Raw genomic sequence first — 56,780 nt, 5'->3', positions numbered from 1 at the left:
GTGCAACAATACCCCACGGCCGATGCACCCAAGCAGTGGAGGAGTGATTGACGTGAGCTTACTGGTTTTCTTGGTTTTTTTATCTGCCTGCGGAGTTGCTGCGGCGACCGGTCACTTTTTTGGACCGGGGCCGTGGTATGAGCGCTTGAATAAACCCGATTGGACCCCGCCGAACTGGGTCTTTCCACTAGGCTGGGCCATTATGTATCCAGCGATGGCCATCGCTGCGTGGCGCGTCGGGATGTCGGGCGCTGAGATCGTGCCGCTGGCGTTGGCGCTGTGGGCGCTGCAATTGGCGCTGAACACCCTGTGGACGCCGATCTTCTTCGGTCTGCAGCAGATCTTTACGGCGCTGGTGGTGATTTGCCTCATGTGGGTCTCGGTCCTGTTGACGACCGGGGTCTTCGTCGCAATCGACTGGTTGGCTGGGTTGCTCTTCCTGCTCTACCTGGCGTGGGCGAGCTTTGCCTCGGCGCTTAACTACGAGGTCTGGAAGCGCAATAGCGACGGTCTGACGCCTCCTGCGCAGTAGGCAGAGCAAGGAGAGGCAGTGATGAAGCGGGGGCGGCTGCTGCGCCCCCGTTTTTCTTAGCGGTATGGCGAACCGCCGCTGCTTTGTCGGTGGGGTTAGGGAAGCAGGGCCTTGAAGGGGCGGACCTCGACGCCCTTATAGACTCCAGCGGTTACATACGGGTCGGCCTCAGCCCATGCTTGCGCGGCCGCGAGGGAGTCGAACTCGGCGACTACCAAACTGCCTAGGAAGCCAGCCTCCCCTGGATCTTCGCTATCCACCGCAGGGCAGGGTCCGGCGAGCAGCAGTCGGCCCTCCTCTCGGAGCTGCTCAAGTCGTGCTAGATGGTCTGGGCGTGCCTGCTGTCTTAGCGGCAGGCTCTGCTCTACGTCGTGACTAATGATGGCGTACCACATGGGGTGACCTCGTGTGTCGGGTTGCTTGTCTGAGTGTCTTGCTTGAGTGCCTTGCTTGAGTGCCTTAGGGATCGTATTCGTTGAACGGTATAGGCCCTTGCGAGGCGTTATTGCGGCCAAGAGGCTATCACAGTTTTTGCTGTAGTCTGCCCGGTGTGAGAGCGAACCGGGTCCGGTGTATGGCTTTGGCCTTTGTTTAGCCATGGGCTGTGAGCCGTAGTTGAGGCAATGCTCGTGTATGGCTACGGCAACGCTTCGTGGCAATGCCTCTCGGATGGTTAGTACAATGAGGACGGGCCCCACGTTGTGGGGGCGTTAACGGAAGAGAGGGGAATTATGGCTCAGTACTTCGAGGTTCACCCGGAGACACCGCAGCCACGCCTGATCAAGCAGGCTGTCGACATCCTCATTGCGGGCGGAGTCATCGCCTACCCGACAGATTCCAGTTATGCGCTTGGTTGCCGCATGGGCGAGAAGGCGGCCCTCGATCGTATTCGCGAAATACGGCGCCTCCCGGATGATCACAATTTTACCGTTGCCTGTAAGGATCTCAAAGATATCGGCACCTACGCCAAGATGGAAAACTACGCTTATCGTCTGCTCAAGTCCCACACCCCGGGGCCCTACACCTTTATCCTGCGGGCGACCAGTGAGGTGCCGCGCCGCCTGCAACACCCTAAGCGCAAGACGATTGGCATCCGCGTGCCGGATCACCCGGTCGCCCGTGCCTTGACCGAGACACTGACCGAGCCGTTGATGAGCGTGACGCTGCAGCTGCCTGGTGAGTCGCAGCCGCTCGATGATCCGTACGAGATCTGCGAGCGTATTGGCAAACGCATCGATGCGGTGATCGCTGGCGGTGCTACAGGCGGGGGACCGAGCAGCGTCATCGACTTGACCGGCGAGGCGGCTGAGGTCGTTCGCACCGGGGTCGGTGATACCAGCGTCTTTGAGAGTGCCTGAGCGGCTCTGAGTGGTCACCCCTGGGCGGTTCTGGGGGTGGCCGGTTTGGGCGGCGCTCCCTGAGTGGCTCCTGAATCGCTCCAGAGCGCTCAGGAAGTTGCCCACCCCCTGCAGCAGCGATCAAGGAGAACGTGTTGGTTAACCTCAATACCCAACCTGGGCGTGTCCTGTCGGGCATGCGCCCGACCGGGCGTCTGCACCTGGGGCACTATCACGGGGTGCTCAAGAACTGGGTGCGTTTGCAGAACGAATATGATTGTTTTTTCTTCGTCGCCGACTGGCACGCCTTAACGACACACTACGAGACCCCCGGCGTAGTCGGTGAGCACGTCTGGGAGATGATCATCGACTGGCTTGCTTGCGGTATCAATCCCAAGCTCGCTTGCCTCTTTATCCAGTCGCGCGTGCCTGAGCACGCCGAACTGCATCTGCTGCTCTCGATGATTACCCCGTTGGGATGGCTAGAGCGCGTGCCGACCTATAAAGATCAGCAGGAGCAACTGCGTGATCGCGACTTGGCGACGTACGGCTTTTTGGGGTACCCGCTGCTGCAGTCGGCCGATGTGCTGATCTACAAGGCGACCGAGGTTCCGGTTGGCGAGGATCAGGTGGCCCACCTTGAATTGACGCGCGAAATCGCCCGCCGCTTTAACCACCTCTATGGGGTCGAGCCCGACTTCGAAGAGAAGGCGCAGGAGGCGGCGCGCAAGATGGGTAAGAAGAACGCCCGTCTCTACCATCAACTGCGGCGACGCTATCAGCAAGACGGTGATCGAGAGGCGCTAGAAGTGGCCCACGCCTTGCTCGATGGTCAGCCGAATATCACCGTGGCCGACCGTGAGCGGCTCTTCGGCTATCTGGATGGCTCCAGCCGCGAGCTGTTGCCCGAGCCCGATGTGTTGCTGACCCCGACGGCGAAGATGCCGGGGCTCGACGGGCGCAAGATGTCGAAGTCGTATCAGAATACGATCGGTTTGCGCGAACCCCCCGAAGAGGTCGAGCGTAAGATCCGTACGATGCCGACCGATCCAGCACGGGTGCGCCGCAACGATCCGGGGGATCCGCGGAACTGTCCGGTGTGGTCTCTTCATCAGGTCTACTCCGATGAGGAGACCCGCGCCTGGGTCGAGGAGGGGTGTCGTAGTGCTGGGATCGGCTGTCTGGAGTGCAAACGCCACGTCATCGCTGGAGTCGAGGCGGAGTTGGCACCGATTCGCGAGCGCGCGCAAGCGTACGAGGCGGATCCAGAGCACGTCCGAGCGGTGCTTGTCGATGGCTGTGAGCGTGCCCGGGAACAGGCGCGGGCGACGCTCTCTGAGGTGCGCAGCGCGATGGGGTTGGAGTATCGGTGATCGCGGTAAGCGAGCAGCAGAGCGCCGATTTTGAGGCCGCGGCGGCAAGGAACGACGGATCGTTGGCGCCGCCGCCGGGCAGCGAGGGCGATTCACTAGCCCGGGTTGGTGATCACTACCTCTGTCAATGGCCGGAGGATCTCTACATACCGCCCGATGCCCTTGAGGTCTTTTTGGAGACCTTTGAAGGGCCGCTCGATCTGCTACTCTACCTGATTCGCCGCCAAAACCTCGATATCCTCGATATCCCCATCGCCGAGGTCACCCGGCAGTACATCGAGTATGTCGATTTGATGCAGGAGCTGCGGCTGGAACTCGCCGCTGAATACCTAGTGATGGCAGCGATGCTAGCCGAGATCAAATCGCGGATGCTGCTGCCGCGTCCTGCGTTAGCTGCTGCCGAGGAGGAAGTGGAGGATCCGCGGGCGGAGCTGGTTCGGCGTCTGCAGGAGTACGAGCGGTTCAAGCGAGCCGCCGCCGAGCTCGATCAATTGCCGCGCTGGGGGCGCGATTTCTTCGTCGCTACAGTCGATGCGCCGGCGTGTCAGCCGGCGACACCGGTGCCCGAAGTCGGGGTGGCAGACCTGTTGGCAGCCCTCCGCGGCGTGTTACATCGGGCTCGTTTTCACGAGCACCATCGGGTGTCACGGGAGGCGATCAGCATTCGCCAGCGCATGAGTGATATGCTCGAACGCCTCGGGCACGGACGTTACGTCGGTCTTGAGGAGCTGCTTACTGCCCACGAGGGGCGCAGTGGCGTGGTGGTCACCTTCTTGGCGCTTCTCGAGCTGGTGCGCGAGTCGCTGGTCGAGCTGACCCAGGCTGAACTCTTTGCTCCGATCTATGTTCGTGCTCGCTGAGCGGCGTGCTGCGATCCTACGGCGAGGCGAGAGATCAGGATGCCGACAATCAAGGATATCGTAGAGGCGGCTCTGTTGGCCTATGGGCAGCCGTTGAGCATTGAGCGGTTACAACGGCTCTTCGCGCGCTCGGCGGCCGAGAGTGATAGTGAGGTGCCGTCGCGTGAAGCGATTGAGACGGCGCTGGCCACCCTGGCTGAAGACTATGCACAGCGCGGCATCGAACTGCGACAGGTCGCCGGTGGGTATCGTATTCAGGTTCGCGCCGAATTGGCGCCGTGGATCTCTCGACTGTGGGAGGCGCGTCCGGCCCGTTACTCACGGGCGCTGCTTGAGACCTTAGCGCTGATCGCTTACCGGCAACCGATCACCCGCGGAGAGATCGAGCAGGTGCGCGGGGTGGCCGTGAGCACTTCGATCATTCGCACGCTGGAAGAGCAGGAGTGGATACGGGTTGTGGGTCGGCGGGATGTGCCGGGACGCCCGGCGCTCTATGCGACCACCGACGCCTTCCTTGCCCACTTTGGCCTGAATAATCGCAGTGAGTTGCCTGCGTTGACCGAGTTAACCGAGTTGACCGAGTTGACCGATTGGACAGCGGAGATTGAAGGGGAATCCGATGAGCAGTGAGGGTGATGAGCAGCAATGCGGCTCCGCTGGTGCAGCTGGTGAGAAGCTGCAAAAGGTCTTGGCACGGGCGGGCCTCGGCTCGCGGCGTGAGATGGAGGCGGCGATTGCCGCTGGACGGGTGCAAGTCGCGGGGCGTACGGCGCGTCTCGGCGATCGGGTCGGTCCGCGCGATCCAGTTGAGCTCGACGGGCGCTTGGTACAGCGGGTGCATCGGCAACCCCCGGCTCGCGTCTTGCTTTACAACAAGCCGGAAGGGGAGATCACAACCCGCTCCGATCCCGAGGGCCGGAAGACGGTCTTTCACAAGCTGCCGCGCACCCTGGGGCGATGGATTGCGGTGGGGCGGCTCGATATCAACAGTCAGGGCTTGTTGCTCTTTACCACCGATGGCGAGCTGGCGAATGCCCTAATGCATCCCTCAAGTGGAGTCGAACGCGAATACGCCTGCCGAATTCGCGGCGCGGTGACCGAGGAGATGGTGCAGGTTTTAGTCGATGGGGTGGAGCTAGAAGACGGTCCGGCGCACTTCGACGTGATCGAGTCGGGTATGCCGCTGGATGATCCGCAAGAGTCGGCGAACGCTTGGTTCCACGTCATTGTCAGCGAAGGCCGTAAACGCGAGGTGCGGCGGTTGTGGGAGTCACAGGGGGTGACCGTCAGTCGGCTGATTCGGGTGCGTTATGGGCCGATTGTGATGCCGCGCGATCTGCGCCAGGGCCGGCTGCGCGAGCTCGATCAGACGCAACTGGTGGAGCTCTACCGGCACGTTGGCCTTGAGCCGCCGGCGCGCCAGCGTGCCCCCGCGGCTAGCCCATCCGCGACGGCGAAGCGCCGTCGTCGTCCCGCGCCGCGCCGCCGCCGGTCACCGGCTCGCTAGTTCCTTATTCTAGTGTTCTAGTCGCGTCGCCGGTGCTGCTGCGGCGGGGTGAGGCAACGGCTCAATGCTCGGCGATGGTCAAGGCCTGGCCGTGGAACTCGCGTCCGTCTGGGCCGAGCAGCCGTACAAAGGCCCCGGCAACCTGTTCGGGGCGTCTCAGTTCGAATGGATTTTCGAACGGGAAGGCTTGGGCGCGCAGCGCGGTGCCAACCACGCCGGGATCGAGGCTGTTGACGCGAACCGTAGTGGTGTCGGCCATCTCGGCAGCGAGGACGCGCATCATCCCCTCGATGCCGGCGTTGGCAACGGCGTAGGCGCCGCCGTAAGGGGCTCCGTAGCGCCCGCCGTGATCGGAGGTAAAGAGCACCGCGCTCTGATCGGCCTGGCGCAGCAGCGGCAGGCAGGCGCGTGTGAGCATGAAGGGGGCGTTAAGATTGACCTGGAGGGTCCGGTACCACGCCTCGACATCGTAGAGCTCAAGCGGTGCCGGCTTACCGAGGGCCGCGGCGGCGTGGAGTAGGGCATCGAGCCGGCCGAGTTCGGCGTGGATCCGCTGTCCGACCTCAGGGAAGTGATCGAAGCTCGCCCCCTCAAGGTTCATCGGGTAGATCGCCGGCTCCGGGTCGCCGGCCTCAATGATCCGGTCATACAGCCGCTCCAGCGGCTTAATCTCCTTATCAAGTAGAACGAGCGTCGCGCCGGCGGCTGCCAGCTGTCGGCAAACTGCATTGCCGATGCCGCCGGCGGCGCCAGTCACCAGGACAACGCGCCCACGAAAGGAGCCGGGTGCCGCGGTGTAGTCGGCGCTGATTGTATTCTTCTCCGTCACGATGATATCGCTCCCTTGTGCAGTGTGGCCGTCGGCCCCCGGATTACGTTTCCGGGGAGGTCGCTGATGTCGATCCCGTGACCTCCCTGACGTGTTCGAGGAACTGGCGGAAGAAGGCAGCGAAGAGGCCGAGCATCAGGCCGAGCACGGCAGAGAGTGCGATAATGAGGTTGCGACGGCTGCCTTCCGTCTCACCCTCAGTGGCCAGATCGATCAGGCTGGCCTCCTCGAAACGGTCGAGACGATCCTCCAACCGGTCGATGAGTGCCGTCAGCTCGCGCTCTCCACTGCGTTGCTGTTTGTGGAGTTCGTGCAAATCGCGCTCCAGACCGCGCAGATCGGCTCGCTGGGTCTCGCGTTCCTCGCGATTTTCACGCAAGTCACGCTGTAGATCGCGCTGCCGTTGGGCCAGCGTTGCGGCCTCCGTACCGGGGTCGGCCTCCTCCTCGCGTAGCGCATCACGCTGTGACAGCAGCTGGCCGCGTTCGGTAAGCAGGTCTTGCAGAGATTTCTGCGTGTCGGCGAGCTGCTGACGCAGCAATTCGCGCTGCTCGGCGTAGCGCTCGGCGAGTTCTGCAAGCTCGTTCTGGGCGCGCTTCAGGTCGCGTTCCAGCTCGCTGTGGGTGCGTTGGAAAACGGCCTGTTCGCTCTCGGCGAAGTGCTCGTAGACCGCCTCGTGCAACCCCCGGACCTGCTCTAGACGCTCCGGCCGGGTCGTGCTGCTTAGGCGCAGTAGGCCAGTCTGTTCGATGGTCGAGATCTTGACCTCAGGCGGACGTCGGCCGTCGGGATCTGCCTCACGCAGCGCGCGCCGCAGCTCAGGAATGATGAGATGCTCCAGTTCGGCGCGAGCTCGCGCGGCGCTGCGGAGCGGTTCGTCCTCCGCGGTGCTGCGTTCAATCAGCGTCTCGAACTCAATCTGGGCGCTCGGCAGGGTCAGCGCATAACCGCTGCCGGCGAGGAAGACGGCTAAGGCGACCCCGAAAAGCCAGCGCCGCTGGCGGACGAGGGCCAGCCACAGGTCGACTAGGCTGATCTCATCGTCGTGGCGTACCGTCGTCGCCTCCTCCGGGAAGCGCGCATCCTGAGGACGGACCTGCGGGTATTGATCGCGTTGCTGTTCGGCCATGTGGGAGTCTTCATCGATGTCGAGGATCGAATGGGCATGATACTCATCTTACGGTGGCGAGGCCACGCCCGTGTGGCTCCGGCTAACGCCCCCCGCTGCGTCGTGAGTAGCGCCGTAAAAAAGCGGCAAAGCGCCAGGCCCGGACGTGGATCAGGGTGTGCATCAACGCGACCGCGAGCAGACCGGTTGCTAGCCACTTCTCGGGGACCTCGAACCACGCCCCCGCAAAGCCAATGCCGCCCCACAAGGCGCCAACGCTCAGCAGCAAGGCAACGATTTGACCGTGGGAAAGACCGGCGCGTGTCAACGTGTGGTGCAGGTGCTCACGATCCGCCTTGAAAGGGCTGCGCCGACGCACCAGCCGGCGACCGAACAGGATCAAGGCATCAAGCACGGGGAGTGCGAGGATCCACGCTACCGTGATCGGAGGGAGGACAGCTGTTGCGCCGCTGCCGGCCTCCAGGGCAAACCACGCCAGCGCAACGCCGAGCATCATACTGCCGGAGTCGCCAAGGAATGAGGCAGCGCGGCGTCGCCAGGGATTGCGCGCATTGAAGACCAAAAAGGCGCAGATCGCTGCGCAGAGCAACAGGGCCAGAATCGGCCACTTCTCGCCGCCTCCGAGAAAGCCAGCGAGGGCGAGCCAAGCTAGGGCGATCGCTACACTGCCGCCGGCTAAGCCGTCGAGTCCGTCGAACATATTAACGGCGTTGATCAGCCCAACGATGCAGAGAACGGTGAACGGTAGAGCCAGCCAGCCGAGCTCAAGCGGGAGCATCGGTCCGAGCAACCAGCCAAGATCACTGACCAGCAGTCCTCCCCACAGAGTAATCAGCAGCGCTGCAGCGACCTGAAAGAACAGTTTAATGCGCGCCTCGATATCGATGAGATCATCAACGACCCCCACAACGAGCAACATCGTCATGCTGGTAAATAGGGCCTCGAAGGGGCGCAGCCCGAACTCCGAGGGTAGCAGCGCGATAAAGAAGCCGAACAAGATGCACAGACCGCCGATAAGCGGTACCACCCGGCCGTGCCGTTTGCGCGCACAGGGACGATCGACTAGGCCTGCTTCGATAGCCGGCCGGCGAAACAGCAGCAGCAGAATCGCTGTGCAGGCAAAGGCCAAAAAGACCTGAGCGATAATCACGAAAAGAGCTCCATCGTCATCAGCCAGAGTGCCTGTCTTGGATCAGCCCGCCCTGGATTAGCCTGTCTTTGTCTTGGGTCGTTGTCTTGGATCATCGGACCAAGGTTAGTATGTAAGCGGGCGGCTGTGCCACGCTTTGCGCGAGATCACTCGATCTGCGCAGCGGCTCCGGCACGTGCAACGGCGAAGCGGGGCCGGCATCGCAGTCTCTCTCTTCAGTCGATTACCACGACCGGGGCACCGACCTCAAGAAAGTCGGCAATGCGCTCAATCTGCGCATCGCTGACCGCATAGCAGCCGTAGGTCCAGTCGATTTGCTGGGCGTGACGGGCGAGGCGCTGCCTCTCAGCGCCGGTACCGTGGATGCCGATTTGGCCGCCGAGCGGCGTATCCTGAAGCGGGATCTCGCCAGCACGCCGCGCCGCCAGATAGCGTTGCAAGGTGGCCTCGGAGACCCAGCCGCGCCGATAGCCGATCAGCATGTGTTCAACCTCGGGGTAAGAGAGGTGGATAAAGATATGGTACTCGCTCTCCGGGTTAAAGCCGATGACCCGGAAGACGCCGAGGGGGCTCTGCAGGCTTCCCCGTTCGCGCACTTCGGCCGCTCCGCGTTGACCGATGGTGACCGGGCCAAGCCGCTCAACGACTCGGTCGCCCCGGATCAGGGCAATGGCGCGTTCGCGCAGATCGATCAAAGCCCAGTGCTCGGTCTCATCGATCGTGACACCAGGGGCGATCTCAAGTCGGTCTCGGCTAAGGGGCGCGCGCGCGCGCAGCGGGGCCGGCTCGCCATAATTGCTGCTATAACCGCCGGAGGCACCAGAGTGGCCGTCGTCATGGCCGGTGTGTTGGCTATAGTCACCATGAAGGGGGCCTCCCGCTGCTGATGCGGTATAGGCGCAGGCGACGGGAGGAACGAAAAGGGCGAGCGCGAGAATGAAGGCGAATGTGGCGTAGACTTCGGTAACCGATTTCATCATCATCGCTGGTAGCGGCCAGCTCGGTGCATGGGCGGGTCAACTCCCGAGTACTCATCGGAATACTACCAGCGAGGCGGGCACAATGGCTATCAGGAATCGCATCCGGTGGGCCAGCGGGTCGTGCAAGGGAGATCGAGTATGGAGATGAACAGACGAGCCGGGCAGCCTCGTCGCGGTGCGACACTGCTTGCCTGTTGCGGGATGGCGGTCGCGCTGGGCGTAAATTTGGTGCTGGGCGGTTGTGCCGGTCGTGATGCTGATGCACCGAGTCGTGAGGCGTCACCGATCGACGCCCGGGGTTATCCGCACTGGGTGATGAATCCAAGTTCTGACGAGGGTCTGGCGAGTTCGGCGTGTGTTTCGGCGACCGGCACATTAGGTCGCGATCGTGGGCGGGCCAATTTGGAGGCACGCCAACAGCTTGGTATTGCGCTCGGCAATCAGATCCAGTCGATGGCCGAGGGATACGGGCGGCTGACAGAGACTGGTGAAGAGGAGGTGCCGGGTGGAGAGCTCTTTGAGCAGGTTACGCGCAGCCTCGTCAATGAACGGATTGCTGGCTCACGGGTGGCGCATAGCGCCTACCTGACTCTGCGTGACGGCTCGCAACAATACTGCACGATGATGGTGCTCGGCGAAGAGCAAGTGCTGGCGATCATCAGCGAGGTGGCGGCTCGGACCGCAGTCACCGAAGAGGGGTTCACTCAGCCGGAACTGCGTGAGCAGTATATGACGCAGGAGGCGCTCAACCGCCTTTACGAGCAGCTGCGTGAGGATCGGTAAGATCGGTAAGGCAGGCGTGAGACCGGGGAAGCGAAGGCAAACCAAGCCCCGACCGGCGCCTGGATCGGCAGCGGTCGGGACGCACGCAGTCTAGGCGCTCACTCAGTAATCGCGCCACCACTTGATAAAGATCGGGAGGGCGCCCCCGATGAGGGCCAAAGCCGCCATGAACCAGATCAGCCAAACTGCTTCGTTCATAATCTACCCCCTTCTCTTGGGTTCGTTCTTACTTTAGGTCTGTACGGTGACCAAACCGAGCAATAGGCTATGCCGGCCGCTCTTGCCTGGCAAGATGAGCATCGCCGACACAGGAGCATGTTGACACGATTCCGCGCTAGACCGGTGTGCGGCATAACCGCTCATTCGGGGGAGTGGTAGCAAAAATCGGCGCTACGGTGTTGAGTAGGCGCATATGCCGCACACCGCTTGCGGTGTCAAACGTGTCACCATGCATAGTGTGTCGGTGCCTTGGTCGGTCTCTGGCCTCGCATCTGGCATGCTGGATACGCCAACGGCGCATGTACACGACACCACCGTGCGCGCGCGGTTGCGTGTAGCACATGCACTGAATACTGATGACGAAGGAGGTGCATATGGAAACGGCTGATATCTCTTGGCTCGTGACGCTGGCGATTCTGGCCTTGATCGCGGGCGCTATCCCAGTGCTCAAGCGCTGGCGTTAAGCGGCGGATCGTAGTCGCAACGAGTAGGTACGGCGCCGCTGCCGGTTTCGGCAGCGGCGCTTTCTCTTGGGAGGGGCGCTCTCTTGTCTCGCCCGGTTTTTTACACGTTCGGGCGCAGCGTTCTCCCCCCCCCTTTTTTTTTCTATCATAAGGATGGGGCTTTTTCGCACCGGTTGGTCAAAATCGGTGCGGTGGCTACTCGCAGCGCTCATGTAGGCCAGCGGGGTGGGGAAGCGGCGTAGCAAGTTGACAGACGAAGCGTGCGAGCGCTTCAGCGGAAAGATTTTCCTCCTCGCTGTGGTGTGCCCCGAGCTCAGCGAAGAGCAAACGATAGATCAGCACATACTGGATGTAGTTGCGGGTCTCGCGAAAAGGTACGGCCTCAATCCAGACATCGAAGGGCAGGTCGGCGTTAGCGAGCCACTGATTAACACGGCCCGATCCGGCGTTGTACGCCGCTAAGGCGAGGATGGGGTTGCCATCGAAGCGCTTGAGCAGGTGCTCGAAGTAGGCTGCGCCGAGCAGGGCGTTGAGCGACGGCTCGAACAGGTCGTCGCGCTGCAGCGGGGTGTGGCCGGTCCAGCCGGCGACTTGCCGTGCGGTCGCTGGCATGAGCTGCAACAGTCCGGCTGCTCCGGCGCCAGAGACAGCGTGCGGATTGAAGGCCGACTCTCGCCGGGCGATCGCCATCAGCAAGTAGGGGTCGAGGTCGAAGCGCTCAGCGGCGCGCGTGATCTCGTCGCGAAAGGCGAAAGGGAACCGCCACTCCAATACGTCGAAGGCGCGCGCTGTGGCGGCGGCCCGGATGGCTAGGCTGTACCAACCGTGAGTGTGGGCCTGGGCGGCGAGTCGGCGTTTCTCAGTCGCGTCACTGGCGTTGCGCAGCAGCAGCGACCACTCATCGTCGGCGAGGCGAAACTCACCGGCCTCGATCAGTAGTTGAATGCGGCGCAGGGCAGCGCTCGGGGGCAACGGCTCTGGTGCCTTTTCCGCCGGCAGTGGATTGAGTCCAGGCGGCGTGTAGCCGATGCCGAGGTGAGCGGCGGCTAGCGCCCCCCAGAAGTGACGTTGGGCGGCGGCTGCCTGAAAGGCGTAATCGCGGCGCTGTGGCTCATCGAGCTGTGCGTAAGCGCGTCCCCGCCAGTACTGCCAGCGGGCCGCGGCCTGTTGCTCAGCTGGGAGCCGGTCAATCCAGGTCAAGACCGCTGCCCAATCTTGCTCAATAACGGCGCGGCGGATACGGTGTTCGAGCAGTTCGGCGTCGTCACGGTGGTGCAGATAGGCATCGAGCCAGGTGCGATTGGCCGAGATATCGCGGATCACCGAATACCAGGCCAGGCGATCGGTCAGTTCGTAGTGGACTTCCGGGGCAAGCCGCTCCGCCTGCTCTTGGTGCGCCTGGTAGAGCTCAAGGGCGGCGGCGGTATCGGTGTGGGCCATCCGGTAGAGTGCTGCGGCCAAGAGGGCATCGCGGATGGCTGGCGGCAACTCGCTAGGCACCTCATTGATGCGCTCAGGGCGGCTGTGCAGGCGTTGCAGCCAGACCCCCCCGCGCTCTAGGGCGCGAGCCCGCGCCCCCTCGTATTCACCCAGCAGCCGAGTCAAGTAGCGCATCATGCCGGCCTCGTTGCTGCGGAACGACAACTGTAGACGTTCCCAGATGGCCTCTGCATCGATAAGCCCCGCCGCGCGTGCGGCATCGAAGAGCGGATCGCATGCCGCCGGCCGTGAGCGCCCCCAAAACCACAGCTCTGAGGCGGTTTTTAGTGCCGCTTCGCGGTCACCCTCGCGGAACTGCGCGTAGAGCCACTGGCAGCGCAATTGGACACGGCTCGGCGGAGTATCGCGCAACTCAAGCAGCGCGCGGTGGCGACCGGCGCGAGCGTAGCGGTCGATGGCAACTCGCTCGATCACGTCGGGAAGTGGGGTGTCGTCGTAGCGCGCCTGATAGCGATGAATGGCTGCCGGTTCGATATCGGGCAAGGCGGTGCGCAGGCGGTGGAAGTCGATGTAGGCCGTTAGCGGGTGCGCCTCACCGAGGCAAGGCTCAATGCGGGCGACCCGCTGCCAACGATCGGCGCGGGCCGCCTCCAGCGCTTCGCTGAAGAGCTCCGCCGGGGAGCCGCTGCACTCGGCGGTCGGGGCGGCGCGCGCTGTACCGTCGGAACAGGCCGAGGTGAACAACCCGATGCCCAACAACAGCCCAAGTGGCAACACAAGCCGGAGGGCGCTGCGCGCCCTCAAAGCGGTTGCAGAGAAGTAACAGTGGCTCATCGGTGGTTACTGCCTCACTCTCTTAGGAGCGCGCTGGGAGCTTTATGGAGCCTCCACAGCCCCGGTCAACTCAATGCCCATCACCACCGGTAGGAGCAGGTAGACAAAGAGCGTTGTTAATACGATCGTGACGATGTTAAGCGTCAGTCCGGCGCGCGCCATATCCGGTACGCTCAGAGCGCGGCTGCCGAAGACGACCGCATTCGGCGGTGTGGCCACCGGGAGCATAAAGGCGCACGAGGCGGCGACTGCCACTGCAGCCATGAGGACTAAGGGGTGGAAGCCTGTTGCGATAGCCAAGGCCCCCATCAACGGCACGAAGACTGTTGCTGTTGCGGTATTCGAGGTGACCTCGGTCAGAAAGACCACCAGGGCGACACAGGCGGCGATGATCAGGATGATGGAGACGCCGTCGAGCACCCTCAGGGCTTCGGCCAGGGTTGCAGAGAGCCCGGTCTGTGAGAAGCCGGCTGCGAGCGCAAAGCCGCCACCAAAGAGCAGCAGGATATCCCAGGGGATCTTCGCAGCAGTATCCCAGTCGAGCAGGCGCTCGCCCTTGCGTTCGCCGGACGGCAGCAGGAAGAGGGCGAGGCCGCCGGCGATCGCGATGCTGGCATCGCCGACTTGATCGAGCACCCCGTCGGGTAGAAAACCGCGCCCAACCCAGCTTACGGCAACCGCAACGAAGACGATCAAGACGCGGCGCTCGGCGGTGCCGATACTGCCCATGGCGCTGAGCTCTTCACGGATTTGGGCCTGCCCTCCGGGTAGGCTGTCGAGGCCGCGACAGTGTTTGCCGTAGGCCAAATAGAGCCAAGTGATGGCCAGAAAGAGGATGGACATCGGCAGGCCAAAGGCCATCCAGCTTGCGAAGGTGATCTGGATATCGTAGAGCGCTTCCAGCTGTCCGGCGAGCACCGCATTCGGCGGGGTGCCGATCAGCGTGGCGATGCCGCCGATCGAGGCTGCGTAGGCGATGCCGAGCATCAGCGCGATGCCAAAGCCGGGCGGCAACTCCTGGCCGTGGTTCTGCGCCTCTTCGCGGCTCTGTGTGAGTACGGCCAGCGCGATGGGCAGCATCATCATCGCCGTGGCGGTGTTGCTGATCCACATCGACAGCCCGGCGGTCGCCAGCATGAAGCCGAGGATCATGCGCCGCGGGGCTGGCCCGATCAGCTGGATAACGTGTAGGGCGATGCGCCGATGGAGGTTCCAGTGCTGCATCGTGACCGCGATCAGGAAGCCTCCTAAAAATAGAAAAATCAGATGGTTGCCGTAAGCTCGGGTGACGTCGCCGACAGCCATGACCTCAAGCACAGGGAAGGCGACGATCGGCACCAAAGCGGTAGCTGCCAAGGGGACCGCCTCGCTGATCCACCACGTTGCCATCAGGATCGCGACCAACGCAACGGCCCACTCTCCCGCGCTCAACCCCCCCGGCGGGCCGAGTAGCCACCCGACCAGGAAGATGAGCGGTCCGAGGATGAGTCCGATGCGCTGTCTGTAGGAGTCCATGGCTGCCTCTCCGTGCCCTGTCATAGAGGCGGGTAGAGTGAACTAGAAAAGGGGGGCTGCTCAAGACTCACAGAGCAGTCGCTGCATCAACTCGGCCTGATTTCGGGTGTCGGTTTTACGATAGATCGCCTTGATGTGTGAACGCACGGTGTGCAGGGTGATGTGACAGTGTTCAGCAACCCGCTCCAGGGAGGCCTCACGCGCGAAGGTGGCCGCAACGACTGCCTCGGCACTGGAGAGGTTGTAGCGCGCTTGCAGTGTCGTAATCAGTCGGTTCACCGCGCTTGTTGTCTCGTACAGGTAGGCGGCGGCGAAGGCTCGTTGACCCAGTAGCGGATGGCCGATATCCGGATGCAGCGCGCTGAGCTGGACGTACAAGCGTGCTTGCGGTGCGGTGCGTGCAGGGAGTGGGCGCACGTTGTGAGCAATCGCCGGCAGGGCGAAGGCGTCGCCCTCGCTGCGCCACTTGAGGCAGTCGCTGAGTGCCCGCTGGAAGCGGCTATCGAGTGTTCGATCAAGGATGTATAAGCGCCCACCACGCGTGCTCAGAAGTGGTTGGTTGTGTACGATTGTTGCGGCGCTGGGGCTGCAGTAGGCGATGGTGCCATCTTCGGCGAAGAGTACGAAGGGGCGCTGCTGCTGGTCGACGGCGCTTACGATCATTCGGTTGAGCTGGGCGCGGTGTTCCAGATCGAGGAGTGAGGTGAAGGTCGTCTGCAGGTGTGGTGCAAGACTGGAGAGGAGCGCCGTCTCCGCAGCGCTGAAGTGGCCCTGGTCGCAGGTTCGTTGTACGAGCAGTTGCACGGTGTAGCCAGCGTGCTGGACGAGCGTACCGCACGCCCCATGGTGAATGTCTTGCGGCCGCGCCCACTCGTTGAAGAATTCGCAGCGGTAGAAATCCGGCTGTGAGCAGGAGAAGTCGAGGAAGGTTGAGTAGAGTCGGCCTGGGGGCTTTAGGCGCAGCTCGGGGCGCCACGGGCAGGTGTTGACGTAGTGATCGACGTAGGCCTGGTGATCCCCGTCATCGATGTTGAATTTGAAGCTGCTGCGGACTCGCGAGGCGCTCTCATCCATGATCAACAGGCGGGCCGAGCGAGCGGCCACGGCCGTAACGATCTCGCTGAGCAGGCGCTCCCAAGCGCGAGGGTCGATGGCCGCGCTGTAGATGGCCTCGAGTAGACGGCCCCGCTGTTCCAATGTCCAACTCTCCTTGGACGCCAGGGCGGCAGGGCGCTTGGGGGGCTCCCGAGGTGAAGAAGACGAAGAAGACAAGGGACGCAGTAGCGTGACCACGGCAAGAGACCTCTGAGCCGTCAGCGATCCAATCTTTTGCCCAGAAGGCTCGGCAGATGGCGGGCAACGCGCAGCAGCATGCCGAGTTGCGAGCGATAGGTGAGCGTCGAGGTTGCACCACGGATGTTGCGGATTTGTGGCACAAGGGTGGCTGCAACCGGTTCCGGTGGTTCAGCCAGGAGTGCGATGATCGTCTGGGCCGCTGGAGTGGTATCGGTTAGGAGCAGCTCGGTGTTAACGAGCCCGGGGCTGATCTCATGGACACCGATGGAGTGCACCCCCTGCTCTTTAAGTTCTTGCGCGAGGTAGCGGGTGACGGCAGCAACGCCGAGTTTGCTCGCCTTATGGGGGACCGGGGTGCGCGAGTGGTTGGCCCCGAAGCGGGTGAAGCCGAGATTGAAGATGTGGTAACGAGGTTGGCGAGCCGTCTCTTGCGAGCGCATCAGGCGCACCGCTTCGGCGCAGCCGAGTAACACGCTGGAGAGGTTGGTGGCGTTGGTGGCGGCGATATCCTCGTTGGCGAGTGCCCACAGTGGCCGTTTTTGGCGCCCAGCGGTTCCGGCGTTGTTGATCCAGCGATCGACGTGTCCCAGGCGGCACTTGACGAAGTCGGCGAAGTTGGCCACTTGCTGCGGAGACCCGACGTCGCACGGGAAACCGATGACCTGATCGTCTGCTTCAGCGACCGCCCGCAGCTGTTCGCACGCCCGCTCCAGGTTGGCCGGATTGCGCGCGCAGATGGCAATTCGATCACCGTAGCTCAGGTGGGCCGCGGCTAAGGCAAACCCGAGGCCGCGGCTGGCCCCGGTGATGACAACGTGTAAAGGTGCCTGTTGCTGCATGATATCGGTCTCGGTGGTCATTCCCTGCATCTTACTAGAAAATAACCCGCAGTAGTCGAGGGCGAGGGGTGGGGGGCTATGCGTTAAGATGCGGGCGTGTCTGAGCCGCAAGAGGCGGGCGTTCCCGCGGGTCGCTTTTGGGGTGCCGACGACGACGCTTGCCCGGGTGAGGAGATCGGTCAATATGGGTGAAATTGATTTCACGACGAAAAGCGCGCTGGTGGTCGACGATATGGCGAATATGCGTCAGACACTGCGCGAGATGTTGCGTACGGCCGGGGTGCGTCAGATCGACGATGTGGCAACCGGTGAGCGGGCTATCGACGCCCTTGCCCAGGGTGACTACGACATTGTCCTTTGCGACTACAATCTGGGGCGCGGTAAAGATGGGCAGCAGGTGTTAGAGGAGGTTCGCCATCGGCGGCTGATCCGGTTATCAACCGTTTTTATCATGGTGACTGCGGAGAGCATGCACCATCGCGTGATGGGTGCTGTCGAACACCAGCCCGATGACTATCTGACCAAGCCCTTTACGCCGGCGCTGCTTGCCAAGCGCCTAGAGCGCCATATGCTGCGCCGCGACGGGCTGCGTCCCGTCGATCAAGCGGTCAGTCTTGGAGCCTACGAGAAGGCCGTCGAGCTCTGTGATCAGCGGCTAGCGAATCGGGCCGGTAATCCTGATGAGTTGATGCGTCTGAAGCTCGATTTTCATTTGCAGCTGAAGCAGTACGATGCCGCTGCCCGGGTTTGCCACGATGCCCTGGAGCGCCACCGCGTGCCGTGGGCCTTATGTGGGCTGGGGCGGGTGGCGGCGGCGCGTGGTGAATCAGCGCAGGCCGAGGCGGCGTTTGAGCAGGCGATTGCCGAGTTTCCTTCGTACATGGAGGCCTACGACGGATTGGCCGAGGTGTTGACGGCGCGCGGCGATACCGAGTTGGCGCAGGCCGTGGTGGCGCAGGCGTTGGAGATCTCGCCCAACTCCGTAATCCGGCAACGGCGCCTCGGGGCTCTGGCGTGCGCTAATGACGATCCGCTGACCGCTGAGGCCGCCTACAAGCGGGCAGCGGCGCTAGGTAAGGGGTCGGTCTTTCGCTCTCACACCGACTACGCCGAGTTGGCTAAGGCGCAGGTGCAGCTCGGAGCGCCCGAGGATGCGATCGAGCAGACCCTGGGGGCGATGCGCAAAGAGACGCGAGGGAAGGGGGAGGCGGTGGTCGACGCCGCCTTGTCTGAGTCGACCATCTACCGTCAGCTCAATCGTGAAGAGCGGGCGGCGGCTGCCTTTCAGCGCGCCGGTGATGTCTATCAAGATCTCGGTGGTGCAGTTGCGCCGCACATCGCCCTGGAACTCGGGCAGCAGGCGTTGGCTCAAGGTGATACTGAGCTCGGGATGCGCGCCATTCAGGGGGTTGTGAGGAACCACCACGACGATGAGCAGATTCTGCTGCGGGCGCAGGCGATCTTTGCCGACTCCGGCATGGCAAGTGAGGGCGACCAGGCGATCCGCGCGATCACTGAAGAGGTGCGAAAGAAGAACAACCACGGTGTGGCGTTGGCGCGGCGTGGCGCGCTCAAAGAGGCGGTGATGCTATTCGAAGAGGTCCTCGCTGAGTTGCGCCACAACACGACGGTCAACCTCAATGCGGCACAGGTTTACTTGATGATGGCCAAAAAGGGGGGGCACAATGAGCAAGCGGGTGCCCAGCTCCTTGAGCAGGCAGGAGCCTGTCTAGAGCGGGTGCGTCAGCAGGATCCGCACAACGCCAAACTGCTGAGCTTGACCGGTGTGCTACAGCACCTGGAGCGATCCGCGGTTCAGGAGCGGAGCGGCTCGACGCCTCCCGCTTGATGGTGGCGGGCGCCTGGAGGCAGGCTTCTGGGAGCAGGCTAGGTTGGCTGGTCCGGGTCCGCTCGGCCGGTGCTCCGGTCGGTATTTGAGCAATGGCGGCCGTGTGGCCGCTATCCCCCCCGGCATCAAGGCTGGGGCCTCTTGCGGAGGTAGTGATGACGCCGACCAATCTCGGGGTTGATCGTTGCAGCACCGACTCCACCGACCCCCAGCTCCACGACCAGAGTGGGTCGCAGCAGATCGACTTCTCCGTGCTGCTCGCCTCGAGTATTCACGATATCAAGAATGCCCTCGGTTACATCCTCAACACGCTCGATTTCGCGTTGCAAAGTGAAACGGGCGAGTTGGTCTGTCCTTCAGAGCAGGTCGTCGAGTTGAACCAGGAGGCGAAGAAGGCCAATAAGGTCTTGGTGCAGTTGTTGACGCTCTACCGCATGGATCGCGACCAGTACAGCCTGAACACGGCGCCGGTCGAAGTCCGTGATTTTCTCGAAGACTGCTTCCTCTGCCACGAGCCGTTGCTGCGGCGCAAAGGCCTGGAGATGGAGATTGAGGCCGATCCGCAACTTGTAGCCGACTTTGATCGGTTCTTGCTCGAAGGCGCCATGGAGAATCTGATCATCAATGCCTCGCGCTTTGCACGCACCCGGTTGCGCCTAGCGGCTGCGGTGCACGAAGAGATGCTTGAACTCCATGTCCAGGACGATGGTCCCGGTTTCCCGCCGGAGGTCGTTGCCCTAGGGCGCGGTGATGCTGCACCCGTTCCAGGTGAGAGCCCGAGTGAGAGGCGGCGTCCGGGGCGCTTCGTGGGGGGGGAGACCAAGCTTGGGCTCTACTTTTGCGACGTCGTCGCCTCGGCCCACTGTCGCCACGGGCGACGCGGTGACCTCCAAGTGGCCTCTGGTGGTCTCCTCGGCGGCGGGGATGTGCGGATCCGTCTGCCCCTTTAGCGCCCCTTTTAGAGCGTTGTCGATCTTGTGCGCACCTTTGGGAGCCTTTAAAGCGTTCAGCCGCTGCCCCTCCTTGGCTCACCCTCGCAACGGTAGCGTCAGCCGCTCCAACCAATCGAGTGTATCGAGGGGGGAGGCGATCAGGCCGTGTGCCCCCCAGCGCCAAGGGTGATCTCCGGCGTGCAGGTAGCCGAAAAGGGCGGCCAGGGCGAAGGCGCCGGCGCCTACCGCGGCCTCGATGTCGCGGCGGGCGTCGCCGACGGCTAGGCACGCCTGTGGCGGGCAGCCCATCGTTGCCGCCGCGTGCCGAATGGGCAACGGGTCGGGTTTGGCACGCGCCAGGGTATCGCCGCTGACGATGACCGCGGCGCGTTGGTCGAGCGCTAGCTGTTCGAGCAGCGGGGTGGTGAGCGCGCTCGGTTTGTTGGTCACCACCCCCCACGGGATCGCGTTCGCCTCAAGCGTGGCCAAGACTGCCTCCATGCCGGGGAAGAGGCGGCTGCGCTCGGCGATGCGCGCCCGGTAGCGACGCACCAGTTCCTCTTCCAGGCGCGCGCTGCGCCGGTCGTCCCGCTCTAGGCTGAAGGCCTGCTGCACCATGACCCGCGCCCCGTGCGAGACCGTGCTGCGGAGTGCCGCGTAGGGGGGGGTGCAGCGTCCCTCGTCGGCCAGCAGTTCGCTCAGGCAGGCGATGAGATCGGGGGCGGTGTCGACTAAAGTGCCGTCGAGATCGAAGATGACCGCGGCATCGGCAGCACTGCTACCGGCGTGACCGCCAAAGCCAGTGCCGGCAGGCTCACCGCGCCGGCCCGGACGGTTCGGCGGTCGACGATGCCCCGCCTCGCTCATCTCGCTCTCCTTGTCCGCCTTGCTCACGGTAATTCGGCTGATTCTGAAGGCGGCTCGGCCGGCCGGCGGCGCAGGTGCGCGAGATAGTTCACCGCCGTATCAGCCTTGAGCGATGCCCGGCGAGTCAGCGGGTTGTAACCGAGGCCGCGCACTTGCATTAACTCTAGGCCGCTGCGGCGGCCCCAGCGTGCCAACTCGGCCGGCTGTACAAAGCCGGCGTAGCAGTGGGTGCCCTTCGGCAGCAGCCGCAGTAGGTGTTCGGCGCCGAGAATCATCTGCAGGTAAGCGCTGTGCGTACGGTTGATGGTCGCAAAGCAGGCATCGCCGCCAGGGCGCAGCAGGGCGGCGCAAGCGCCCACGACCGAGTCGGGGTGCGGGGTATGCTCAAGCAGCTCCATGCAGACGACCGCATCGAAGGACGCTTCGCTACCCTCCTCGGCGGCGAGTTCCTCGACCGTCAGGCAGCGATATTCAACACCTTTCAGGCCGCGCTCAAGGGCGTGCAGCTTCGCCGTTTGCAGGGCCTGACGAGCGGTGTCGATGCCGAGCACCGTAGCGCCGCGCTCGGCCAGCGCCTCGGCGAGGATACCGCCGCCGGCGCCGACATCGAGGATGCGTTTGCCCGTCAGCAGCCCGAGGCGCGACTCGATCCACGCTACGCGCGTCGGGTTGATGTCGTGGAGGGTGCGCAAGCTCCCCTGGGGATCCCACCAGTCGCTGGTGCCGTCGAACAAGGCGGTAGCGGCGCGATCTTCGTTGCGCGCTGCAGCGCCGGAGGTGGGTCTGGCAGTGGGCCCGGGAGTGGCTGTAGGTGGGCCGGGGCGTGCCGGTGCTTGCGCGTCTGGGCGTGGCTCTGGTCGCTGTTGCTCTGCCCGCTGCGGCTGGGTTTGCCGCGGCTGGGCCTGCTGTTCTTTGGGGCTGTCGCTGCTCATGGTTGCGTCACTGCCATAGTCTGCGTGGTCGTCTGCACGGTTCGCACGCTCTGTGCGGTTGATAAAGCCTGCCTGGGCACGGCGTACTAGCGGTTCTCCCCCGTATGCGCTTACTCGGTCGCTGCGCTCGGGTCGCTGGCCCCGATCCGCGCACGCCACTGCTCGGCGCGCTCGCAGAGGTGATCGCCATCGAGTGTGGTCAAGCGGCGCTCGTGGAGCAGCGGTTGGCCGGCGACCCAGACGTCGCTGACGTGTTCTCGGGTGGCCGCGTAGATCAGCTGCGAGAGCGGATTGTAGATCGGGCGCAGGCTCAGGTCGCTGAGCTCGACGGCGCAGAGATCGGCCTGTTTGCCGGGGCGCAGGGAGCCGACTTGATCGTCGATGCCCAAGGCGCGGGCGCCGTTGAGGGTCGCCATGCGCAGCACATCGGCGGCCGGCAGGGCGGCGGCATCGCCGGCAACGGCCTTACCGAGCAGCGCCGCCGTGCGCATCTCGCCGATCAGGTCGAGGTCGTTGTTGCTCGCGGCGCTGTCGGTGCCGAGGGCGACATTGACCCCGGCACGCTGCAACGCGGCGACAGGGCAAAAGCCGCTGGCGAGTTTAAGGTTCGACTCGGGGCAGTGGACGACGTGGGCGCCGGCAGCGGCGAGCGCCTCGATCTCGGCCTCGGTCAACTGCGTGGCGTGGATAGCGAGCAAGCGCGGCGAGAGCAGCCCAAGGGCCTCAAGGCGCTGCAGCGGCCGTTGCCCGGTCTGCTCCAGGCTGCCCTCGACCTCATCGGCGGTCTCGTGGACGTGCATGTGGATCGGCACCTGCAGCCGCTCGGCGTGATCGCGGACCTGCTCCAGCCACTCCGTCTCGACGGTGTAGGGGGCGTGCGGGGAGAAGATCGGTGTGATCAGCGGGTCGTCTTTGAACTGCTCGTGGAAGGCGAGACCGCGCTCAAGATAGGCTTGCGGGGTGTCGGCGTAGGCGCTCGGTACACTGATCATGATCATCCCAAGTACCGCGCGCATCCCCGCCTCGCGGGCGGCCAAGGCGGTCTGCTCGGGGAAGAAGTACATATCGTTAAAGCAGGTGATCCCGCCGCGCAGCATCTCGCCAATGGCCAGGCTGCTGCCATCGCGCACCATCGCCTCACCGACCCAGCGCTGTTCGGCGGGCCAGATGTGCTCGGTCAGCCACGTCATCAGCGGCAGATCATCGGCGAGCCCGCGCAGCAGCGTCATCGCCGAGTGGGTATGGGCGTTGATCAGCCCTGGGATGACGACGTGCTCCGGGCGCTCGTAGCAGTGCTCGGCGCTGTAGCGGCGGCGCAGCTCGTCGTTCGGGGCGATGGCGACGATGCGACCGTCGTGGACGGCAACGCCGTGTCCCTCCAGGATGGTCTCGGCGGGTTCGACCGGGATGACCCAGCGGGCGTGGATCAAGCTGTCGACTCGTTCCATAATGCGCGCTCCCCTTTGGTCCCTAGGAATTGTCAAGGAGGTTACCACGTCTTGGTTACCAGCTCCCACGACTACGATACGGTGCGCGCCCTAGAGTGGGTTGCCGCCTCTGACAGCGCTGCCGCGACCGCTGCATCCGCAACCGCTGCACATGCAACGACCGCGACCCCGTCCACGACCGAGGGCTCGCTGCGACTGCTCGATCAGCGTCTGCTGCCGGGGCGCACCGACTACATCGACTGCACCTCGGCCGCCGATGTCGCGACCGCGATCACCGATATGGTGGTGCGCGGGGCGCCGGCGATCGGTATCGCCGCCGCTTACGGTGCGGCCTTCGCGGTGCGCGACGCCTACCGGGCGCACGGTCACGCCTGGCGCACCGCGCTTACCGCCGACTGGACGCTGCTTGAGCGCTCGCGGCCGACGGCGGTGAACTTGGCCTGGGCGCTGGCCCGCTGTAAGAAGTTGGCCGAGAGCGTGCCGGATGACGCCGATCCGTGGCCGCTGCTGCTGGCCGAGGCGCACGCGGTGCATGCTGAAGATATCGCCGCGAACCGTCGCATGGGGCGCTCCGGGGCGGCGCTGATCCAGGCCGGCAGCGGGGTGCTGACCCACTGCAACACCGGCTCACTGGCGACCGGTGGGTTGGGCACCGCGCTCGGGGTGATCCGGACAGCGTGGGCCGATGGGCGCCTGAGCCGGGTCTTCGCCGATGAGACGCGGCCGTGGCTGCAGGGCGCCCGGCTGACCGCCTGGGAGCTGGCCGCCGACGGCATTCCGGTCGAGCTGCTTGCCGATGGTGCCGCGGCGGCCTTGATGCGCAGCGGCGCGGTGCAGTGGGCGATCGTCGGCGCCGATCGCATCGCCGCCAATGGCGATGTCGCGAACAAGATCGGCACCTATGCGGTAGCACTGGCGGCGCGCGCCCACAACGTCCGTTTCATGGTCGTGGCGCCGACCTCGACGATCGATCTCGAGACGGCGAGCGGCGAGCAGATCCCGATCGAGCACCGCGATGCCGCCGAAGTCCTCTACGCTGGGGGGCAGCGCATCGCCCCCGAGGGGACTCAGGTGGGTGCCTGGAATCCGGTCTTCGACGTGACCCCGGCGGAGTGGGTCGATGTCTTGGTGACCGAGCGCGGTGTTGTCCAGCAGCCCGACGCGGCCTCGCTCGCCCGGCTCTTCGAGGCGTAGCGGCTGACATCCTCCCCCCCGGTTGAAAGCCGGGGGCTTTCCGCGCCCGTATGGTGAGCCTGCGCCAACCGTCGCCAGCCGCCGTCAGCGGATGCGCATGCCGACCGAGGTGATCTCGCTGTCACGCATTTCGCGGATCGTAAACTGAAGGTTGTCAATGCGGACACGGTCGCCGACCACCGCCCGGCCGTTAAAGACCCACAGCAGATAGTCGTTGAGCGTCTCCTCTGGTTGGGCGCCTTGCGGCACTGAGACGCCATAGGCGGTGGCTAGATCAATGAGGCGGGTCTGCCCGGAGAGGGTGAACTCGCCGAAGAAGCGCTGCTCTTCGAGATAGCTCGGGCCGAGTGGGGCGACAAATAGGCGGTCTAGTCCCGGGATATCTTCAGGTAAGACAACCAGGTAGATGTGGTCTTGGGCCTGTAGAATCTGCCGTTGCGGTTCACTAAGGGCGACGCCGCCGCGGAAGAGGGCGGCGACCTGTGCCGAGTCGGGCAGCGCTAGGGTGCCGATCGGTTTCAGGCGCGCGGGCGAGTTCTCAGTTAAGCGATAGACGACGATCTCGTAATCGGTCTGCTGCGGGACATCAATCTCTTGACGCTGTGCAGCGGCGCTATCCGGGGGTACTTCAAGGCCGAGCCAGCGCGCCGCCGGGGCGATCGTCCAGCCTTGTATGATCAGCGAGATCAGTACCACGAAAAAGGCGACGTTGAAGAAGAGCTCGGCCCCCTCAATGCCGGCCAACAAGGGGAAGAGGCCGAGGATGATTGGCACCGCGCCGCGCAGTCCTACCCACGATATAAACGCCTGCTCTCGCCACGGGAAGCGGAACGGTGCCAGGCAGAGCAGCACCGCTAGCGGGCGGGCGACCAGTGTCAGTGCAGCGGCGGTCAGCAGTGCCGGTATGGCGATCGGCAGCAACTCACTCGGAGTGACGAGGAGGCCAAGGACCACGAACATGGTGATTTGGGCGAGCCAGGCAAAGCCGTCGTGGAAGCGGCGGATATTCTGCGACGCCTGCAGCTTGCGGTTGCCGAGCACCAGCCCGGCCAAATAGGCCGCCAAGAAGCCGCTGCCGCCGAGTACGGCGGTGCCGCCGAAGATCGCTAGCGCACCGCCGAGGGCCAGTAGCGGATAGAGCCCCGGGGTCAGATTAATGCGGTTGATAGTGGCGGCCAATAAAATCCCACCGGCGATACCGAAGACTGCTCCTAGGCCCATCTGCTGAACAAACTCAACGGTTGCTGCCAGGGCCAGCGAGTCGGGCTGCTGGATGAGCAGTTCGACGAGCAGGATGGTCAGCAAAATCGCCATCGGGTCGTTGCTGCCTGACTCGATCTCCAGTGTGGCGGCAACCCGCTGCTTGAGTTCAAGTCCACGCGAGTGCAGCAGGCTGAAGACCGCGGCCGCATCGGTGGAGCTGACGATGGCGCCGATTAGCAGCGCTTGCGTCCAGTTGAGGTCGAAAAGCCAGTAGGCCGCCGCGGCGGTCAATCCGGCGGTCACGGCGACCCCAACGGTGGCTAAGGCCAACGCTGGTTTGAGGGCGACTCGGAAGGTCGACAGTTGGGTGCGGAGACCGCCATCGAAGAGGATTACGGCCAGAGCCACACTGCCGATCAGGTGGGCTGCCTGGACATCGTCAAAAGCAATGCCGAAGAGTCCATCTTCGCCGAGGAGCATGCCGATGCTCAGGAAGATCAGCAACAGCGGGGCGCCGAGCCGGTCCGAGACGACGCTTGCGATAATACTGATCAACAGCAGTCCGGCACCGAAGAGGATCAGTTGGTTGGTCAGCTCCACACGCCCTTCCCTTGCGCCATAACGGACGCCGGTATGTTAACATAGGCCCTTTACCTGGCAGCGGCTCAATAACCGAGAACCACACATGTCCGGCGTCGCCCGCGAGATCCTTCCCGTTAACCTCGAAGACGAGATGCGGCAGTCCTACCTCGATTACGCCATGAGCGTAATCGTCGGTCGAGCACTGCCCGACGTTCGTGATGGCTTAAAGCCTGTCCACCGGCGTGTGCTCTTCGCCATGCGCGAGCTGGGCAACGACTACAACAAACCGTACAAAAAATCGGCCCGGGTCGTCGGTGATGTCATCGGTAAGTACCATCCGCACGGCGATGCTGCGGTCTACGACACCATCGTGCGTTTAGCGCAGACCTTCAGCATGCGCTACCGGCTGGTCGATGGGCAGGGCAACTTCGGCTCAATCGACGGTGACTCGGCTGCTGCGATGCGCTACACCGAGGTGCGCATGGCGCGCCTGGCGCACGAACTGCTCGCCGATATCGACAAAGAGACGGTCGATTTTGCCGATAACTACGACGGCTCCGAGCGCGAACCACAGGTCTTGCCGACCAAGGTCCCGAACCTGCTCGTCAACGGCGGCTCGGGGATCGCCGTCGGCATGGCGACCAACATCCCGCCGCACAACCTCTGCGAGGTGATCGACGCTTGTTTGCTGCTGATCGACGATGAGCAGGCGCCGATCGAGGCGCTGATCGAGCGGCTTCCGGCCCCCGATCTGCCAACCGGCGGGATCATCTTCGGCACCGCCGGTATCCACCAGGCCTACCGCAGCGGCCGCGGCCGGATGGTGATGCGCGCCCGCGCCGAGGTCGAGCCGATGGCGGGCGATCGCGAGCGCATCGTCGTCACCGAGTTGCCCTTCCAGGTTAACAAGGCGCGGTTGGTCGAGAAGATCGCCGAGTTGGTTAAGGAACGCCGCCTTGAGGGGATCAGCGAGCTGCGCGATGAGTCGGATAAGGACGGCATCCGCATCGTCATCGAGCTCAAACGCGGTGAGGCCGGCGAGGTGATTCTCAACAACCTCTATCGCCACACCCAGATGCAGACCGTCTTCGGCATCAACATGGTGGCGTTGCACGAGGGGCAGCCGCGAACCCTCAACCTGCAGCAGGTGCTTGAGGCCTTCATCCGTCATCGTCGCGAGGTGGTGACGCGGCGCACCCTCTATGAGCTGCGCAAGGCGCGTGAGCGTGCCCATGTCCTTGAGGGGCTGGCGGTGGCGCTGGCCAACATCGACGAGGTGATCGCCCTGATCAAGGCCTCCTCGGGGCCAGCCGAAGCCAAGGCCGAGCTGATTCGCCGCGAGTGGCGCCCCGGGGTGGTCGTTGAGATGCTGGAGCGTGCTGGGGCCTCCGCCTCGCGCCCCGAAGAGTTGTCGGCCGAGTTCGGTCTGGACGCCGAGCGCGGCACCTATCGGCTCTCGGCGGCACAGGCGCAAGCGATCCTCGATCTGCGACTGCACCGGCTGACCGCCATGGAGCAGGATAAAATCGTCGCCGAGTACGGCGATCTGCTGCAGCGCATCGCCGAGTTGATCGCCATCCTGGAGAGCAGCGAGCGACTGATGGAGGTCATCCGCGAGGAGCTGGTGGCCATCCGCGAGCAGTACGGCGATGCTCGCAAGACCGAGATCCGCGAGGATACCGCCGAGCTCTCGCTTGAGGATCTGATCAGCGAAGAGGATATGGTGGTGACCCTCTCGCATCACGGCTACGTCAAGGCGCAACCACTCGCCGGCTATCGGGCGCAGCGCCGCGGTGGCCGTGGCAAGAGTGCCACCGCCATGAAGGATGAAGACTTCATCGATAAACTCTTCATCGCCAACACCCACGATACGCTGCTCTGCTTCTCCAGCGCTGGCAAGTGTTACTGGCGCAAGGTCTACGAGTTGCCGCAGGGCGGGCGTGCCTCGCGTGGACGGCCGATCGTTAACCTTTTGCCGCTTGAGCCGACCGAGCGGATCAACGCCGTGGTGCCGGTGCGCGAGTTTGCCGCCGATCACTTCGTCTTTATGGCGACGCGCTGCGGCACGGTCAAAAAGACCCCACTGTCGCACTTCTCACGACCACGTCCGAGCGGCATTATTGCCGTCGAGCTGCGCGGCGACGACACTTTGGTTGATGCCGAGATCACCAACGGTGAGCGCGAGGTCATGTTGATCTCCGATGCCGGCAGTGCGGTGCGCTTCCACGAATCGGAGGTCCGGGCGATGGGGCGCACTGCCGGCGGAGTGCGTGGCATTCGCCTGGAGGCCGAGCAGCGTGTTATTGCCCTGCTGATCCTCGGTGAGGGGGATATCCTGACAGCGACCGAGCACGGCTACGGGAAGCGGACGGCAGTGACCGAGTATCCGCAGCGTAAGCGCGGCGGGATGGGCGTGATCGCGATCCGTACTTCGCCCCGCAATGGCCGAGTCGTCGGCGCGGTGCAGGCCGCCGAGGACGACGAGATCATGCTGATTACCCGCCACGGTACGCTGGTGCGCACCCCGGTCGCCGACATCTCCCGCGTTGGCCGCAATACCCAGGGGGTCAAACTCATCAGCCTGGGGCCGGACGAGCCGCTCGTCGGACTTGAACGCGTTGAGGCCCTCGGCGAGGAGGATGAGGCTGAGGAGAACGGCGCTGAGAACGGCGATGAGGCGGGGAGCGAGAACGAAGCGGATTGAGAGGCAACGCGCAACGGCGCGACGAGCCGCCCAACAGACCCACACCCAACCGAGAGGCTAGAGCATGAGCAGAGTCTATAACTTCAGCGCTGGCCCGGCGATGTTGCCGGAATCGGTCATTCAGCGCGCCGCCGACGAGATGCTCGACTGGCACGGCGCCGGGATGTCGGTCATGGAGATGAGCCATCGTGGCAAGTCGTATGTTTCGATCGCCGAGCAGGCCGAGGCCGATCTGCGCGAACTCCTAGCCATCCCCGAAAACTACAAGGTGCTCTTTTTGCAGGGTGGGGCGACGGGGCAGTTCGCTGCGATCCCGCTCAATCTCTTGCGGGGCGGCGATCAGGCCGACTACGTCTACACCGGTGCTTGGTCGAAGAAGGCGATCGCCGAGGCGAAGAAGTACTGCCAAGTGAACATCGTCGCCTCCGGCGAACCCGACCTGATGCACGTGCCGGCGCAGCGCGACTGGCAGCTCTCAGCGGAGGCCGCCTACGTCCACTACACCCCCAACGAGACGATCAGCGGGGTCGAGTTCCACTGGGTGCCGGAGGTCGGCGATAAGCCGCTGGTCGCCGATATGTCCTCGACGCTGCTCTCGCGGCCGATCGATGTCAGCCGCTACGGCTTGATCTATGCCGGGGCGCAGAAGAACATCGGTCCTGCCGGTGTAACCGTGGTGATCGTGCGCGATGACCTGATCGGTGCGGCGGCGGCGCAGACGCCGACGATCTGGGACTACCAGCAGCAGGCCGACGCCGACTCGATGCTGAACACCCCGGCGACCTATCCGCTCTATGTCGCTGGCCTGGTCTTCCAGTGGCTTAAGGAGCTCGGCGGTCTGACGGCGATGGCCGAGATCAACCGGCGCAAGGCCGAGAAGCTCTATGCGGCGATCGATCAAGCCGATTTCTACTCGAATCCGGTTGCACCCGAGAGTCGCTCGTGGATGAACGTTCCCTTCGTGCTCGCCGATGCCGATCTCGACGCTCGCTTTCTCAAGGAGGCCGAGGCTGCTGGTTTGACAACACTCAAGGGGCATCGCTCGGTTGGCGGGATGCGCGCATCGATCTATAACGCCATGCCGGAGTCCGGTGTCGATCGGCTGATCGAATTTATGGGTGACTTTGCGCAGCGTCACGGCTGATCGTTCGGCCGTCTCTGTTATCTACGGCACCGTCCAGGGCGGTGCCCGACCTTGAGCTGGGGTAGAGCCATGTATCGCATCTTGACCCTTAATAATATCTCGATCAAAGGGCTCGATCGGCTGCCGCGCGAGCACTTCGAGACCGCCTCCGATCTAGGCCATCCCGATGCCATCTTGCTGCGCTCAGCCGATCTGCATCAGCAGGAGATCCCGGAGTCGGTGCTTGCCATCGGGCGTGCCGGTGCCGGGGTCAACAACATCCCGGTGGCACAGATGACCGAGCGCGGTATTCCGGTCTTCAACGCCCCCGGAGCGAATGCCAACGCTGTGAAGGAGTTGACCATCGCCGGTCTCTTTCTGGCCGCGCGCAATATCTGCCCCGCTTGGGAGTATGCCTGCAGCCTGCAGGGTAGCGATGCCGAGATGCACCAGGCGATGGAGGCGAACAAGAAACGCTTTGTCGGCTTTGAGTTGCCGGGACGTACCCTCGGGGTCGTGGGGCTCGGGGCGATCGGTGTTCAGGTCGCCAATACCGCCCGCGCCCTCGGTATGCAGGTGGTCGGCTACGATCCGCAGATCACGGTCGGGGCGGCATGGCAGCTCGATGCCGGAGTCAGGGCGGCACACAGCGTCGGCGATGTCATGGCGCGTGCCGATATGATCACCGTCCACGTCCCGCTGCTCGATGCCACCCGGGGATTGATCGATGCTTCGCGCTTAGCGCAGGTCCACCCCGGGGCGACGCTGCTCAACTTTTCGCGCGCCGAAGTGGTGGATGAGGGCGAAGTCATCAAGGCGCTCGACGATGGCCGTCTGGCGAGCTACGTCTGCGACTTTCCGAGCAACGCCTTGCGTGGCCATCCGCAGGTGGTCGCCTTGCCGCATCTGGGGGCCTCGACCCACGAAGCGCAAGAGAACTGTGCCATCATGGCTGCCGAGCAGTTGCGCGACTATCTGGAGACGGGCAATGTGCGCAACGCGGTGAACTTTCCGGAGATGGTCATGCCACGCGGCGATAAGGGCGATCGACTCTGTGTCGTTAACGCCAATGTGCCGAATATGCTCGGCCAAATCTCCGGGCTCTTGGCAAATGCCGGCCTGAACATCGATGATATGTTCAACAAGGCACGCGAGCGCCTGGCCTATACATTGGTCGACGTCGAGGGCAGTGTACCCGATGCGGTGGTTGCACAGCTGCGCGCCATCGATGGGGTGTTGAAGGTGCGCGTACTGCGCTAGGACGAATCCGGGGACGGGACGGAACAGTAAACAGCGATGGCTGATGCGCACGATGAACTGGCGGAGTTGCGCCGCCGCATTGATGGGGTCGACGACCGAATCCTCGAACTGGTCAGCGAGCGAGCACGAATTGCCGAGCAGGTCGCCCGCGTTAAGGCTGCCCGCGGCGAGGCGATTGAGGTCTATCGCCCGGAGCGCGAGGCTGAGATCCTCCGCCGGCTGGGTGCTGCGAATGGCGGGCCACTAACCGATGAGCAGGTCGCGGTCCTCTTTCGCGAGATCATGTCGGTCTGTCGGGCGCTGCAGCAGCCATTGACTGTCGCCTTTCTGGGGCCGCACGGCACCTTCACCGAGGAAGCAGCGGTTAAGCACTTCGGCCACGGTGCGACCTTTGCTCCACAGATGACGATCGGCGGGGTCTTTCGTGAGGTCGAATCGGGTGGAGCGCACTACGGGCTGGTCCCGGTCGAGAACTCCTCGGAGGGGGTGGTCAGCCACACCCTCGATCGTTTTCTCGACTCGGAGTTGGCGATCGTCGGCGAGGTCGAGCTGCGGGTCCGCCACGCCCTAGCGAGCCATGCGCGCAGCTTTGCCGAGATTGAGCGCGTCTACTCGCATCAGCAGGGGTTGTCGCAGTGCCGGGCTTGGCTCGATGTCCACTTGCCGCGCGCCGAGCGGTTGCCGGTCTCCAGTACGGCCGAGGCGGCGCGGTTGGCGGCCGAGGAGCCGCGTGCTGGAGCGATCGCCAGCGAGGCGGCGGCTGAACGCTACGCGCTGCCACTGCTGCAGGCGCGCATCGAGGATCACCACGGCAATACGACGCGCTTTTTGGTGCTCGGGTATCGCTCGCCGCCGCCGAGCGGCCGTGATAAGACCTCGCTGGTGGTCTCGAGCGCGAATCGCACCGGTCTGCTCTTTCAGCTGCTGGAGCCGTTGGCGCGCAACGCTATTGATATGACGCGAATCGAGTCGCGACCAGCCCGACAGCAGGGGATTTGGGAGTACGTCTTCTTTATCGATGTCCAAGGGCATGCGGAGGACGAGCGACTGCGCGAAGTCTTAGCACAGGTGCGCGAGCGGGCCAGCCTGTTCCGCATCCTCGGTTCCTATCCGCGAGCGATTTGAGCCGATCCGCGGTTACGGGGCGCCGAAGGGCCCCAAGCAGAGGTGATGAGCCACGCTATGAGCGAAGTTATGAGTCATAACCACGAACCACAACCGCCGAAACCGCCGATCGACTTTGCCCGCCTCGCGGTACCCGGAGTGCGCGAGTTGGCTCCCTATCAACCCGGGAAGCCGATTGAAGAGCTGCGGCGCGAATACGGTGTATCGCGGGTCATTAAGCTCGCTTCCAACGAGAATCCACTTGGGCCATCACCCAAGGCGGCGCAGGCGGCTAGTGAGGTGCTTGGCGAGGTGCATCGCTACCCGGATGGCAACGGCTTCTCGCTCAAGGCCGCCATCGCCGGGCATCACGATCTCGGCGTCGAGCAGATCACCCTCGGTAATGGTTCGAACGACGTCTTGGCCCTGATCGCTCAGGCCTTTTTGGGGCCTGGACGGTGCTCGCTCTTCTCGGCGCACGCTTTCGCTGTCTACCCGCTTGTAACGCAGGCCGCCGGTGCTGAGGCCCGGGTGGTGCCGGCGCTCGGCAGCGAGGCGGCACAGCCGTATGGACACGATCTTAAGGCGATGGCCGAGGCGCTCGATGAGGGCGTGAGTGTGGTCTTTATTGCCAACCCGAACAATCCGACCGGGACGTGGGTGAGCGAGCCGGAGCTGCGTGAGTTTCTCGCTGCCGTACCGCCGCAGGTCGTGACGGTGGTCGATGAGGCCTACTTTGAGTACGCCGCCAGTGAGCCGGGCTATCCCGATGTCAGCCGCTGGCTGGCCGACTACCCGAATCTTGTGGTCACGCGCAGCTTCTCGAAGGTGCACGGCCTTGGCGGGCTGCGCGTCGGTTACGCCCTATCGCACCCGCAGATCGCTGATCTACTCAACCGGGTGCGTCAGCCCTTTAATTGCTCAGCGCCGGCACAGGCGGCCGCGGCAGCCTCGCTGGTCGATCACGAGCACATCGAACGGTCGGTGGCGCTCAACAGGGAGCAGCGCGAGGTGCTGGCTAAGGGCCTCTACGAGCTCGGGCTCTCCGTTTTGCCGTCGATCGGCAACTTTTTGACCTTCTCGGCCGGGCCGCACGCCGCACAGATTAACGACGGATTGCTGCGCAGCGGTGTCATCGTGCGGCCGGTCGATGCCTACGAGCTGCCCGGTTATATTCGGGTGACGGTGGGGACGCCGGCGGAGAATCGCGCCTTCCTCAGCGCGCTTGCCGAACAGTTAGAGCAGTGGGACGGACGGAGTGAGCGTCTGCCATGAGTCGAGTCGCTGGCAAGGGGGGTGACTCGGTGACTGCTACGGCACCGCAGGAGGTGATGGCCCCCGTGGTGGGGCGCTTGGCGATTATCGGGGTCGGTTTGATCGGTGGCTCGCTCGCCTTGGCACTGCGCCGCGGCGCGGCGGTCGGCGAGGTGATCGGCTGCGGTCGCCGACGCGAGTCGCTAGAACGAGCGGTCGCCCTGGGAGTGATCGACCGCTGGTACGAAGAGCCGGCCGAGGCGGTCGCCGAGGCCGACATGGTGGCCGTCTGCGTGCCGCTGCGGGCGATGCGTTCGATCTTTACGCAGATCGTCCCGGCGCTGGCACCGGGGGCTGTGGTGACCGATGTCGGCAGTGCCAAGGGTTCGGTCATCGCCGATGCCGCGGCGGTCTGCGGTGAAGTGCCGACGTGGCTGGTCCCTGGGCACCCTATCGCCGGGACCGAGCACAGCGGTGTCGAGGCCGCCTTTGCTGAGCTCTACGAGCGCCGGCGTGTGGTTTTGACTCCCTTGCCTGAGACCGCTGCCGCGGCCACCGCGCAGGTTACGGCGATGTGGCAGGCGGCCGGCGCGCGCGTGGTGGAGATGAGCCCCGAGCACCACGACGAGGTGTTGGCGGCGACCTCCCATTTGCCGCATGCGCTGGCCTACGCCTTGGTCGATAGCCTGGCGCGCTGGGACGATCACCGTGAGATCTTCGAGTTGGCCGCCGGTGGGTTCCGCGACTTTACTCGGATTGCTTCGTCCGACCCGGAGATGTGGCGTGATATCAGCGCCGCCAATCGGACGCAACTGGTCGCTGCCTTGCGCCGCTATCAAGACGACTTGGCCCGCTTGACTGCCGCCTTGGAGGCGGGCGAGGACGAGCAGGTCTTAGCGGTCTATCGCCACGCGCGTGATGAGCGGGCGCGGTTCTTGAAGATTTTGGAGGGGCGGGCATGAGCGGAAGTGCCGCAGCAACGTCGACTTGGCGAGCCCTGCCCGGGGCCGTGGGGGGGGCTGGGCTGCACGGGGTGTTGCGTGTCCCGGGCGATAAGTCGATCTCACACCGGGCCGTGATGCTCGGTGCCATCGCCCACGGGCGTACCGCGGTCAGTGGACTGCTTGAGGGTGCCGACGTGTTGGCGACGATCGCGGCGCTGCGCCAGCTCGGGGTGACGATCGAGGGGCCGGAGCAGGGGCGGCTACTCGTCCACGGTGCTGGTCGCGAGGCGTTGCAAGCACCCTCTGGCGCGCTCGATTTGGGCAACTCCGGCACTTCCATGCGGCTGCTTGCCGGCATGTTGAGTGGGTTGCCTTTCCCCGTCGCGCTGACTGGGGATCGATCGCTGCAGCGCCGTCCGATGCAGCGCGTGACCGAACCGCTCGGTCGCATGGGGGCGCAGATCGACACCGCTGAGGGCGGCACCGCTCCGCTACGGCTTCGCCCCGGGGCGATCCTGCACGGCATCGACTACGACATGCCGGTGGCTAGCGCGCAGGTCAAATCGGCGCTGCTGCTTGCCGGCCTCTTTGCGCAGGGACAAACCCGCGTGACCGAGCCGGCGCCGACGCGCGACCATACCGAGCGGATGCTGAGCGGTTTCGGCTATGTGGTCGAGCGGCAGGGAGCGAGTGTCGCGCTGAGCGGTGGCGGGCGCTTGACGGCGACGGCGATCGATGTCCCGGCTGATATCTCCTCGGCCGCCTTCCCGATGGTGGCGGCGACGTTGGTGCCGGGGTCTGAGGTGATCTTGAAGCACGTTGGCTGGAATCCAACGCGCACCGGTGTAGTCGAGATTCTGCGGCAAATGGGCGCGGATATCGAGGTGCTGAGTACGGCCGAAGTCGGTGGCGAGCCGGTTGCCGATCTGCGCGTGCGTGCTGCTGCGTTGCGCGGGATCCATATCCCGGAGGCGCTAGTGCCATTGGCGATCGACGAGTTTCCGGTGCTCTTCGTGGCGGCTGCCTGTGCCGAGGGTGAGACCCGGCTGACCGGTGCCGCCGAGCTGCGGGTCAAGGAGTCGGATCGTATTGCCGTGATGGCCGAGGGGCTGCAGGCCCTCGGTGTACAGGCTGAGGTACACGACGATGGTATGCACATTGTCGGCCGCCCCGCTTTGCAGGGGGGACGAGTCGATAGCTACGGCGATCACCGCATCGCTATGGCTTTTGCCGTCGCCGCACTGCGCGCCGAAACCGCGGTCATCATCGACGACTGCGCCAATGTGGCGACCTCTTTTCCCGGTTTCGTCGAGCAGATGGCCGCAATCGGTCTGGCGATCGAGGCGCAGTGATGAGGGCTGAAGATGGAGATCGCCAGCGAGTAGTGCCAGCGCCGCTCCCTCCGGTGGTGACGCTGGACGGTCCGAGCGGTGCCGGCAAGGGGACGGTGGCGCGCGAGGTCGTGCGCCTGACCGGGTGGCACTTTCTCGATAGCGGAGCGCTCTACCGTCTAACGGGTCTCTACTGTCGGCGCTGCGGGGTTGACCTAGATGATGCCGAGGCCGTTGCCGCCTTGGCCGCGGTGTTGCCGGCGGCGTTTGGCACGTCCGCAGGCCGCGAGCAGGTGTGGCTGGCCGAGGAAGATGTCAGCGGCGAGTTGCGCAGCGAGACGACCGGGGCGCTAGCCTCCCGTGTCGCCGCCCTAGCGCCGGTGCGACAGGCGCTGCTGCAGCGCCAGCGCGATTTTCGGGCGTCGCCCGGGTTGGTGGCTGACGGTCGCGACATGGGCACCGTGGTCTTCCCTGAGGCGCCGGTCAAGATCTTTCTGACGGCGAGCGCCGAGGAGCGCGCGCAGCGACGTTATAAACAGTTGAAGGAGCAGGGGGCTGATGTTAGCCTTGCCACGCTCACACGAGAGATCGCCGAACGGGATCGGCGCGATGCATCGCGGGCGAGTGCGCCGCTGGTCCCCGCTGCCGATGCGGAGGTGCTCGATACCACGGAACTAACTGTTGCGGCGGTCGTTGAGCACATCATGGCGCGGCTGGCAGAATCAGCAGAGGTTCCCTGGACCGCTCGCTGACGGGAGCGGCGGTAGCCGTGTGTAGAGACGCGCAAAGGAGAGCGACAGCGCCGAGGGGCGGTGTCGCGGAGGGGTGGTCGGTCAGTAACCCTAGAAGCCTAACAACCTAGGGCGGGTTAGGGGCTGGCGGACCGGATTCAATTCACCACCAACAATCGACCGTGCAAGCGGTCCTGGATCACTGAGCAATGACCGAAAGCTTCGCTGAGCTCTTTGAAGAGAGCCTTGCCAATACCGATATGCGGCCCGGTGCCATCGTCAAGGCGCAGGTCGTGGGGATCGATAGCGAGGAGGTTACCGTAAACGCCGGACTGAAGTCCGAGGCGGTGATCCCCATTTCACAGTTTTACGACGAGGCCGGAAACTTGGAGGTCAGCGTCGGTGACGAGGTCGAGGTCGCACTCGACTCCGTCGAAGACGGCTTCGGAGAGACCCGTCTGTCGCGCGAGCGGGCCAAGCGCGCCTACGCTTGGCGAGCGCTGGAGGGCGCCTTCGAGGAGACGCGCACCGTGACTGGCCAGATCAGCGGCAAGGTCAAGGGCGGGTTTACCGTCGATTTGGGGCATGTTCGCGCCTTCTTGCCCGGCTCGCTGGTCGATATTCGGCCGGTACGCGATACGACCTACTTGGAAGGCAAGGATCTCGAGTTCAAGGTCATCAAGCTTGATGCACGACGCAACAACGTCGTTGTCTCGCGCCGCGCGGTGGTCGAGGAGGAGTACAGCGCTGAGCGTGAAGCACTGCTTGAGAAGCTTCAGGAGGGCGAGACCCTCAAAGGCATCGTCAAGAACCTGACCGACTACGGCGCCTTCGTCGATCTGGGTGGCATCGACGGCTTGCTGCACATCACCGACATGGCGTGGCGGCGGGTCAAAAATCCCTCCGAGGTCGTTGAGGTCGGTCAGGAGATCGAAGTCAAGGTGCTCAAGTTCGACCGCGAGCGCAACCGCGTCTCGCTCGGTCTCAAGCAGCTCGGTGCCGATCCGTGGGAGGCGATCGCGCAGCGGTATCCCGAGGGTGCGCGCGTCCCGGGTAAGGTGACCAACATCACTGAGTACGGCTGCTTCGTCGAAATCGAGGAGGGGGTCGAGGGCTTGGTCCACGTCTCGGAGATGGATTGGACCAACAAGAACGTCAACCCGGCCAAGCTCGTTGCGGTCGGTGATGAGGTCGAGGTGATGATCCTCGATATCGACGAGGAGCGCCGCCGGATCTCGCTCGGCATGAAGCAGTGCCAGCCGAACCCGTGGGATGAGTTCGCGGCCCGTTACGCGAAGGGCAACCGGGTCAGTGGGCAGATCAAGTCGATCACCGACTTTGGTATCTTCGTCGGCCTGGAAGGCGGGATCGACGGTTTGGTTCACCTCTCCGATCTCTCCTGGGAGGAGGCCGGCGAGGAGGCCGTGCGCAAGTATCGTAAGGGCGAAGAGGTTGAGACGGTTGTCCTCTCGATCGACCCGGAGCGTGAGCGTATTTCGCTCGGCATCAAGCAGCTTGAGCAAGATCCGCTCAGCCAGTGGCTCGGCGAGCACCAGAAGGGCAGCAGCGTGACGGGGACGGTGATCCAGGTCGAGGCCAAGGGGGCAAGTGTCGATCTCGGCGGCGGGGTCGAGGGCTATATTCGAGCTTCCGACCTGGCTCGCGAGCGAGTCGAGGATGCGCGCTCCATGCTCAAGGAGGGGCAGCAGCTTGAGGCCAAGTTCGTCGGCGTCGATCGCCGTAACCGCATGATCAATCTCTCGCTGCGTGCGCAAGAGAGCGAAGATGAGCAGCAGGCGATTCAGGAGCACGCCCGACCGAGCCCGAGCAGCGCCGGGACGACGCAGCTCGGCGATCTGCTCAAGGAGCAGATGAGCGGTGGGCGCAGGGAGTAAGTAGCGCTGTGCTCTGTGTGCGGGGTGCGGGGGTGGCCGTCGCGTCGGCTGACCCCGCCCCGCTTCTTCGCGATCGATCTGCTGACACTAGGAATGCGCTAGCCCATGACGAAATCCGAGCTGATCGAAGCCATCGCTGCTAAGCAGCAGTTTTTGGCACACAAGGACGTCGAAGAGGCCGTCAAGAAGATGCTCGAACACATGAGTGAGTCGCTTGCAAACGGTGAGCGAATTGAGGTTCGTGGGTTTGGCAGTTTTACACTGCACCATCGGCCGTCGCGTATCGGGCGAAATCCCAAGACGGGGGAGCCTGTTCAATTGTCGGCGAAGTATGTGCCACACTTCCGTCCAGGAAAGGAGTTGCGCGAGCGGGTCAACCAGGGACGCCAAGGCCGCCGGGGTTAGGCGTCCGTCGTGCGCTCGGTCTGTGAGCCTGTCGTCTTAGCTTGGGAGTCGGCCCCATGCGGCGTATATTTGCGATTTTTGGAATCTCGTTGATCGTCTTGTTCGGGTTGGCGTTTTCGGTGCTCAACGCCGATCCCGTAGTGCTCGATCTCTTCTTTGATGAGGTGGAAGTGGCGATATCGGTGGCCATGGTAGCGGCCCTGATCATCGGCGCCGGTCTTGGAGTGCTTGCGAGTCTTGGGGCTATTTGGCGCAAGGGCCGTGAGATCCAGCGCTTGCGGCGGCAGGTCGGTTACGCCGAGCGGCAACTGCAGGCGCTGCGCCGAACGCCGTTGAGCAGTCGCACAGGCTCTGACTGAGTAGCCTCTTTCCATGTTCGAGCTGTTGTGGCTACTGTTGCCGGTAGCCGCCTTGACTGGCTGGTGGATCGGTCGGCGCCACCCCGCCGCTGAGGAATCGGCGGCGGCGTCTTCTTCGATCCCCGACGCCTATTTACAAGGCCTGAGCCACCTGCTCAACGAGGAGCGCGATAAGGCCCTCGAGGTCTTTACGCGCATGGCTGAGATCGATAGCGAGACGGCCGAGACCCACCTGGCCCTTGGCAGTCTCTTTCGCCGTCGCGGAGAGGTCGATCGGGCGATCCGTATTCACCAAGACTTAGTCGCGCGTCCCACGCTGACGGCGCAGCAGCGCATCTATGCCCTCCTCGCGCTCGGTCAAGACTACATGAAGGCCGGGCTGTTTGATCGAGCAGAGCAGGTCTTCAGCAAAGTCATCGAGCATGACGCCCATGTCGAGCAGGCGTTGCACAATCTGCTGACCATCTATGAGCATGAGAAGGAGTGGCGGAAAGCGGTTGCGGTTGCCCAGCGCTTGGACCGTCTCAGCGCGCGCGACTACCGCGTGCCGATCGCTCAGCTGCACTGCGAGTTGGCCGCGGAGGCGGCCGCTGCGGGGCAACTGACTGAGGCGCGTGAGCAGTTGCAGAGCGCGCTGAAGGTCGATCCAAATTGCGTGCGGGCGAGCCTCTTGCGCGGCGATATGGAGCGCGAGCGTGGTCGCTATCGTGCCGCTATCAAGGCGTATCGGGCGGTGGTACGGCAAGATCCGGCGATGGTCCCAGAGGTGATCGACGGCCTGCACGCCTGTTTTCAGGCGCAAGGGGCGGCGTATCGCCTGGAGAGTTTTCTGCGCGAGGTGCTGCAACACCACCCCGATGGGCGTCTGATGGCACGTCTGGCCGAGGTGGTGCAGGAGCAGCACGGTACGCGCGCGGCGATGAATGAACTGACCGGTTGGGTGCGCCGGCATCCTACGGTCGAGGGGATTCGCCGCCTCGTCTCGTTGGCGCAGACCCTCGATGAGCCGATCGAGCCGCGCGAGTTACAGGTTTTGCGCGGGCTCTTTGATCGCTTGGAAGCAGGGCGGGCCCTCTACCGGTGTCGCCGCTGTGGTTTTTCCAGCCGCTCACTCTTTTGGCGCTGCCCTGGTTGTAAGTCGTGGGCGAGTCTGCGGCCGATTCACGAGGAGTGTACGTGACTATGGCGGAGAGCGAAGGGGGAGGGCAGATCCGACAGGGCCTCGCGCCGGGGGCTGAACCAGTGACTGAATCAGCGGTAGGGATGGGTGCGGGGCCGCGCTTGATTGTGGCGCTGGACTACCCTAATGCCGCCGCCGCCGAGGCGATGGCGGCCCGCCTCGATCCGCAGCGCTGTCGTTTGAAGGTGGGTAAAGAGCTCTTCACCCGTGCAGGACCTGCCATCATCGAGCGGTTGCAGCGACGCGGCTTCGAGATCTTTCTCGATCTGAAATATCACGATATCCCCCATACCGTAGCGGCCGCCTGCCAGGCCGCCGCTGAGTTGGGGGTGTGGATGGTCAATGTGCACGCTCTGGGCGGGGGGGCGATGTTGGCAGCGGCGCGGGCTGCGCTCGATCGTGCTTACTGCCCGCCGCCCTGGTTGATCGCCGTGACCGTGCTGACGAGTCACGATCGCGAGACGCTGCGTGCGATCGGTCTGACTGGCCCCCCCGATGCGGCGGTTCAGCGTTTGAGTGCGTTGGCGCAAGCGGAAGGTCTCGACGGTGTGGTCTGTTCTGTGCGCGAGGCCGCGGCTTTGCGTGCTCAGTGCGGATCGGCGTGGCTGCTGGTGACCCCGGGCGTGCGCCCGGAGGCGGTAGGTCAACCAGGGGTGGAGGCGAAGGCGGATGCATGGGCCGGAGCGGATGATCAGCGGCGAACGGCTACGCCCGCTGCAGCACGCGCCGCCGGTGTCGATTTTATCGTTGTAGGGCGGCCGATCACGCAGGCCGATGCCCCATTAGCGGCCCTCAGTGCCATCGAGGCGCAGTGGCTCGGGCTTGACCCCGCTCCTGAAGGTGCGCATAATGCACCCACGTCGTAAGGGCGCCTATCATTCCCCGGTAGCTCAGCGGTAGAGCAAGTGGCTGTTAACCACTGGGTCGGCGGTTCGAATCCGTCCCGGGGAGCCAATCTGGTGAGGGCGTCGTCGGTTACGCCTCTGCATGCGCTTCGCGCCCTTCTTGAGTCCCGCTTCCCCTGGCGTCCGCTAGCCGATTCCGCCGGTGACAGAGACGAGTCGTTCGATCTGCGCCACTGACTGGGCGGTGGGTACTGGCTTGCGACGAGTAAGCACTTCACAACCGAGAGGAAACCACGCCCCATGGCAGAACAAGACGCTCAGCAGCAGACGGTCACGATTGACGGCAAGTCCTATAATCTGGCCGATCTGTCCGAAAACGCACGCCAGCAACTGGTCAACATCCGAGTTGCAGAGCAGGAGATCGCCCGTTTGGAGCGGCAGCTGGCCTTAGCGCGGACGGCGCGTGCGGCCTATACGCAAGTGTTGGCGCGCGAGATCCCGACGCACTGACGCGGACCTCGATTGCTGTGGCAAGGCCCATGACAGAGCAGTCCTTTCCCCGGGTGCAGCAGCTTCATGTCGGTTATTCGGCGCTTGAGGACCGGCTTGCGTTGCGTTTAACGCTGGCCTCGGGGGAGCTGCGCGCGGTGTGGTTGCCGCGGCGTGTTGTGAGCCTACTGTTGCAGCGTGTAACCGAGGCGCTGCGGCGCACCCATCCGGCGGTTACAGAAGAGGGTGGGGCGGCCCACGACGAGGTGCTTGCCCTTGAGCACCTGGCTGCCCTCTCCGAGCTTGCCGGGCAGCGGCAGGATGCTGCGGCTCGGCGGCAAGGCGAAGAGACCGAAGCAGCGGATCAGAGCGGCGCTGCTGCTTCGGCGGCGTCTGCAGCGGGAGAAGGGGCGGATACGGCGCTCTCAGGGGCGGCTTTCACGGGGCACTTCCTGGTTAGTGAAGACCTTTTAGAGGTGCGCGATGGTGCCCTGATCGTGGCGCTCCTCGGGCAGCCGCTGCGCAATTCTGAGCCAGGTCTTCCCCAAGAGGCAGCCCCAATTGCGGCGATGTCACTGTCGCGGGCTCAGGCCCACGAGTTGTTGCGCATGCTCGGTGAGCACACCAAGGCGGCGCGCTGGGGGCTGCAGCAGCGTTTGTCGTGGACTGAGTATTTCAAACTGGGACGCGGGATTCCCTGATACTCTCGTTGGCTGGCTGGATCAGCGGCCAGCCCGCAGTGGGGCCGGCCGCCTCTCTCAGAAATAAACGTCTCGATGAGTATTGCTCTACTCGGCGTTAATCAGCAGCTGTCCCTCGTTGCGCTGCAAAGTGGCCGGGCCGATTCCGCTGACCTGGGTCAAGGCCTCAATGCTCTCGAACGGGCCGAATAGCTCGCGGTGCTCGACAATAGCCGCGGCCAGGGTTGGGCCGACACCGTGCAGGCGGATCAACTCGGCGGTATCGGCCTGGTTGATGTCGATCGGATCGTAGCCTTCGGCAAAGGCGGGAGCGGCGAGCGCACCAGCGCCTAGCAGCGCGGCCGTTAGCGAGTGGCGGAGGGCTTTACGGGGAGCGTTGTGCAGATTGTGCTTCATCGAAGACATCTCCTTGTCTAAGTAAAGAGGTGCAGCGTAGCGAGACGCTGCAGCGGTCGATCCATTCGACCAGCGCCAAACCTACCACCCTCGATGGCTTACGGCAACTCTTTTTTTGCGGCGGTGGTGCACGGCTCCTCGCGCAAGCTGTGCGACTCGATGCGCCGGATCTCATCGCGCGCCTTGGCCGCCTCTTCGAACTCGAGGTTGCGGGCGTGGTGCTGCATCTGGCGTTCTAGTTCGCGGATCCGTTTGACTGCCTCTTCTGCGCTCAGCGCGTGATAGTGGCTGGCCTTTTCTGCGACCTCGGCGAAGCGCTCCGGGCTGCTCGGCGCCGGGACGCCGCCGCGCTCCATGATGTCGGCGACGGCTTTACGGATCGTCTGCGGGGTGATGCCGTGGCGCTCGTTATGGGCGATCTGTTTGGTTCGCCGCCGCTGCGTCTCATCGAGTGCTCGGCGCATCGATTCGGTGATCTGATCGGCGTAGAGGATGGCACAGCCATCGACGTGGCGAGCCGCCCGTCCGATGGTCTGGATCAGCGAGCGGGTCGAGCGCAAAAAGCCCTCTTTATCGGCATCGAGGATGGCGACCAGCGAGACCTCAGGAATATCAAGCCCCTCGCGCAGCAGGTTGATGCCGACGAGGACATCGAAGTGGCCGAGGCGAAGATCGCGAATGATCTCGGTGCGCTCGACCGTATCGATATCGGCGTGCAGATAGCGCACCCGAATCCCGTTCTCGGCTAGGTACTCGGTTAAGTCCTCGGCCATGCGCTTGGTCAGCGTGGTGACCAAGGTGCGTTCGTTGCGCTCCGCGCGCAGGCGTGCCTCGCCGTAGAGATCATCGACCTGGGAGCGCGCCGGACGCACCTCGACGGCCGGATCGAGCAGTCCGGTCGGGCGCACGACCTGTTCCACGACCTGCTTGGCGTGTTGCTCCTCATACGGCCCGGGTGTCGCCGAGACGAAGATCGTCTGTGGGGCTAAGCGGCGAAACTCCTCGAAGGTCAGTGGCCGGTTATCGAGCGCCGAGGGCAGCCGAAAGCCGTAGTCGACCAGGGTCTGCTTGCGTGAGCGATCGCCCTTATACATGCCGCCGATCTGCGGCACGGTGACGTGCGACTCATCGATAAAGAGGACCGCCTCGGCGGGGACGTAGTCGAAGAGGGTCGGGGGCGGCTCTCCCGGGTTGCGTCCGGAGAGGTGGCGCGAGTAGTTCTCGATGCCGGTGCAGTAGCCGAGCTCAAGCATCATCTCCATATCGAAGCGGGTCCGCTCCTCTAAACGCTGCGCCTCGACGAGCCGATCGGCGGCGCGCAGTTCGCTAAGGCGCTCGCGCAGCTCGTTGCGGATCTTGGCTACGGCCTGTTCAATCTGTTCGCGCGGCGTGACGTAGTGCGTCTTTGGGTAGACCGTGGCCCGGCTCACCTGGCGATGGACCTCGCCGGTTAGGGGGTCGAACCACGCCAACGCCTCAATCTCATCGTCGAAGAGCTGGATGCGCAGCGCCTCCTCGGCCGAGTCGGCCGGAAAGACGTCGATGACCTCACCGCGGGCGCGATAGTGGCCGCGGCTTAAGTCGCTGTCGTTGCGCGTATACTGCAACTCGGCGAGGCGACGCAAAATATCGCGCTGATCGATCGTCTCGCCGCGTACCAAGTGCAGCAGCATCGCCATGTAGGCTTGCGGGTCGCCGAGGCCGTAGATCGCCGAGACCGAGGCGATGATCACGGTGTCGCGGTGTTCGAGGACTGCCTTGGTCGCCGAGAGGCGCATCTGCTCGATGTGCTCGTTGACCGCGGCATCCTTCTCGATGAAGGTGTCAGAGGCCGGGACGTACGCCTCCGGCTGGTAGTAGTCGTAGTAGGAGACGAAGTACTCAACGCGATTGTGCGGCAGAAATTCGCGCATCTCGCCGTAGAGTTGGGCGGCCAACGTCTTGTTCGGGGCGAGGATCAACGCCGGGCGCTGCACGCGCTCGATGATGTTGGCCATGGTGAACGTCTTACCAGAGCCGGTCACCCCGAGCAGCGTTTGATCGGTAAGGCCGTCGTTGAGTCCCGCGACCAGCCCGGCGATCGCCTGTGGTTGATCACCGGCCGGGGCGTAACGCGAAGAGAGCTGAAAACGTGCAGACATCCCCGTATCATACCCACCGAATTCGCCGACTTGAACTTGGGAGGTTCTACCATGGAGCAACTGCTCGCCGCTCGCGTCAATCGTATTAAGCCTTCGCCGACCTTGGCGGTCACCGCCCGCGCGGCCGAACTGCGCGCCGCTGGTGAGGACGTGATCGGGCTCGGGGCCGGTGAGCCCGACTTCGATACCCCGTCGCACATCGTCGATGCCGCCGTTGCCGCTGCCCGCGGTGGTCAGACCCGCTACACTGCCGTCGACGGTACCGCCGAGCTCAAAGAGGCGATCATCGCCAAGTTTGAACGCGATAATGGGCTCAACTATGAGCCGAAACAGATCCTCGTCTCGTGCGGTGCCAAGCAGTCGCTCTTCAACCTGATGGCCGCATTGCTTGATGAGGGCGATGAGGTGGTGATCCCTGCACCGTATTGGGTCTCTTACCCCGATATCGCCCTGCTCTTCGGTGCGCAGCCGGTCTTCGTCGCGGCCGGGGCCGAGAGCCGCTTTAAGATCACAGCACAGCAGCTCGAAGCGGCGCTGACGCCGAAGACGAAACTGGTGATCTTCAACAGCCCCTCGAACCCGACCGGGACGGCCTATACCCGTGAGGAGCTGGCCGAGCTCGGCGCGGTGCTCGAGCGCCACCCGCAGGTGGTGGTGGCGAGCGACGATATCTACGAGCACATCCTGTGGCGCGGCGAGCCCTTCAGCAACATCGTCAATGCGACACCGGCACTCGCCGAACGCGCAGTGGTGGTCAACGGGGTCTCCAAGGCCTACGCCATGACGGGGTGGCGGATCGGCTATGCGGCCGGTCCGAAGCCGCTGATCGCCGCCATGAACAAGGTCCAGTCGCAGAGCACCTCAAACCCGACATCGATCTCGCAGGCGGCGGCGGTGGCCGCACTGAACGGCGATCAAGGCTGCATCGCACCGATGCTGGAAGCCTTCAAGGAGCGCCACGACTTCGTCGTTGAACGACTCAATGGGATGCCGGGGGTCGAGTGTACGCCGTGTGACGGCACCTTCTACTGCTTCCCGCAGATGCAGCAGGCGATGACGCAACTCGGCGCGAGCGACGATGTGGCCTTCGCCGAGCAGCTGCTGAATGAGGCCGGTGTGGCGTTGGTTCCGGGGTCAGCCTTTGGGATGCCGGGCTATGCGCGGATCTCCTACGCCACCTCAATGGCGAACCTGGAGCGGGCGATGGACCGGCTGCAGCGGGCGCTGGCGTAGTCGGCTTAATCGACTTGGCTGGCCTGGCTTGGCCCGGTGCGTCCTCGTTGCACGCTCCGGGCCGGCCTCTAGGCCCCACGCCCCATATCCCATGCCTACTGCATGGGGCGTCTGTCGCGCATCAGCTCCTCAATGTCGAGCGTCTTATCACCGTGTCGACTGCGGATCAGGACATCGCGCTCGTAGTGGTAGTAGCGAGCCATAAAGTAAGCCCCGCGCAGCGCGCCGATCTCGTTATCCGAGCGGCTGATGTGCTGGACTCGGCCTTCGGTATCGAAAAAGACGACCTCCCAGCCACTGTCGCGCTCCTCGATGACCAGCCGGTAGTTTTCACGCGGCGGTCGTTTTGAACGTTTCGAACTTGGCACGATCGCATTCACCTTCTAAAGCTCTTCCAAAGTAGGCTTCCCTCGCGAGGCTGAAATCGGTACCCTGCAGGTGCACTCTTGATGCAGGGCAAGCGACCGCACACTGCGCGTCAACCGTGGGATTCGGCTGCGGTGTAGACGTGTGGCACAGGGACCTGGCGGCAGCCCCCACAGCCTCACACACAGAGGGGCACGTCCCGACGATTGTAACGCGGGGCCGGTGCGGTCGCGAATCGCATCGTCCATGGGTGAGCGCTCACCGGGGCTCTAAGTGCGAGTAGGGTGCCAGGCAGGGCGCCAAGGCAGGGCGCCAGGTAGGGCGCTGCATAGACGGCTGGAGCGGTAGCTTGAGCCGGCCAGACGGCGACTAGCGCTCGGGTGGTGACTGGCGATCGGATATCGACAGCGAGAAGAGGGGTGGGCGTAGGTTATGGCGGCGGACAAAAGTGACGAAGCCCTCGAAGGGCTTGCTCAGCGAGGGTACAGCGCGGGCTTCTACACCGATATCGAGCAGGAGTTTGCCCCGCCCGGTCTCGATGAGTCGACCATTCGCTTTATCTCCGATAAGAAGCGGGAGCCGGCGTGGATGCTGGAGTGGCGGTTGGAGGCCTACCGGAATTGGCTCGGCATGACCGCACCGCAGTGGCAGAAGGTGCGTTTTGCGCCGATCGATTTTCAAGCGATCTCCTACTACGCCGCGCCCAAGCGGGGGCCGGCGAGCCTTGATGAGGTCGACCCGAAGCTGCTTGAGACCTACGCCAAACTCGGCATTCCCCTGCACGAGCAAAAGATGCTCGCTGGCGTGCAGGAGCAGGAGCCAGCACCGGGGACGGCAGCGGGGGAGACGACGAAACCACGGGTCGCCGTCGATGCGGTCTTCGACTCGGTCTCGGTGACCACGACTTTCAAAGAGGAGCTCGCCCGCAGCGGGGTGATCTTCTGTTCGATCTCCGAAGCGCTGCGTGATCACCCTGAGTTGGTGCGCCGCTACATCGGAACGGTCGTCTCGCGGCGGGATAACTTCTTCGCTGCGCTCAACTCGGCGGTCTTCTCTGACGGTTCGTTCGTCTACATCCCCGAGGGGGTCGAGTGTCCCATGGAGCTCTCGACCTACTTTCGCATCAACGCCGGACACACCGGACAGTTTGAGCGCACGCTGATCATCGCCGAGCGTGGCAGCTCGGTCTCCTATCTGGAGGGTTGCACAGCGCCACAGCGCGATGAGCACCAGCTGCACGCGGCGGTCGTCGAGTTGATCGCCCATGAGGATGCGCGGATCAAATACTCGACGGTACAAAACTGGTATCCCGGCGATGAACAGGGACGGGGTGGGGTCTATAACTTCGTCACCAAGCGCGGTCTCTGCGCCGGGGCCCGCTCGAAGATCTCGTGGACTCAGGTTGAGACCGGCTCAGCAATCACCTGGAAGTATCCAAGCTGTGTGCTGCAGGGCGACGACTCACAGGGCGAGTTCTACTCGGTTGCGGTGACCCGCGGCCGTCAGCAGGCCGATACTGGGACGAAGATGATCCACATCGGTAGGAATACCCGCAGCCAGATCCTTTCGAAGGGGGTCTCGGCTGATGACGCCGATCAGACCTACCGTGGCCTGGTGAAGATCCTGCCGAGTGCGGCCGGGGCGCGCAACTACTCGCAGTGCGACTCGATGCTGCTCAGCGATCGCTGCGGGGCGCACACCTTCCCCTATCTCGATGTGCGCCATCCGAGTGCACAGCTGGAGCACGAGGCGACGACCTCGCGCATCAGTGATGAGCAGATCTTCTACTGCAAGCAGCGCGGCATCAGTGAAGAGGACGCCGTCTCGATGATCGTCAACGGCTTCTGTAAAGAGGTCTTTCAGGAGTTGCCGATGGAGTTTGCCGTCGAGGCACAGAAATTGCTTGAGATCACTCTAGAGAATAGCGTTGGCTGAACAGGGGATGGCTATGCTGCGTATTGAAGACCTGCACGCGAGTGTTGCCGAGACACCGATCCTCAAGGGGGTGCAGTTGAGCATCGGCCCTGGCGAGGTGCATGCGATCATGGGGCCGAACGGCTCGGGCAAGAGCACCCTTTCCAAGGTGCTCGCCGGTGATGAGAGCTACACCGTCGAGAGCGGTCGGGTCGACTTCGAGGGTCAAAATCTGTTCGAGATGCCCCCCGAAGAGCGCGCCCGCGCTGGCCTCTTTTTGGGGTTTCAGTATCCAGTGGAGATCCCCGGGGTCAACAATAGTTACTTCCTCAAGGCGGCCCTTAATGCGGCCCGTGCCGCTCGCGGTGAGCCGGAGATCGATCCGGTTTCGTTTCTCAAGCGAGTCCGGGAGCGGGCGCAGTGGGTCGGGCTCGACGACTCGCTGCTCAAGCGCCCGGTCAACGCCGGTTTTTCGGGGGGTGAGAAGAAACGCAACGAGATCTTTCACTTAGCGGTGTTGGAGCCGAGATTGGCCATCCTTGATGAGACCGACTCCGGGCTCGATATCGACGCTCTGCGCGCCGTTGCCGATGGGGTGAACCGGATGCGCGACCCGCAGCGCTCCTTCTTGCTGATCACCCACTACCAGCGCCTGCTCAGTTACATCGAGCCCGACTATGTGCACGTCATGGTGCGCGGGCAGATCGTCCGCTCCGGCGGTAAGGAGTTGGCTGCCGAACTTGAGCGCAGTGGTTACGCCGCTTTTGAAGACGAGGAGGCGGCCTGATGGCAGGGGCACCGCAGTGGGTGCTCCAGCGTCGTGCGCACGCCGAGGAGCAGGTCGAGAGTCGCGGTTTGCCGCAGCCCCATTGGGAGGCGTGGCGAGGCTGCGATCTAGGTGCCTTGACGCCGTCGCGGCTCACCTCGGTAGCAGCGCCAGCGCTTGCCTCTAGTGTGGCGCCCGCTGCGGCGCGTGGCGCTGGCGCGGTGACGGATCCGAGCAGTGACCCGCTGAGGGGGCCGATTGGGCTGTTGCCGGCGCCGTTATGTGATGCGGCGTCTGCTCGATTGCTCTTTGTCGATGGCCGTTTGACGAGCCCTGTGGAGGCCTCTGAGTGGCCGCCGGGGGTGACGGTTAGCGTGCTGAGTGGGGTTGGCGCCGCCGATGCTCACGATACCACTGCGACCACCGCCGCTGTCACTACTGCTGCGGCGCCAGAGGGGAGTGCGGCGGTCGCAAGTGATCAGGCGGCATCACTTTGGCAAGGCGACGGTTGGGCGGCGAGCCACCTTGGGGCGCACGCTAAGGCCGACGAGCTGCCATTGGCGGCTTTGAATTTAGCGCGGACCCGCGAGGTGGTCGTCATCCATGTTGCCGCCGGCATCGAGGTGGCTGAACCGCTCTTGATCGGCTCCTACTGCAGCGCTGCTGCAGCCGGTCAGGCGGTCTATCCGCGGGTGCTGCTCTGCGCCGAGCCGGGCAGCCGCATCGGCGTGATCGAGTGGTGTAGCGGGGCTGCTGCGAGCGACTATCTCCATATTCCAGTCTATGAGCTCGCTATCGACCGGGGGGCTCGGGTCGAGTGGACGCGCCTGAGCGAGGAGGGGGAGGTGGGGCGCCAGTTCGCCACCTTGCGCGCTACGGTGCAAGCCGACGGTGAACTCGCCCTCCATAGCCATCTCGACGGCGGTGCCCAGGTGCGCGCCGATCTCGGTGTGGTGCTCGCCGGCAGCAATGCCGGTGCCGATCTGAGCGGTTTGGTGCTCGGCAAGGATGCGAGCTATCTCGATCACCACACGGCCATTTGGCACTGTGCAGCGGAGACTTACAGCCGTCAGCTCTTCAAGGGAGTGCTCGATGAGTCGGCGTGTGGCCTCTTCGATGGAGCGAGCCACGTCGCTGAGCAGGCGCAGCGCATCCAGGCTGAGCAGCAGTGCCGAAATCTCCTGCTTAGTGATACGGCGCAGGCCCGTATGGTGCCGCGCCTGGAGATCTACGCCGACGATGTGCGCTGTTCGCACGGGGCGACGAGTGGCGAGCTCGACGAACAGGCCATCTTCTATATGCGGGCGCGCGGGATCGATGCTGCTGTCGCCCGTCTCTTGCTCACCGAGGCCTTTGCCGAGGGGGCGATCGCCGCGGGTCCATGTGCTGTCGCCGCCGCCTATCAACGCCAGCAGCTGCGTCGGTTTCTACCCGGAGGGGAGGCGCTGTGACTGAGAGTGCCGAGAAGATTCAGCGGCCGCGCACCGGTTTTGATCCGCAGCAGGCGCGTGCTGACTTTCCCGTGTTGCAGCGGCGCCTCCAGGGGCAGCGTCTGGTCTATCTTGACAGCGCGGCGAGTGCGCAGAAGCCGCATGCGGTGATCGATGCCGAACTCGACTGCTACCGCGGCTACTATGCGAATGTGCACCGCGGTGTGCACACCCTCTCGCAGGAGTCGACGAGCGCCTTCGAGCAAGCGCGCGAACAGGTGCGAGGCTTTCTCAACGCGGCCGATGCACGCGAGATCGTCTTTGTACGCGGCACCACCGAAGCGATCAATCTGGTTGCCCACAGCTTCGTTGCCCCCCGCCTGCAGCCGGGCGATGAGATCGTGATCTCCCACCTGGAGCACCACTCGAACATCGTCCCCTGGCAGCTGCTTGAGCAGCGCTGTGGGGCGCGGCTACGGGTGATACCGATTACCGATGCCGGTGAGATCGATCTCGACGCTGCCGCTGCTGCCCTGGGTGAGCGAACCCGCCTGCTGAGCATTGGTCACGTCTCGAACACCTTGGGGACGATCAACCCGATCGCTGAACTGGTCGCTCTGGCACGGCAGCGGGAGATCCCGATATTGGTCGATGGGGCGCAAGCGGCGCCGCATCTGCCGCTCGATGTGCAGGCGCTCGATGTCGACTTTTACGCCTTCTCCGGACACAAGGTCTACGGGCCGAGCGGTATCGGGGTGCTCTACGGTCGCTATGCGCATCTTAGCGAGATGGTCCCGTATCAGGGCGGCGGTGATATGATTCGTAAGGTCTCCTTCGCCGGAACAGAGTTCGCCGATCCGCCCGCACGCTTTGAGGCGGGCACGCCCCATATCGCCGGTGCGATCGGCCTGGGTGCAGCCTTGCGCTATCTTGAGGTCCAGGGGCGGGAGCAGATTGCCGCGCACGAGTGCGCCCTGATCGAAGAGGCGGTGCAAGCCGTAGCTGGCGTGCCGGGGGTGCGACTGATCGGTACACCCAAGGCACGCGCCGGCGCACTCTCATTCATTATGGAGGGGGCGCATCCACACGATATCGCCATGCTCCTGGATGAGCAGGCCATTGCGGTGCGCGCTGGCCACCACTGCACCCAGCCGCTGATGGAGCGCTATGGGGTGACGGCGACGGTACGGGCCTCTTTGGGGCTTTACAACGATAGCGACGATGTTGAAGCGCTGGTGACTGGTTTGCGGAAGGTTGCGGGGATTTTTGGCCTGCGGTAGGGGTCAGAGTAGCTACGGGGTCCATCTGGGATCGAATCGGCAGGCTCGGAATCGACATGGCGCGCTACGCTCGATGGATGCAGCAACAACAGAGGCAACGACAGAGGTGCTGGTGGCTGGTGCCGTTGGGCCTATTGCTGGCTCTTCACGGCTGTTATGTGCCTCCGGATGACGGCTATGCCCGCAGCGGAGAAGGTGCCCGCGGCGGTGAGCAGGCGACAGAGGGCGAGGAGACCGAGGAGCGGCCTATTGGCTGGTGGGAAGACGAAGCGCAGGCGGCTGAGGAGAGCGGGCGTGGCGGCGGCCTGTGGGGGGGCGGCGGTGAAAGCGATCAGGATCGACTCAATCGCCTCGCGCGCGAGGCCCGGCAGGCCTACGAAGTCGGCGACTACCGGCGTGCCTCTGACCGCTTGGAAGAGGCGCTGCAGATCGATCCAGGGCACGCGGTGTTGCTGCAGAAGCTCGCGGCCGTGCGCTTTGAGCAGCGCCGCTATCAGCAGGCCGAGGGGTTAGCGCTGCGCGCCGCTCAAGCGGCTGGTGGCGATCGCGTGTTGCTCGAAGAGAGCTGGTGGTTGGTCGCAGCTGCTCGGCTGGAGCGCGGCAACACCCCCGGTGCTCGCGAGGCCGCACAGCGGGCCCGCATGGCTGCCGGTGAGCCGGCGGCAGGGGCTGGGTGGGGAAGGGAAGGGGTGGTTCCGCAACAGCCAAGAGGGGGGATGCCCTACTGAGGTGCGTGCTGGCTTTGACGAGCTGGCCATACCACAAAAAACCGGTCGATCGCTAAGCGATCGACCGGCTCACTCGCTAGACAGCTAGCAGCACAAAGAGGTGCTGATCTTAGCCGTCGTACGAGGTACGAGCCCAGATGCCCGGGTTCTCGTCCATGTAGTACTCAGCGGCCGGCGCACCCTCGAGCCAGTTGAAGCGCTCGGAGCTGATGCAGGCGAAGTGAACGGCAAACGCCAGCAGCGCAAAGAACAGGTGGAAGCCCACCGCCGTCATGCGAAAGTCAACAAATTTCCACAGTTTCCACATGGCTTAGGTCTCCTTAGCCTCTTAACCGATGAAGGGCGTTTGCTGGACAGCGGCCGTGACCGAGCTCGCTTGCTCTTGGACCGAGGTCAGAGCGGAGCGGACATAGTCAGGGGCGTGGTCCTCAAGGCGGTTACCCGCGCGACCCGGGTGGAACGGACGCCACGCATAGGCCAGGGCGTTGGCGATCAGGCCGATCGACCAGTACGCGTGCATGCCCAGCATGTTCATCTCGTGGATCTCTTGGCACTCCTCGTCGGTGAGGCCGGTGCGAATGTCAGTCATGGTCTTCTACCTCCGTTTTGGCTTTAACCATCCTGTTGCCGAGCGGTGCTTCGCGCGGCTTTGGGATATTGCTGCAACCTTTTGCTGCCAACTTAACCCGGATGAGGTCGCGCCTCATACCGTGGAACCCTAACAAGCCGAAATCCTATTTCCCGGTGCCAGTGGGCTGCCGGTTCCCCTCCCTGGCGTTGCGCATAGGATGTGACGAGATCGGCAGAAGCACAATAGTTGGCGCGCTTTCGCCGCACCCTAAAAAGGCTTGACCCGGCCCATTGAGGCCATTTAGTGACGCTCCTGCCGTTGATGATCCAGGGTGTTTCGGCTTCTCCGCGGCCCCATTCGCGGCTCGGCGGAGGGTTGACACGGAGGGGGAGAGGCGCTCTTTACCCGGGGGCAGCGATCGTCTAGTATACGCGCTGTTTAGTCGCGCCGCGGTGCTTCACGACGGAAGCTCAACGGGGCGCTTTGCGTGTACACCATCCTGCTGGGGTGGTGGCACGGGTCGGCCCGCATGTCCCCACGCACTCTATTGTGGCAACGGTACGGTATTGATCTCGTGGGTATTGATCTCGTGCGGCGACTGGTCCAATCAACGATCCAATGATCCGAGTAGAGCGGCAGCTGGACATTCTATAGGAGCGATAGGCTGATGTATGCGGTGATCCGGAGCGGCGGCAAGCAGTACCGCGTCGCCGAAGGCGAGGTGGTGCGTGTTGAGAAGCTGCCGGCGCAAGTCGGCGAGCGTATTGAGCTTGACGATGTCCTGATGGTGGGTCAGGGCGGCGATGTCAAGGTGGGTACCCCGCGTGTCGATGGGGCCACGGTGCAGGCCGAGGTCGTCGATCAAGGGCGGGGGCGAAAGATTGAGGTGGTCAAGTTCAAGCGGCGTAAGAACTATCGTCGCCACCACGGTCATCGCCAGCACTACACCGACATCAAGATCACCGGTATTCAGGCCGGCTGACAGAGGGAAGGGTAAGCGAGATGGCACACAAGAAAGCAGGCGGCAGCACCAAGAACGGCCGCGATTCACACTCTAAGCGCCTCGGCGTCAAGCGCTACGGCGGTGAGCTGGTGCGGGCGGGCAATATCATTGTGCGTCAGCGCGGTACTCACTTCCATCCGGGCGAGTACGTCGGTATCGGCAAGGATCACACCCTCTTTGCCAAGCGTGATGGCCGGGTTGTCTTCGAGCGCAAGGGGCCGCGGCTGCGGCGTCAGGTCCGCATTGAGGCTGTCTGAACACTGGTGCTATTGCGCCAGCGCCAGCTGGGCCTCTGCTGTACGCGGGTGCGAGGCCAGGTCGCTTAGGCTGTAGAGCGCCGCCGAGGTCTTTCGCGCTTCGACCGCACCGAGGCTCATTGCTGCCGCGGTCACGGTCGTGCCGGCGCGGAGGCGTTCGCTGGATGGACGAGAGCCCCGCCCCGCTGCGGGGCTTTTTTGTTAAGTGGAGGCGCGGCAGCGGCACGGCGGTACGCGGCGGCTGCGGAGCGGAGCGCTTCGAATCGTAGCCACAAGAGCATCCCACCATGCGTTTCGTCGATGAGGTCAGCATCACCGTCCATGCCGGCGATGGCGGTGATGGTTGTGTCAGCTTTCGCCGCGAGAAATACGTCCCGCGTGGCGGTCCCGACGGCGGCGACGGCGGCCGCGGCGGCAGTGTCTATCTGGAGGCCGACGAGGGCTTAACAACGCTGGTCGACTATCGCCATGAGCGCCTCTTTCGGGCAGAGGCTGGCGAGGCGGGCAGTGGCCGTCAGTGCAGTGGCCGCTCCGGGAGTGATTGCACGCTGCGGGTGCCGGTCGGCACCTTGGTCGATGAGGCGACGACGGGGGAGCGTATCGGCGATCTGACCGCCCACGGCCAGCGCCTGCTAGTGGCCGCAGGCGGGCGGGGCGGCCTCGGCAATCTGCACTTTAAGAGCTCGACCAACCGGGCCCCGCGACAATCGATCCCGGGTACCCCGGGCGAGCGGCGCGAGTTGCGCCTCGAGTTGCAACTGCTCGCCGACGTCGGCCTGCTCGGGCTGCCCAATGTCGGCAAGTCGACTCTGATTCGGGCGATCTCGGCGGCCCGCCCGAAGGTCGCCGATTACCCCTTCACCACCCTCTATCCGCAGCTTGGCGTCGTCCGCCTGGAGGCCGAGCGCTCCTTCGTCGTGGCCGATATTCCCGGCATCATTGAGGGCGCCTCGGCGGGTGCGGGTCTCGGGGTGCGTTTCCTTAAGCACTTGAGTCGCACCGGCTTACTGCTGCACTTGGTCGATGCGGTCGCCGAGGAGTGGGGGCGTGATCCAGTGGCCGAGGCGCGCACCGTGGTGGCCGAGTTGGCGGCCTTCGATGCCGAGCTGGCGGCGAAGCCGCGGTGGCTGGTGGTGAACCGGATCGATGCTTTGCCCGCGGAACAGCGCCCGGAGCGCGTCCGGGCGATTGCCGAGCGGCTCGATTGGTCGGGGCCGCTCTTCGGTATATCGGGGTTGACGGGTGAAGGGGTCTCAGCCCTGTGTGGGGCAATCATGCGCGAGCTTGAGGAGCGACGAGGCGGCGATGGAGCAGGGCGTAGAGTCGCAGTGCCAGCTGGAGAGTAGGCGCGTTGCCTTGGCGCAGGCGCAGCGCTGGGTGGTTAAGGTCGGTAGCGCGCTGGTGACCCGCGACGGCGAGGGGGTTGATCGGGCCTGCATCGCAGCCTGGTCGGCTCAGCTGGCGGCCTTGCGCAAGGCCGGGCGGCAGGTCACGGTCGTCTCTTCCGGGGCGGTGGCCGAGGGGATGCAGCGGCTCGGTTGGCGGCAACGCCCGCACGCCGTCTATCAGTTGCAGGCCGCTGCCGCCTTGGGTCAAAGTGGGCTGGTGCACGCCTGGTCGGAGGGGTTCGACCGTCATGGCCTTATGACTGCACAGGTGCTGTTGACCCACGACGATCTGGCGAATCGGCGCCGTTATCTCAACGCCCGCAGTGCGTTGCGCGAGATGCTGCGCCTGGGTGCGCTGCCGATCGTCAACGAGAACGATACCGTGGTCACGGATGAGATCCGCTTCGGTGACAACGACACCTTGGCTGCCTTGGTGGCCAACTTGGTCGAGGCGCAGGTCTTGTTGATTCTCACCGATCAGCCCGGATTAATGGATCGTGATCCGCGCCTCGATCCGAACGCCCAGCTCATCGTCGCGGCACGTGCTAACGATTGCGCCTTAGAGCGACTGTGTGGCGCGGCTGCTGGGCGTTGGGGGCGCGGTGGCATGTTGACTAAGGTGCGGGCGGCGGCGCGTGCGGCCCGTTCCGGGGCCTATACGGTGGTGGCCGATGGTCGTCAGCCGCGGGTGATTGAACGCTTGGCGGCGGCCGAGGCAGGGCTGGGGACGCTTTTTGTGCCGGATGCTGAGCCACTGGCAGCGCGCAAGCAGTGGCTCGCTAGCCATCTCCAGACGGCTGGCGCCTTGCAGCTCGACGATGGCGCGGTGCGGGCGTTGTGCGAGGCAGGGAAGAGTCTGCTGCCGGTCGGGGTGGCGGGGGTGGTGGG

53 protein-coding genes and 1 tRNA gene are annotated in these 56,780 nt (G+C 64.1%); 36 read left to right on the top strand and 18 right to left on the bottom strand.

Features of this window, described 5'->3' with window-relative positions; genetic code table 11:
- The first annotated feature begins 52 nt into the window (after positions 1–52).
- Entirely contained in the window at positions 53–532 is a 480-nt protein-coding gene (gene tspO / locus CKO15_RS04435) for a tryptophan-rich sensory protein TspO (protein WP_200192917.1), read from the top strand.
- Positions 533–627: 95 nt separating this feature from the next.
- Here tspO and CKO15_RS04430 read toward each other — a convergent pair whose 3' ends face one another.
- Positions 628–927, bottom strand: a complete 300-nt coding sequence (locus tag CKO15_RS04430) for a YciI family protein (RefSeq protein ID WP_200192915.1) — start codon at positions 925–927, stop codon at positions 628–630.
- A 336-nt stretch (positions 928–1,263) separates the two neighbouring features.
- On the opposite strand from CKO15_RS04430, the gene CKO15_RS04425 reads away from it, so the two are divergent.
- From CKO15_RS04425 to rluB, 5 genes are all read left to right on the top strand, one after another.
- Positions 1,264–1,890: an L-threonylcarbamoyladenylate synthase gene (locus tag CKO15_RS04425; RefSeq protein WP_200192913.1), complete on the top strand. Its 627-nt coding sequence runs from the start codon at positions 1,264–1,266 to the stop codon at positions 1,888–1,890.
- A 134-nt stretch (positions 1,891–2,024) separates the two neighbouring features.
- Complete coding sequence (locus tag CKO15_RS04420) at positions 2,025–3,242, top strand: tryptophan--tRNA ligase (RefSeq protein ID WP_200192911.1); 1,218 nt, start codon at positions 2,025–2,027, stop codon at positions 3,240–3,242.
- A gap of 62 nt (positions 3,243–3,304) precedes the next feature.
- Entirely contained in the window at positions 3,305–4,102 is a 798-nt protein-coding gene (locus CKO15_RS04415) for a segregation and condensation protein A (protein ID WP_200192937.1), read from the top strand.
- Positions 4,103–4,141: 39 nt separating this feature from the next.
- Entirely contained in the window at positions 4,142–4,732 is a 591-nt protein-coding gene (scpB, locus tag CKO15_RS04410) for an SMC-Scp complex subunit ScpB (protein ID WP_200192909.1), read from the top strand.
- Positions 4,722–5,609: a 23S rRNA pseudouridine(2605) synthase RluB gene (gene rluB / locus CKO15_RS04405; RefSeq protein WP_200192907.1), complete on the top strand. Its 888-nt coding sequence runs from the start codon at positions 4,722–4,724 to the stop codon at positions 5,607–5,609. The genes scpB and rluB overlap by 11 nt, the downstream gene beginning before the upstream one ends.
- 61 nt (positions 5,610–5,670) lie before the next feature.
- On the opposite strand, the gene CKO15_RS04400 is transcribed toward rluB, so the two are convergent.
- The 4 genes from CKO15_RS04400 to CKO15_RS04385 all read right to left on the bottom strand — a co-directional run bounded on the left by CKO15_RS04400 (position 5,671) and on the right by CKO15_RS04385 (position 9,700).
- A complete protein-coding gene (locus CKO15_RS04400) occupies positions 5,671–6,438 on the bottom strand; it encodes an SDR family NAD(P)-dependent oxidoreductase (protein WP_200192905.1) in 768 nt (255 codons plus the stop codon).
- A gap of 43 nt (positions 6,439–6,481) precedes the next feature.
- Positions 6,482–7,567 (bottom strand): hypothetical protein, encoded by a 1,086-nt coding sequence (locus CKO15_RS04395; protein WP_200192903.1) that lies wholly within the window; start codon positions 7,565–7,567, stop codon positions 6,482–6,484.
- Positions 7,568–7,649: 82 nt separating this feature from the next.
- Positions 7,650–8,717, bottom strand: a complete 1,068-nt coding sequence (locus CKO15_RS04390) for an MraY family glycosyltransferase (RefSeq protein WP_200192901.1) — start codon at positions 8,715–8,717, stop codon at positions 7,650–7,652.
- 215 nt (positions 8,718–8,932) lie between these two features.
- Positions 8,933–9,700 carry a L,D-transpeptidase family protein gene (locus CKO15_RS04385; RefSeq protein WP_200192899.1) on the bottom strand — a complete coding sequence of 256 codons (768 nt, stop codon included), beginning with the start codon at positions 9,698–9,700 and terminating at the stop codon, positions 8,933–8,935.
- A 135-nt stretch (positions 9,701–9,835) separates the two neighbouring features.
- Here CKO15_RS04385 and CKO15_RS04380 point away from each other — a divergent pair, with 135 nt between their 5' ends.
- Complete coding sequence (locus CKO15_RS04380) at positions 9,836–10,480, top strand: hypothetical protein (protein WP_200192897.1); 645 nt, start codon at positions 9,836–9,838, stop codon at positions 10,478–10,480.
- Between the two features lie 878 nt (positions 10,481–11,358).
- Here CKO15_RS04380 and CKO15_RS04375 read toward each other — a convergent pair.
- From CKO15_RS04375 to CKO15_RS04360, 4 genes are all read right to left on the bottom strand, one after another.
- On the bottom strand, positions 11,359–13,437 hold the full coding sequence (locus CKO15_RS04375) for a transglycosylase SLT domain-containing protein (RefSeq protein WP_200192894.1): 2,079 nt from the start codon (positions 13,435–13,437) through the stop codon (positions 11,359–11,361).
- A gap of 42 nt (positions 13,438–13,479) precedes the next feature.
- Positions 13,480–14,952 carry an SLC13 family permease gene (locus CKO15_RS04370; protein WP_200192892.1) on the bottom strand — a complete coding sequence of 491 codons (1,473 nt, stop codon included), beginning with the start codon at positions 14,950–14,952 and terminating at the stop codon, positions 13,480–13,482.
- Between the two features lie 60 nt (positions 14,953–15,012).
- On the bottom strand, positions 15,013–16,149 hold the full coding sequence (locus CKO15_RS04365; RefSeq protein ID WP_200192890.1) for a helix-turn-helix transcriptional regulator: 1,137 nt from the start codon (positions 16,147–16,149) through the stop codon (positions 15,013–15,015).
- Positions 16,150–16,265: 116 nt separating this feature from the next.
- Positions 16,266–17,108, bottom strand: a complete 843-nt coding sequence (locus tag CKO15_RS04360) for an SDR family oxidoreductase (protein ID WP_200192888.1) — start codon at positions 17,106–17,108, stop codon at positions 16,266–16,268.
- A gap of 163 nt (positions 17,109–17,271) precedes the next feature.
- Here CKO15_RS04360 and CKO15_RS04355 point away from each other — a divergent pair, with 163 nt between their 5' ends.
- Positions 17,272–18,936 (top strand): response regulator, encoded by a 1,665-nt coding sequence (locus CKO15_RS04355; RefSeq protein ID WP_200192886.1) that lies wholly within the window; start codon positions 17,272–17,274, stop codon positions 18,934–18,936.
- 155 nt (positions 18,937–19,091) lie between these two features.
- Positions 19,092–19,886, top strand: coding sequence for a sensor histidine kinase (locus CKO15_RS04350; protein ID WP_200192884.1), 795 nt, complete (start codon positions 19,092–19,094; stop codon positions 19,884–19,886).
- Between the two features lie 78 nt (positions 19,887–19,964).
- On the opposite strand, the gene CKO15_RS04345 is transcribed toward CKO15_RS04350, so the two are convergent.
- The 3 genes from CKO15_RS04345 to CKO15_RS04335 form a co-directional block, all read right to left on the bottom strand.
- On the bottom strand, positions 19,965–20,735 hold the full coding sequence (locus CKO15_RS04345) for an HAD-IA family hydrolase (protein WP_200192882.1): 771 nt from the start codon (positions 20,733–20,735) through the stop codon (positions 19,965–19,967).
- Positions 20,736–20,758: 23 nt separating this feature from the next.
- On the bottom strand, positions 20,759–21,667 hold the full coding sequence (gene ubiG, locus CKO15_RS04340; protein ID WP_200192880.1) for a bifunctional 2-polyprenyl-6-hydroxyphenol methylase/3-demethylubiquinol 3-O-methyltransferase UbiG: 909 nt from the start codon (positions 21,665–21,667) through the stop codon (positions 20,759–20,761).
- A gap of 110 nt (positions 21,668–21,777) precedes the next feature.
- Positions 21,778–23,115, bottom strand: coding sequence for a TRZ/ATZ family hydrolase (locus tag CKO15_RS04335; RefSeq protein WP_200192878.1), 1,338 nt, complete (start codon positions 23,113–23,115; stop codon positions 21,778–21,780).
- 81 nt (positions 23,116–23,196) lie between these two features.
- On the opposite strand from CKO15_RS04335, the gene mtnA reads away from it, so the two are divergent.
- The gene (gene mtnA, locus CKO15_RS04330) at positions 23,197–24,309 is read left to right on the top strand and encodes an S-methyl-5-thioribose-1-phosphate isomerase (protein ID WP_420842115.1); all 1,113 of its coding nucleotides are present in this window, start codon (positions 23,197–23,199) and stop codon (positions 24,307–24,309) included.
- Positions 24,310–24,393: 84 nt separating this feature from the next.
- Here mtnA and CKO15_RS04325 read toward each other — a convergent pair whose 3' ends face one another.
- A complete protein-coding gene (locus tag CKO15_RS04325; protein ID WP_200192873.1) occupies positions 24,394–26,112 on the bottom strand; it encodes a potassium/proton antiporter in 1,719 nt (572 codons plus the stop codon).
- Between the two features lie 85 nt (positions 26,113–26,197).
- On the opposite strand from CKO15_RS04325, the gene gyrA reads away from it, so the two are divergent.
- From gyrA to CKO15_RS04245, 16 genes are all read left to right on the top strand, one after another.
- Positions 26,198–28,798 (top strand): DNA gyrase subunit A, encoded by a 2,601-nt coding sequence (gene gyrA / locus CKO15_RS04320; RefSeq protein WP_200192871.1) that lies wholly within the window; start codon positions 26,198–26,200, stop codon positions 28,796–28,798.
- A 64-nt stretch (positions 28,799–28,862) separates the two neighbouring features.
- Positions 28,863–29,942, top strand: a complete 1,080-nt coding sequence (gene serC, locus CKO15_RS04315) for a 3-phosphoserine/phosphohydroxythreonine transaminase (protein WP_200192869.1) — start codon at positions 28,863–28,865, stop codon at positions 29,940–29,942.
- Positions 29,943–30,011: 69 nt separating this feature from the next.
- Complete coding sequence (locus CKO15_RS04310; protein WP_200192867.1) at positions 30,012–31,181, top strand: phosphoglycerate dehydrogenase; 1,170 nt, start codon at positions 30,012–30,014, stop codon at positions 31,179–31,181.
- Positions 31,182–31,217: 36 nt separating this feature from the next.
- Positions 31,218–32,306, top strand: a complete 1,089-nt coding sequence (gene pheA, locus CKO15_RS04305) for a prephenate dehydratase (protein WP_200192865.1) — start codon at positions 31,218–31,220, stop codon at positions 32,304–32,306.
- Between the two features lie 57 nt (positions 32,307–32,363).
- Positions 32,364–33,560 carry a histidinol-phosphate transaminase gene (gene hisC / locus CKO15_RS04300; RefSeq protein WP_420842114.1) on the top strand — a complete coding sequence of 399 codons (1,197 nt, stop codon included), beginning with the start codon at positions 32,364–32,366 and terminating at the stop codon, positions 33,558–33,560.
- 65 nt (positions 33,561–33,625) lie between these two features.
- Positions 33,626–34,501, top strand: a complete 876-nt coding sequence (locus CKO15_RS04295; protein ID WP_200192933.1) for a prephenate dehydrogenase/arogenate dehydrogenase family protein — start codon at positions 33,626–33,628, stop codon at positions 34,499–34,501.
- Entirely contained in the window at positions 34,498–35,835 is a 1,338-nt protein-coding gene (gene aroA, locus CKO15_RS04290) for a 3-phosphoshikimate 1-carboxyvinyltransferase (RefSeq protein ID WP_200192863.1), read from the top strand. Before CKO15_RS04295 ends, aroA begins: the two co-directional genes overlap by 4 nt.
- Positions 35,835–36,566, top strand: a complete 732-nt coding sequence (gene cmk / locus CKO15_RS04285) for a (d)CMP kinase (protein WP_200192861.1) — start codon at positions 35,835–35,837, stop codon at positions 36,564–36,566. Before aroA ends, cmk begins: the two co-directional genes overlap by 1 nt.
- Before the next feature lie 188 nt (positions 36,567–36,754).
- A complete protein-coding gene (gene rpsA, locus CKO15_RS04280; protein WP_200192859.1) occupies positions 36,755–38,440 on the top strand; it encodes a 30S ribosomal protein S1 in 1,686 nt (561 codons plus the stop codon).
- A gap of 105 nt (positions 38,441–38,545) precedes the next feature.
- Positions 38,546–38,845: an integration host factor subunit beta gene (locus tag CKO15_RS04275; protein WP_200192857.1), complete on the top strand. Its 300-nt coding sequence runs from the start codon at positions 38,546–38,548 to the stop codon at positions 38,843–38,845.
- Between the two features lie 56 nt (positions 38,846–38,901).
- The gene (locus tag CKO15_RS04270; RefSeq protein ID WP_200192855.1) at positions 38,902–39,204 is read left to right on the top strand and encodes a LapA family protein; all 303 of its coding nucleotides are present in this window, start codon (positions 38,902–38,904) and stop codon (positions 39,202–39,204) included.
- Positions 39,205–39,217: 13 nt separating this feature from the next.
- A complete protein-coding gene (gene lapB, locus CKO15_RS04265) occupies positions 39,218–40,384 on the top strand; it encodes a lipopolysaccharide assembly protein LapB (RefSeq protein ID WP_200192853.1) in 1,167 nt (388 codons plus the stop codon).
- Positions 40,385–40,467: 83 nt separating this feature from the next.
- Positions 40,468–41,250 (top strand): orotidine-5'-phosphate decarboxylase, encoded by a 783-nt coding sequence (gene pyrF / locus CKO15_RS04260; RefSeq protein ID WP_200192931.1) that lies wholly within the window; start codon positions 40,468–40,470, stop codon positions 41,248–41,250.
- A 13-nt stretch (positions 41,251–41,263) separates the two neighbouring features.
- Positions 41,264–41,338: transfer RNA gene (locus CKO15_RS04255), tRNA-Asn, on the top strand.
- A 191-nt stretch (positions 41,339–41,529) separates the two neighbouring features.
- On the top strand, positions 41,530–41,739 hold the full coding sequence (locus tag CKO15_RS04250) for a DUF6447 family protein (RefSeq protein WP_200192851.1): 210 nt from the start codon (positions 41,530–41,532) through the stop codon (positions 41,737–41,739).
- Between the two features lie 29 nt (positions 41,740–41,768).
- Positions 41,769–42,419, top strand: a complete 651-nt coding sequence (locus CKO15_RS04245) for a hypothetical protein (RefSeq protein WP_200192849.1) — start codon at positions 41,769–41,771, stop codon at positions 42,417–42,419.
- Positions 42,420–42,506: 87 nt separating this feature from the next.
- On the opposite strand, the gene CKO15_RS04240 is transcribed toward CKO15_RS04245, so the two are convergent.
- Both CKO15_RS04240 and uvrB read right to left on the bottom strand, forming a co-directional pair.
- Entirely contained in the window at positions 42,507–42,815 is a 309-nt protein-coding gene (locus tag CKO15_RS04240; RefSeq protein WP_200192847.1) for a ComEA family DNA-binding protein, read from the bottom strand.
- A gap of 98 nt (positions 42,816–42,913) precedes the next feature.
- The gene (uvrB, locus tag CKO15_RS04235) at positions 42,914–44,956 is read right to left on the bottom strand and encodes an excinuclease ABC subunit UvrB (protein ID WP_200192845.1); all 2,043 of its coding nucleotides are present in this window, start codon (positions 44,954–44,956) and stop codon (positions 42,914–42,916) included.
- Between the two features lie 51 nt (positions 44,957–45,007).
- Here uvrB and CKO15_RS04230 point away from each other — a divergent pair, with 51 nt between their 5' ends.
- Positions 45,008–46,189, top strand: coding sequence for a pyridoxal phosphate-dependent aminotransferase (locus CKO15_RS04230; protein ID WP_200192843.1), 1,182 nt, complete (start codon positions 45,008–45,010; stop codon positions 46,187–46,189).
- A 95-nt stretch (positions 46,190–46,284) separates the two neighbouring features.
- Here CKO15_RS04230 and CKO15_RS04225 read toward each other — a convergent pair whose 3' ends face one another.
- A complete protein-coding gene (locus CKO15_RS04225; RefSeq protein ID WP_200192841.1) occupies positions 46,285–46,557 on the bottom strand; it encodes a hypothetical protein in 273 nt (90 codons plus the stop codon).
- A gap of 430 nt (positions 46,558–46,987) precedes the next feature.
- Between CKO15_RS04225 and sufB the strand changes: the two genes are divergently transcribed.
- From sufB to CKO15_RS04200, 5 genes are read left to right on the top strand one after another with little or no spacing between them, the layout of a single operon-like run.
- Entirely contained in the window at positions 46,988–48,490 is a 1,503-nt protein-coding gene (sufB, locus tag CKO15_RS04220; RefSeq protein ID WP_200192839.1) for a Fe-S cluster assembly protein SufB, read from the top strand.
- 13 nt (positions 48,491–48,503) lie between these two features.
- Positions 48,504–49,256 carry a Fe-S cluster assembly ATPase SufC gene (gene sufC / locus CKO15_RS04215; protein ID WP_200192837.1) on the top strand — a complete coding sequence of 251 codons (753 nt, stop codon included), beginning with the start codon at positions 48,504–48,506 and terminating at the stop codon, positions 49,254–49,256.
- On the top strand, positions 49,256–50,686 hold the full coding sequence (locus CKO15_RS04210; RefSeq protein WP_200192835.1) for a SufB/SufD family protein: 1,431 nt from the start codon (positions 49,256–49,258) through the stop codon (positions 50,684–50,686). Before sufC ends, CKO15_RS04210 begins: the two co-directional genes overlap by 1 nt.
- Complete coding sequence (locus tag CKO15_RS04205; protein WP_338035991.1) at positions 50,683–51,945, top strand: aminotransferase class V-fold PLP-dependent enzyme; 1,263 nt, start codon at positions 50,683–50,685, stop codon at positions 51,943–51,945. The genes CKO15_RS04210 and CKO15_RS04205 overlap by 4 nt, the downstream gene beginning before the upstream one ends.
- A gap of 56 nt (positions 51,946–52,001) precedes the next feature.
- Positions 52,002–52,673, top strand: a complete 672-nt coding sequence (locus tag CKO15_RS04200) for a tetratricopeptide repeat protein (protein ID WP_200192831.1) — start codon at positions 52,002–52,004, stop codon at positions 52,671–52,673.
- Between the two features lie 109 nt (positions 52,674–52,782).
- On the opposite strand, the gene pufA is transcribed toward CKO15_RS04200, so the two are convergent.
- Entirely contained in the window at positions 52,783–52,980 is a 198-nt protein-coding gene (gene pufA, locus CKO15_RS04195) for a light-harvesting antenna LH1, alpha subunit (RefSeq protein ID WP_096408097.1), read from the bottom strand.
- Between the two features lie 21 nt (positions 52,981–53,001).
- A complete protein-coding gene (locus tag CKO15_RS04190; RefSeq protein WP_200192828.1) occupies positions 53,002–53,262 on the bottom strand; it encodes a hypothetical protein in 261 nt (86 codons plus the stop codon).
- A gap of 649 nt (positions 53,263–53,911) precedes the next feature.
- On the opposite strand from CKO15_RS04190, the gene rplU reads away from it, so the two are divergent.
- The 4 genes from rplU to proB all read left to right on the top strand — a co-directional run.
- Entirely contained in the window at positions 53,912–54,226 is a 315-nt protein-coding gene (gene rplU / locus CKO15_RS04185; RefSeq protein WP_200192827.1) for a 50S ribosomal protein L21, read from the top strand.
- Positions 54,227–54,246: 20 nt separating this feature from the next.
- A complete protein-coding gene (gene rpmA / locus CKO15_RS04180; protein WP_200192825.1) occupies positions 54,247–54,504 on the top strand; it encodes a 50S ribosomal protein L27 in 258 nt (85 codons plus the stop codon).
- Between the two features lie 287 nt (positions 54,505–54,791).
- The gene (cgtA, locus tag CKO15_RS04175; RefSeq protein ID WP_200192823.1) at positions 54,792–55,850 is read left to right on the top strand and encodes an Obg family GTPase CgtA; all 1,059 of its coding nucleotides are present in this window, start codon (positions 54,792–54,794) and stop codon (positions 55,848–55,850) included.
- On the top strand, positions 55,810–56,780 hold a 971-nt coding region (gene proB, locus CKO15_RS04170; RefSeq protein WP_200192821.1), incomplete at its 3' end, for a glutamate 5-kinase. The genes cgtA and proB, both read left to right, overlap by 41 nt.

This window comes from Halorhodospira abdelmalekii (assembly GCF_016583625.1).
Lineage (GTDB): Bacteria > Pseudomonadota > Gammaproteobacteria > Nitrococcales > Halorhodospiraceae > Halorhodospira > Halorhodospira abdelmalekii.
The sequence above is the reverse complement of the archived record's forward strand: the minus strand, read 5'-3'. Positions and strand labels throughout refer to the sequence as shown.

Coding starts and splice junctions, on each gene's coding strand:
- CKO15_RS04430 (WP_200192915.1), bottom strand. CDS start 927: ATGTGGTACGCCATCATTAGTCACGACGTAGAGCAGAGCCTGCCGCTA.
- CKO15_RS04425 (WP_200192913.1), top strand. CDS start 1,264: ATGGCTCAGTACTTCGAGGTTCACCCGGAGACACCGCAGCCACGCCTG.
- scpB (WP_200192909.1), top strand. CDS start 4,142: ATGCCGACAATCAAGGATATCGTAGAGGCGGCTCTGTTGGCCTATGGG.
- rluB (WP_200192907.1), top strand. CDS start 4,722: ATGAGCAGTGAGGGTGATGAGCAGCAATGCGGCTCCGCTGGTGCAGCT.
- CKO15_RS04395 (WP_200192903.1), bottom strand. CDS start 7,567: ATGGCCGAACAGCAACGCGATCAATACCCGCAGGTCCGTCCTCAGGAT.
- CKO15_RS04385 (WP_200192899.1), bottom strand. CDS start 9,700: ATGATGATGAAATCGGTTACCGAAGTCTACGCCACATTCGCCTTCATT.
- CKO15_RS04380 (WP_200192897.1), top strand. CDS start 9,836: ATGGAGATGAACAGACGAGCCGGGCAGCCTCGTCGCGGTGCGACACTG.
- CKO15_RS04375 (WP_200192894.1), bottom strand. CDS start 13,437: ATGAGCCACTGTTACTTCTCTGCAACCGCTTTGAGGGCGCGCAGCGCC.
- CKO15_RS04370 (WP_200192892.1), bottom strand. CDS start 14,952: ATGGACTCCTACAGACAGCGCATCGGACTCATCCTCGGACCGCTCATC.
- CKO15_RS04360 (WP_200192888.1), bottom strand. CDS start 17,108: ATGACCACCGAGACCGATATCATGCAGCAACAGGCACCTTTACACGTT.
- CKO15_RS04355 (WP_200192886.1), top strand. CDS start 17,272: ATGGGTGAAATTGATTTCACGACGAAAAGCGCGCTGGTGGTCGACGAT.
- CKO15_RS04350 (WP_200192884.1), top strand. CDS start 19,092: ATGACGCCGACCAATCTCGGGGTTGATCGTTGCAGCACCGACTCCACC.
- CKO15_RS04345 (WP_200192882.1), bottom strand. CDS start 20,735: ATGAGCGAGGCGGGGCATCGTCGACCGCCGAACCGTCCGGGCCGGCGC.
- ubiG (WP_200192880.1), bottom strand. CDS start 21,667: ATGAGCAGCGACAGCCCCAAAGAACAGCAGGCCCAGCCGCGGCAAACC.
- CKO15_RS04335 (WP_200192878.1), bottom strand. CDS start 23,115: ATGGAACGAGTCGACAGCTTGATCCACGCCCGCTGGGTCATCCCGGTC.
- gyrA (WP_200192871.1), top strand. CDS start 26,198: ATGTCCGGCGTCGCCCGCGAGATCCTTCCCGTTAACCTCGAAGACGAG.
- serC (WP_200192869.1), top strand. CDS start 28,863: ATGAGCAGAGTCTATAACTTCAGCGCTGGCCCGGCGATGTTGCCGGAA.
- CKO15_RS04310 (WP_200192867.1), top strand. CDS start 30,012: ATGTATCGCATCTTGACCCTTAATAATATCTCGATCAAAGGGCTCGAT.
- pheA (WP_200192865.1), top strand. CDS start 31,218: ATGGCTGATGCGCACGATGAACTGGCGGAGTTGCGCCGCCGCATTGAT.
- hisC (WP_420842114.1), top strand. CDS start 32,364: ATGAGCGAAGTTATGAGTCATAACCACGAACCACAACCGCCGAAACCG.
- aroA (WP_200192863.1), top strand. CDS start 34,498: ATGAGCGGAAGTGCCGCAGCAACGTCGACTTGGCGAGCCCTGCCCGGG.
- cmk (WP_200192861.1), top strand. CDS start 35,835: ATGAGGGCTGAAGATGGAGATCGCCAGCGAGTAGTGCCAGCGCCGCTC.
- rpsA (WP_200192859.1), top strand. CDS start 36,755: ATGACCGAAAGCTTCGCTGAGCTCTTTGAAGAGAGCCTTGCCAATACC.
- CKO15_RS04275 (WP_200192857.1), top strand. CDS start 38,546: ATGACGAAATCCGAGCTGATCGAAGCCATCGCTGCTAAGCAGCAGTTT.
- CKO15_RS04270 (WP_200192855.1), top strand. CDS start 38,902: ATGCGGCGTATATTTGCGATTTTTGGAATCTCGTTGATCGTCTTGTTC.
- lapB (WP_200192853.1), top strand. CDS start 39,218: ATGTTCGAGCTGTTGTGGCTACTGTTGCCGGTAGCCGCCTTGACTGGC.
- pyrF (WP_200192931.1), top strand. CDS start 40,468: ATGGGTGCGGGGCCGCGCTTGATTGTGGCGCTGGACTACCCTAATGCC.
- CKO15_RS04250 (WP_200192851.1), top strand. CDS start 41,530: ATGGCAGAACAAGACGCTCAGCAGCAGACGGTCACGATTGACGGCAAG.
- CKO15_RS04245 (WP_200192849.1), top strand. CDS start 41,769: ATGACAGAGCAGTCCTTTCCCCGGGTGCAGCAGCTTCATGTCGGTTAT.
- CKO15_RS04240 (WP_200192847.1), bottom strand. CDS start 42,815: ATGAAGCACAATCTGCACAACGCTCCCCGTAAAGCCCTCCGCCACTCG.
- uvrB (WP_200192845.1), bottom strand. CDS start 44,956: ATGTCTGCACGTTTTCAGCTCTCTTCGCGTTACGCCCCGGCCGGTGAT.
- CKO15_RS04230 (WP_200192843.1), top strand. CDS start 45,008: ATGGAGCAACTGCTCGCCGCTCGCGTCAATCGTATTAAGCCTTCGCCG.
- sufB (WP_200192839.1), top strand. CDS start 46,988: ATGGCGGCGGACAAAAGTGACGAAGCCCTCGAAGGGCTTGCTCAGCGA.
- sufC (WP_200192837.1), top strand. CDS start 48,504: ATGCTGCGTATTGAAGACCTGCACGCGAGTGTTGCCGAGACACCGATC.
- CKO15_RS04210 (WP_200192835.1), top strand. CDS start 49,256: ATGGCAGGGGCACCGCAGTGGGTGCTCCAGCGTCGTGCGCACGCCGAG.
- CKO15_RS04200 (WP_200192831.1), top strand. CDS start 52,002: ATGGCGCGCTACGCTCGATGGATGCAGCAACAACAGAGGCAACGACAG.
- pufA (WP_096408097.1), bottom strand. CDS start 52,980: ATGTGGAAACTGTGGAAATTTGTTGACTTTCGCATGACGGCGGTGGGC.
- CKO15_RS04190 (WP_200192828.1), bottom strand. CDS start 53,262: ATGACTGACATTCGCACCGGCCTCACCGACGAGGAGTGCCAAGAGATC.
- rplU (WP_200192827.1), top strand. CDS start 53,912: ATGTATGCGGTGATCCGGAGCGGCGGCAAGCAGTACCGCGTCGCCGAA.
- rpmA (WP_200192825.1), top strand. CDS start 54,247: ATGGCACACAAGAAAGCAGGCGGCAGCACCAAGAACGGCCGCGATTCA.
- cgtA (WP_200192823.1), top strand. CDS start 54,792: ATGCGTTTCGTCGATGAGGTCAGCATCACCGTCCATGCCGGCGATGGC.